Here is a 41,002-nt window from a genome sequence, read left to right as displayed (position 1 = left end):
TCACGCTCAATGTCGTGCATCTGTTCGAGTTGCAGTTTCTGTTGAGGAGTCAGTGTGATTTTCATGGTTTGTAGCATGATCCTGATTCTATTGAAAATCAAGCATCTTCAATGATCACGGGTATATATAGATGCTCAGTTCGATAAGCAAGGTACTTCATTTTGTCTTCTGACAAACGTACTTCTGAAGCTAAATCTTGAATGTTTTTAAGGGCAGGAAGCCCTAAAATTTTCAATCGATAAATATTATCTGAAGGCATATGGCGCATCACCTTTACGTCTTAAGTATCGGGGTAGATTATGCCTGGCTAGAAAAAGCTTTTCTAGCAAGGCAAAATTTACTTCGGCATTGTACTAGATTTATTGCAGGACAGCAGAAACACTATCCAGTAAGTCTAAACTTACTCGCTAAAGGTGAGCGCCGACTTGACTCTATCATAATTAACCTTTGAATTACTACGATTTTCTGCGTTTATCAGTTCAACTCTAGCTTGATCTAAATACGTAGACTTAAATGTTTTACTCACATATTCACTACCAAGAGCGGTTACTAAATAGCCCGTAGACGTCCTCGCAATGTACTGCTTCTGAGTTAAACGCCCCAAAGCAGATCGAGTAGCGATTTCACATAAACTATCACTACGTTCAGTCGCAAACTTCATTAACTTGTACAAGTTTGCATTATTTACACCATCCATGAGAAAGATACATGGAAGAATAAAATGTTCTGCTTCGAGTATGTTCGCCACATCTTTTGCAACAGGGTGGAGTTTACGGATACCAGTTATGTAATCATTAATACGTCTATAAATTTTAAACTTTTCATGCTTATCCACTAAATGTTCATAGTTTATATGAGTAACTTTTCCTGATTTCGAAGCTTTAACTAATCTATAAGGTCCATAGTTAATAAAACTCTTATTACTTTTATACTTTTTATTTGACACAACAATCATTTTTCTTGCGAGTTTTTCATTGTTGGAAAAAGCTCCTAACTCAGCAAATGAGCCCGGACTTTCTGGAAAAATCACAATTGAATCGACACTATCTGCCAGAATATTTTCTAGTGTGAGTAAACTATGCTGTCCATGTCCAGCTAATAAGTCATCAAAAAGGTCCTCCGGATACAAGAGCTCATACCGTGGGTATTCTTGAAATACTTTCGCCATTTTTGATCTAGCATAAGTATTATCTGAAACTTCACCACCACATAAAAAAACTGTAACTTTAGTCTCACTTCTCGGGACAAAGATAAGATTCTTAACAATCTTAGCTACGTCTTCTAGATCTGACTCTCGAAGAATTTTATCCATACCCACCTTCGGTTTTATTAATCGCGCGACCCAATAATAGCGAATTATCTTATCTTAAAAACGCTCTACTATTCTAGCTCCAGAACAAATAATAAGTATGTATCTTGATGATTAATCATATTATACCCATCAATAATTGGATCAGGCATAATACTATTTTACTCATGTGCCCTTTCTGAAATTTAAAACATTGCTCTACGTTTTAGAACAAAACACACTGTTTGTACATACAACATCATTAAGCTTTATCATGTCTATAAGAAACTTAAAAGATGGTTCGAAAAAGCCCTGGCAACTTGAAACATATCCAAATGGTCGGGACAAGAACCGCATTCGAAAACGCTTTACCACTAAAGGTGAAGCCGCTGCTTATGAACGTCATCTATTGCAGCAAACCGAAAGTAAACCTTGGCTTGGTGACAAACCCGATCACCGTCGGCTAACCGACCTAGTTACGACTTGGTATGATCACTATGGTCGAACACTGGTTAATGGTGATGTCATTGTTCAAAAGTTTCGTCACATGGTGAAAGCTATGGGCAACCCTGTGGCTTCGGTATTTACTGCCAAAAGCTATTCTGAATACAGAAGCCAGCGTATGGCTGGTTCGCTAATGTTTGTAGACGAAGAACGTTGGAACAGAGGTAAGCCAAGTATTTCAACTATGAATTCCGAGCTTGCTAGGTTTAAGGCTGTATTTAACAAGCTTAAAGAAATTGGCGAGTGGAAAGCCCCTAACCCTTTAGAAGACGTTAAGCCATTTAAAGACTCAGAAAGAGAAATGGCATTCTTAACAACCGACCAAATTGCTCTTTTACTCAACCTTGTTGGGCAACACGAGCGCGACGATATGCTTAGAATAGTAAAGTTGTGTCTCTCTACTGGGGCAAGATGGAACGAAGCTGCAAAGCTAAAGGGCTCTCAATTAACGCCATATAAAGTGACCTTCACTAAGACTAAAACCAAGAAGAATCGCTCTGTACCAATTTCTAATGAGTTGTACGAAGAGATCTATAAACCAATCTCAGGTGAATTGTTTGTGCAGTGCTACACGCCATTTTGCTACATTCTGAAAAAAAAACTCGGCATCAGTTTACCTTCCGGGCAAGCATCGCATGTTCTCCGCCACACGTTCGCTAGCCACTTTATGATGAATGGCGGGAATATACTGGTACTGCGGGATATACTTGGCCATGCCGATATCAGCATGACAATGCGATATGCGCACTTCGCTCCCGATCACCTCTCTGATGCGATCACCAAGAACCCATTGGCTGATTTATAGCGGTCACCTCAAATTTTTTTTGCGTGAGTGTCGCCACTTTGTCGCCACTTTCTATTTTTCAGCAATAAAAAAGGCCGCTAAAAGCGGCCCTAAACTATTCGTATTTTCCGAGGTATTAGAAACTTACTCTTTACCGAACAAGTTGTTCTCTTGTTCTCTCACGCGAATAAACGTCGTTCTCTTCGTTAGCTCTTTAAGCTTTGCAGCGCCTACATATGTACAGGTAGAACGCACGCCACCCAGCACATCTGAAATCGTATCGTGAACACTGCCACGGAATGGCAATAGCACGGTTTTTCCTTCAGCTGCACGGTATTTTGCAACACCACCAGAGTGCTTCGCCATGGCTGATTGTGAAGACATGCCGTAGAACTTCATGTAGCTTACGCCATCTTTTTCAATAACTTCACCGCCAGATTGCTCATGCCCTGCTAGCATACCGCCAAGCATAACGAAATCAGCACCGCCACCGAACGCTTTCGATACATCACCGGCGCAAGTACAACCACCGTCGCCAATAATGCAGCCACCTAAACCATGAGCTGCATCAGCACATTCAATGATCGCAGACAACTGTGGGTAGCCAACACCGGTCTTCACGCGAGTAGTACACACAGAACCAGGGCCAATTCCTACTTTAACAATATCTGCACCGGCAAGGATCAGTTCTTCAACCATATCCCCAGTTACAACATTACCTGCTGAGATCACTTTATCTGGGAATTGAGCACGAACACGTTGTACATAATCTACCAAGTGTTCTGAGTAACCGTTGGCAATATCGATACAGATGAAAATAAGGTCATCACTTAATGCCATGATGTCTTTAGTTTTTTGGAAATCATTATCCGAGGTTCCTGTTGATACCATCACATGCTTAAGCGTGGCTTGATCAGCACCTTTGACAAACTCAGCCCAGTCCTCAACAGAATAGTGTTTATGAACCGCTGTCATTACATCGTGTTCAGCCAACGCTTTTGCCATAGCAAAGCTACCAACAGAGTCCATGTTCGCAGCAATCACGGGCACGCCAGACCATTGACGCCCACTATGCTTGAATGTAAAATCGCGGGTTAAATTTACTTGAGAACGGCTTTTTAGTGTTGAACGCTTAGGGCGAAACAGTACATCTTTGAAACCTAACTTAAGTTCTTGTTCGATACGCATTGTGCATTTCCTTGATTCATAAACTGTGTGTCACTTTCGCAAAGTGCGTAGTAATCATGTTGGCAGACGAGATTACTGGCTTTCGGACACAAAAAAACCGGAGCGTTGGCAGACGCTCCGGTTTTCAGCATTATAGGTTGGGATTTCTTCTCGGCAAGTCTGATATTTTATTTTTTTTTATGGTACTATATCGAAACTTTCATATCCGGTAGATTTGAATACTCCCTAGCAAAAACCATAAAATATATCCCCTTATTTTTCATAAAGTTAAATAAAAAACTCACTCCACCATCGAATCCCACCAGCTAAGCAATCGATTACCAAACAGTATTCAACTAAAAATATGTGACCAATATCACCCCCAAATGGGATTTTAATAGACACTTTTAACGTTATTTTTTTCAAAAAATAGTATAAAAATTTAAAGCCCAGTCTAGAAAACGTACTAACACCCACCCATCCATTAATAACCCCCCATAAAACGCATTACTCATTCAACAAGGTTATAGTTAGTCAATGATTAACTTTCAATGACGCTAGTGCTTCTGCTGTTGCATCTTGTATCGAGAGAAAAAGAGAGTTGATTTTCCCTGTTGGTGTGCGCATAGGATTTAGTGTAATGCTCTGATACATAAATTCTGCTTGCTGGGTTACAGGGCGAACATTGCGACATTTAAATAAATAGGGGCGTTGCTGCCACGTGATAAAACTGCGACAACCAAGGTCATATACCGGTTTTGTTTTTAGTTTAAACCACTCACAGGGGATCTCTGGAAATAATTCAAATATCGATTTACCAATAGCATCATGAGACTGTACACCGCTGTGGTGTGTCATAAAGCCATTCCAGACTTGTACTTGATAATCTCGATCTATGACCACTAAGCCCATATCGACATTCTGTACCATGTCCACCATCCAGTGGAATTGCTCAAATTCAGCAGGAAGATTCATCGCTAAAAGTCCTCCATAAGATAAGCGAGTTTGTTGTCTAGCAGTGGAAGTGACTCATCGACAAACATAAACAATAAATCGCAACGAATCGATGTCTGATCAATATTATAACTGACTTCAAATGTCATAGTCTTCTTGAACGTTCCCGCGGTAGATTGGATGACTGAATCAATGGAGATATGCTGTCCAAGCAGCACAGGAGAACTTTGGAAGAATCGCACCTCTGATTGTTCGCCCAATCCATTTAAGAAAGAACCGACCAATATATTCGACACGTCCATTAACAATTCTAGCTCTTCAAGTTCTTCACTATCAGCAGGCACTTTCATTAATTTTTTGAGGTCAGAAACACTAGAATCACTAAGCAAAACTAATGCCTCACCAGCAATGCCTTCGCCACTAAACCCCTGACAAACACCTGATACCTGGTCATTTTCTGCTAAGTCACGTAATGCCATGTGCAATTCGCTGACTTCAAAAATATTGACGTTTGGCAACGGTAAATGGACAAAAACATCAAAATGTCGAGCTAATGCATCTGCGGCTCGTCCAATCGAAACGTTAGCGACTTCCATATAGATATCTCGTCGCTTCAATATCGGTAGATCAACAGAAACAGGGGTTACAATACGTGGCTGTGTTGCTGGCTCTACTAGCTCTCTCAATACATCATTAAGCGCATTTTTATCGATTGGCTTTTGGATAAAAGCGCGAGCGCCTAACGCCATAACTCGCTCTTTGGCTTTAGGCTGAATATCACCAGAAACAACCACGACTGGCGTTGTCATACCTCTGCGCTGCATTTCCTCAAGCGTGCCATAGCCATCGAGTTCTGGCATTGTTAAATCTAGGAACATTAATTTGAAGTCATGTTCTTCAAGATTCTTGATTCCATCTATACCATCTACTGCGAAGGTGATATCAGCGTTAAGAGACGCTGGGAGTGAACGCGCCATCTGCTTACGTGCTAATGCAGAGTCATCACAGATGAGTACGGGGAAAGACATGTAATCACCTTAATGTCTATTAATTCAATGAATAGAGTGTATACCTAAACCTTAGGTATATGCGAGTTGCGCAAAAATTTAATTCAAAATGAGGAAGTGTGCCGGTTGGAGCCTTAGGACAGAAACCACCACATTAAAGTGACGGCCACAGAGTCAGAATGATGATACGTAATACAACAGCAAAGACGATAAATGAAACACCCAATCGGTACCATTTATATTCTGCGATGGTCATCGGTATGCGTCGATAGAACATCGTCACCACCCCCTTCCAATCATGGCTGCGCTTGCCATACTGAGTGATACTGGTTAAAACAAAAATAATACCAAGCAGCAATATCCCTTTTTCCGCCCAGAACAATCCAACTTCCATTTAGCTTCCCTCACTCATTGGTAACTCACAATGATAATGAGTTTATACGTAAAACAACCAAAGCTCTGTTGGACAAAAGTCGAATAATGGCGATAAAAAAGGGCTTTACTGAAAAAGCCCTTGTTCTACATTGATACTCAAATCTTAAACAGTGACGATTATACCTGAGTAGAAAGCTTAGGTGTTGGCGTCTTTTTATCTCGATAGCTGAACCAAATATAAGTTACAACGATAGAGAAAAACATGTATGACAAAGCAAACACGATAGGAGACGTTATCAAATCAGCCGACACTCCCCACATTACACCCACAACAGTGACGGAAAGTTTGGCGAATAGGCCGCAAATTAATAGAAATAGCGCGAATTCTGGCACTCTAGTGCTTCTGAAGGCAAACCAGTAACAGGTGCCTATCGCTAAGGAAGATACATACAAGCCGAGTAAAAAGGAGTGGAAGTGTTCCGCAGAAGCAACACCTGCAGATACAGACGCTATCAAAATTAATATCAGTTTCATGCTATAAACCTCTTTTTAATAAAAAAGCATCCATTCATTTTTGAAATCTCATTTTGCGTATATTTTCCTCTATTCACCAATAATATCAAGTTCAAATATTGAACAATTTTGCTTGTGACGGGCGACAAAATACAATTGTTAATCAATAGTTAACGATCAAATGCACGCGAAATTAGGTATAACAATGCATTACATAGATAAAAGCATCAAAATGGAACAAATGGTAACAAACTATTAACCATTGAGATTTTTTCGCTAAAATTAGAATTTTGTGAGACAAACACATAAATAACAAAGTACATAATCAATCATTGATGTGTTCAACTGATTTGCGTTTTTCAGCGGGAGCGTGGAGCCGTAAGCAGAACCTTATTCAAAAATAACTTCAAGCAACTTTTGAGTAAAGCTCTCTACCCGAGTACTTTCCTTTACGGCTGTAGCTTCCTTTGCCTTTCTTCGCTTTTTCAACTCGCATTCTAAATAGCTGGCTTGTGACCACGGCTTTGAGCGCATTATCTTTAATCTGTCCACGGCCGAGCTCTGCGTCCGAAATTTGATTATCTTCAAAACATAACTGATTGGTTTTGCAACTCATTCGTTTGTTTTTTTTGTTTTCCATATTGCCTCCATTAAAGACAAAGAGTGAACGATAGTGGTGGCGATTTTGCTCTAAAAACCACCACTGTCAATCACAAATTTTGTTGCTGACGATTTGAATAATTGAGTCCATTTCAAATACGGTTGCAGTAAAATGCCAAATGGAGCATAAAACATGACTATTTTTTGGAAAGTTTTTCGAGATTTGTCTAGTTATGATTGACAAGATAAAAGTTTAAACTAGACTTTGCCGTAGCTAGAAAGCAGTTCGTTGTATACAAATACGTTTCGTTGGATTACTTGTAACTCCCCCGTCGTGTCGTACGCAATAGCAATCTACTTTTCCACGCTATCCGCGCCGTAATCGGCTGTAAAAATTTTTCATTAGGATATTAAAATGTCTAACACAGTTACTGGTACAGTAAAATGGTTCAACGAAACTAAAGGCTTCGGCTTCATTCAACAAGAAAACGGCCCAGACGTTTTCGCTCACTTCAGCGCAATCAAAGGTGACGGTTTCCGTACTCTTGCTGAAGGTCAAAAAGTTGAGTTTGAAGTATCTCAAGGTCAAAAAGGCCCTCAAGCTGACAACATCCGCCTAGTATAATTTCTTACTAAGTATTCTAATAGCCAGCATCTTGCTGGCTATTTTCGTTTTTGTCTCTCAGAAATCATTACCATGGCCCTCAAACCAACTATCTATAAATTTCGTATCTCGCTCACTGATATCAACCGTGATCACTATGATTCTCTCAATCTGACGATTGCTCAGCATCCTTCAGAAAATAACGAGCGTATGATCGCACGCATTTTGGCTTTTTGCCTCAATGCCACGCCAGAGTTGATGTTTACTAAAGGTTTATCATCCATCGAAGAACCCGATATCTGGCTAAAGTCTTTAGATGACCAAATCCAGTTATGGCTAGAAGTCGGTGAACCTGATGCCGATCGCGTCAAAAAAGCAACTCGCCTAGCCAAGCAAGTAAAAATCTATAGCTTCAACACTAAATCGAATGTTTGGTGGGAACAAAACAAAGGCAAATTTGGTTATCTCAACGTCGATGTTATTCGCTTTGAAGCAGAATCAATTGAAAAACTGGCATCAACTCTCACACGAGGAATGGAACTCTCTGTGATGATCAGCGGATCTTCCATTTTCGTCGATGGAGAAAACGGCTCACATGAAATTGTGTGGCAAGAATTACAAATTAAGAACGCTTGATGGCGTCTATTGACGCTCATTATCTGTGATATCAAGGCTCTTTCGAGCCTTGAACATTATGGTGATTTACAAGTTAGCGTGAGGGCCAAAAACTTCATAGTGAATACGAGATTTATCAACACCTAGGCTTTCTAACTGCTCAACAATAAACTGCATAAATCCAATTGGCCCACAAACATAGAAATCACCATTTCGTAGTGGCAACGGCACTTTATCCAACTGCATGTGCCCATTTCCTTCAGTCGATAAATCGCTATTTAGATACCAAACCTTTTGTTTCCAATCATTGGCCTCGATCAACTTTGCCGTCTCGCTAATAAACGAGTGTTGCTCAGGGCTGTTGCAAGCATGTAAATAGGTTACGTCACGCTTTTTGACCTGAGCAAAGTGTTGCAACATCGCTTGCATTGGCGTCGCGCCAATTCCCGCAGAAATCAACACCACAGGTGCTTCACGTTCTACGTAGAAAAAGTCTCCCGCTGGCGCATACAATTTCACACAATCTCCCACACACAATTCATCGTGCAAATAATTCGATACAATACCAGCATGTTGCGTATCAAAGCCTTCTCGCTTGACTGAAATTCGGTAGTTCTTACCATTTGATTTTTGTGACAACGAATACTGGCGGATTTCCTTATATTGAGATGACTCCGGTTTCACTTCTATACCTATGTACTGCCCCGCTTGGTAATCTAATACGCTTTCTTTATCGGTAGGGGCAAAGATAAAACTCGTCACCAATTCCGATTCTTTTACTTTCTCTTGAACGATAAACTCGCGTGCATTTTCCCAACCACCTAACGCTTGTTTACGTTGTAAGTACAACTCGCCTTCCCGAGAAATAAATACTTGAGCTAAAAACAGGTAGGCAGCAGTCCAAGCCTCTTCAACTTCACTCGTAAAAGCTTCACTGGCAAGTTCTCGTAATGTTTCGATCAGGTGAAGACCAACAATTTGGTAATGATCGGGTTGAATGTTAAAGCTGGTGTGCTTGTGGGCAATTCGCTCAACTGCGCTGGTCAGCACTGCTAGGTTATCAATGTTTTTTGCATAAGCGGCAATGGCCTCAAACAAAGCGACGCTCTGACGACCCGTTTGTTGATGCGACATATTAAAAATATCTTTTAGCTCAGGGTTATGTGAAAACATTCGTTCATAGAAATGTTTGGTTAAGGAAGGGCCTGCTGATTCAAGCAGTGGTATGGTACTTTTGATAATGCCGATGTGATGGTCGTTGAGCATGACTGAAATTCTCCTCAGATTTTATTTTTTGTTATTTATAAGATGATGTTTTTCACTTTCATCTAACTGCACAACACGTGCCAAATCATATATCATTGATTTTAATAAAAATAGCACCAAAAACCTTAAGCAAACAGGTCAATAAAACCCTTTTAAATAGGTCATATTGACACTACAATATCAGAAAAACATCACGAATATTATTTCTATGCAAGATATCTCTATCTCCACTCTAGTCGAAATGACGATTGGGTTAGCCAGTGGCTCAAATGATCACGATCGATTCAGTCGCTTACTTGATGCGATCCGCAAAACCATCCAGTGTGACTGTGTGGTACTCCTTTCTCGCCAAGGGGAGTTACTTATTCCTCTTGCTATGCAAGGTCTAACTAGAGATACATTAGGTCGCCGATTTTTAATCGAAGAGCATCCTCGTTTCACACAAATCTGCCAAGCCAAATCGCCGATAAGGTTTGATGCGCACTCTCCGCTACCAGATCCTTTTGATGGCCTGTTAATGGAGCATGATGGCGATCTACCGATGCATTCTTGCATGGGCTTACCACTACTCTTTGGCGACGAATTGCTAGGAATTCTGACGCTCGATAGCCTGACACCAAATGTGTTTGACCACATACCAACAAGAAGCCTTGAAGTGTTATCGGCTATTGCCGCCTCGACACTAAAAATGGCACTGACTTTTTCACAATTAGAAGCCCAAGCTAAACAATCTCAACAACGCTTCGAAGAACTCAATGAAGAAGTATGGGACAGAGACGGCGGTGAAATCATCGGTTCTAGTACGGCGATGCAAATAATGAAAGCCGACCTCGAAGTGGTTGCTCCTTCCAATTTCAACATTTTGATTCACGGCGAAACAGGGGTTGGTAAAGAATTAGTGGCGCGTACCATTCATCATCTTTCATCTCGAAAACGTCAGCCTTTGATCTACGTAAACTGCGCCGCTATTCCTGAAAACTTAGTAGAAAGTGAACTATTTGGCCATGTAAAAGGTGCATTTACGGGTGCAGATCGACATCGTTTAGGCAAATTTGCCTTAGCTGATGGTGGTACCCTGTTTTTAGATGAGATCGGCGAACTTCCACTTACCGCGCAAAGCAAGATCCTAAGAGCGTTACAAAATAATGAGATTCAACCGGTCGGAAAAGATCACGTACAAACCATTGATGTACGAATATTGGCTGCGACAAACCGAGATCTAAAAGTAGAAGTCGAAGCCGGACGCTTTCGTGCTGACCTTTATCATAGGCTCAGTGTTTACCCAATCCATGTGCCATCGCTGCGCGAACGCGATGGAGATGTCACATTACTCGCCGGTTATTTCTTAGAGCAGGCTCGACGAAAACTTGGCATTGTACAACTTAAAATTGACCCGCTGGCTTTGGAGTCGCTGCTGCATTACTTCTGGCCGGGTAATGTCCGAGAGCTTGAGCATGTTATTAATCGTGCAGCACTAAAAGCTCGTGCTAAGAAAACTGCATCTAACCTAGTTACTGTAACCTGCCACGATATTGGTGAACTGGATAATGGCATCTCGTTCAACACTTCAAATGAACAAATATCGCAGACAGAAGAGGCCAACATTAACTGGCGCATAGGCTTACGTGAAGCCACAGATGAATTCCAAAGAAAGGTAATCAGTGAAGCGTTAACCCGAGCCGATTTTAACTGGGCAGAAGCCGGAAGACAGCTACAAATCGACCGAGCTAATTTAACTCGACTCGCAAAAAGACTTGGTATCTCAGTGACCAAAACACATTCAATTAAACATTAAATAAAGCGAGTCATATGACTCGCTTCAATCGATACAATTATGGTGTGGTTAATTCACCAGTGTATTAGCCGCGCCATTCAATTCACGAGGAAAAGCTTTTTCGTACTCTTGCATGAAGTCTTCACGGATCAACTGCTCAAGATGGTTAGCTCTTTCGGTTGGGCAGAAAATCATAAAGTGAACGACTTGTTCACCTGCAGCAGTGCTGCTGATCTGAATATGGGGCTCTGCATTGGGCAAATCCACACCCGCGTGTTTTTCGATCATATTATTGTAGCGCCGTGCAACATCAATAAAATGAGCAAAATGCGCTTCGATCCTCTCATGCATGATTGGCAGTAGCGGAAACAAGTTAGCGAAGTTTGGCACCACAATCGAGAAATTATGAAACACATAACGCTTCATAAAATTAAGGTTTTTGACTGGGAAAGTAAAAAACATGCTATTAGGAAGAGTCGCAGTTTTGCCCGTATAGTGATATTGACCATGGTTAAGGTCAATTTCTTGAATCACCGTTGCCATTAAGTTGTGCTCGATCACCTCACCACTTAATTTTCCCACTTCAATCCAATCCCCAATACGAAATGAGCGAGAACTCGCACGCTGAATTGAGCCTGTAAAACAGAGAATAATCTCTTTCGATGCCACAACAATCGCAACTGCAATAGCGGTCACTGACAATGCAAATTCGTTGATCTCGGACTGCCATAACACAAACAAGATGACGATCGTCAAACCAAATATTCCATTCTTGGTTCGTGACATCCATTTACGTTGTTTCTCTGTAATGAAAGCGACATCACCTCGAATCTGTGATAGCACCAAACGACGAATCAAAATGATCAGCACCATTATTAACGTGGTGAATATCAATTTATGCGTGAGAAGAAAGTCCCAAACCGCGACTGCTTTCTCCATACTAATCCCCTTCATTACTGTATCGAACGACGACCATCTGTTGGCGTTATTTCGCTTATTATTGATTTACATTGTAACTGAATGAAAGGCTAAAAAAGGATATGGGCACAATTAATATGCGCCCTGTCAAAGCTTTGTAATGGAATACCCCTCTTTAATGCTCGTTCGGAAACGCTAAAGAGGGTATGTTTTAATTTGGTTGACTGGTTAGTGCTGTTTTTTCCGACAGTTTAACGATCACATTAACCGCCTTTTCCATTCCTTCTACGCTGATAAATTCATGGATGCCGTGGAAATTATAGCCACCAGTAAAGATGTTCGGACATGGTAGTCCCATAAATGAGAGTCTTGCGCCATCAGTACCGCCACGGATTGGTTTAATCAATGGTTCAATATCGCACTCAATCATCGCTTGTTTTGCAAGTTCAATCACTTGTGGATGAGGCTCGACCATCTCTTTCATGTTGAAATAGCTGTCCGTTAACACCAGTTCAACACGACCTTTTTCAAGACGAGCATTCAGTTCTGCTACTTTTTGTTGCATGAATGTTTTACGAGCATCCAAACCTTCACGGTCGAAGTCTCGAATAATATAACCCAACTCTGAACGAGCAACACTCATCTCCGCTGATTTCAGATGGTAAAAACCTTGGTAACCTTCGGTTGTTTCTGGTGTTTCATCCATTGGCATCATCAACTGAAATTGCGCAGCAATGTTCATCGAATTGACCATTTTGTCTTTTGCAGTTCCCGGATGCACATTAATACCGTGACAAATCACATCGGCACTGGTTGCATTAAAGTTTTCGTATTCAAGCTCACCAACTGGCCCACCATCAATGGTGTAAGCCCATTGCGCCCCAAATTTTTCCACATTAAATAAATCAGCACCGCGACCAATTTCTTCGTCTGGTGTAAAACCAATACAAATATCACCATGAACAATACTCGGATCCGCAATCAACACCTCTAGCGCGGTCATAATTTCGGCAATACCGGCTTTATTGTCTGCGCCAAGCAGTGTGGTGCCATCGGTCGTAATTAAGTTATGACCATGCAATTGGTGCAAGTCTGGGTACTGAATAGGCGACAACACTTCATCACCTTTTCCAAGCGCGATATCGCCACCTTGATAATTTTCAACAAGTTGTGGTTTAACATTTTTTCCAGAAGCATCAGGAGCAGTGTCCATATGCGCAATAAAACCAATGGCAGGAACGGGATAATCCACGTTTGATTCTAACTTAGCCATCACATAGCCGTGATCGTCTACACTCACTTCAGTTAGACCTAAATCTATCAACTCATCACACAACTTATGAGCGAAAGGCTTTTGACCTGACGAGCTTGGACATTGTGAATTGGCAGGATTTGATTGTGTATCAAAAGCAACATAACGCAGAAAACGGTCGACAAGATTTTCCATAGCAAATACTCAAGAAGTGAAAACATCCGCGTATTTCAATAATGATATACGCAGTTAATTGCACCCTATACTACGCGCTCATTTGAAACAGTATTTGCTATAAATCAGTTTTTTTACGATTACTGCGTTGTACAACACAGCCCAAATAACAGTTGATAAAAAATGCCCACCGAAGCAGGCATTCACATAACGAGAATGTATTTTTACAATAAAATGAACATACTGGCTAAACACGCACTCATTAAGTTTGCCAATGTGCCCGCAGCAACCGCTTTAATCCCTAAGTTTGCCACTTCTGCACGACGTTCCGGTGCAATCACACCGATGGAACCCAATTGAATCGCGATCGATCCTATGTTGGCAAACCCACACAATGCGAAAGTAACAATGACTTGCGTATGTTCGGACAACAAGGCCTTATGCTCAACAAAATCGATAAACGCGACAAATTCGTTCATCACCACTTTTTGACCAATATAAGAACCCGCCATTAATACTTCGTTACTTGGCACACCAATAACCCATGCTAACGGCGAAAATAGATAGCCAAATAACACTTGTAAGGTAATGCCGCTAAAGCCAAAGAGTTCACCGAAGCTTTCTAACCCTGTATTGACCATTGCAATGACACTCACAAAAGCGACCAGCATGGTTCCAACCGCTACTGCCACTTTCATTCCGTTCATTGCACCGCTTGCAAGCGCATCGATAACATTACTGTCTTGCGCTTTATCCATCTCTATATTCGATTGGTCAAGAGGAACATCACGCTCAGGAACAATGATTTTCGCCATCATCAAACTGCCAGGAGCAGCCATGAAACTTGCGGCGATTAGGTACTTAAGTTCAACCCCTAAACCCGCATACCCCCCCAACACGCTACCAGCAACCGATGCCATACCGCCAGCCATCACAGCAAACAATTCCGAACGGGTCATACGCGATAAAAATGGGCGAACGAGTAACGGGGATTCGCCTTGTGAAAGGAATATATTGCCTGTAGCAACTAAAGATTCCGCTTTGCTCGTACCTAAAAATTTTTGGATACCACCACCAATGAACTCGATGACTTTTTGCATGATACCAAGATAGTAAAGGGCTGAGATAAGAGCGCTGAAGAAAATGATAATGGGCAGAACACGAACCGCAAAAATAAACCCAGAATTAGCTAAATCACCAAACAAAAAACTGATCCCTGCGTCTGCAAATCCCAACAAGCTAGCAACACCATTACTCATACTTGCTAATGCAGTTTGTCCCCACGGGAAATAAAGAACCAAAGCAGCAAAGCCCACTTGCAGCAATAAAGCACGTAAAACGGTTTTCCAATTAATGGAAGATCGGCTCTCAGATAACAGATACGCGCAAGCCATCAGCACAATCACGCCGACAAGACCAAAAAGAATATTCATTGTATTTACCTAGTGTGAAATTGGGAGATAAGGGCAGGACCAAATAACTTGGCAAAGGATGAATCATGACTCTCGTTCACTACAAAGAAGTAGGGAAAAGAGTGGCTGGTAAAAACATTGTTCATTTTAAATAACCTTATACAAGCAGAGAAACTTAGCTGGTCCAGTCCTTGGGGTCATTCACATATCCATGTGACGGCTTGTATGGGTTGAGCACCGGCTCATAACCGGGCGGAAAGTATAAACAACAAAATGAGAGTTTCATCACATATTTTTACGCAAACGTTCAAGCGTTTATTTATTCGTCGATCAAGCTCAAAAAACTTAATCTAAGGTAGGTTTAAGGATAAAACCGCACTAAATAAATTGGAATGAGCTTCACACATTGACGCGAAATTCACTGAGTGTTCGGCAATTAATTCGTACTTATCCGATTTTGTGACTAACTTTATTTAGGTCTCCTAACATGCTCTAAATAAAAATCACTAGCAACGTCGCGCCTCTTGTGGTCATTTGACCCAAGAGGCATTTTTATAAATCAAGTTGGTTAGGCGTATTCATACCAAACGACGTAGCGTTGCAGATAAGCGAACGTAGGTAATACCGCAGCTACTGCAAGCAGCAAAAGGGTTAGTTTACGACTTCCAAATCAGTTTCAGGCACACAGCAGCACGCTAACGCGATGCCCATATGACGTTCATGATCTTGTAATGCTGGTACTTCTGGCTGATGCACTTTGCCTGACTCAACCGTTACCTTACAGGCTCCACAAAAACCAGCTCGACAGCTATTCGCAATTGGGATACCGGCCGCTTCGGCTTGCTCAAGCAGAGTCGTTTGGTTGTTGCCTTCAAACAGATTGCCATTAACACTTAGCTGCAACGTTTTAAATTCAGCCGTCACCTTTTGCGCCACACCAAATGCTTCTTGGTGATAAGACTCTTCCGCTACCCCTCTCTTCAATAACAAGTTTTTCGCTTTTTGCATAAAACCATCCGGCCCACACACAAATACCTGACGCTCAGCCACATCTTTGAGCTGCTTGATATGAGATAAAGAGAGTCGTCCTTTTAACCCAAACCAATCTTGCGGGGCTTGGGTCAATGAAAGGAGTACTTTTAGTCCATCATGTTGTTGGTTCAATAACTCGAGCTCTTCGCGGCATGGAATATCTTCAACACTACGACATTGATGATAAAAGACTACATCTTGAATTTTTTGATGATCCGCAAGGTAACGCAACATGGAAAGCATTGGCGTAACACCACTTCCTGCGGAAAGCAGTAATAATGGCTGCTGTTGATGGCCAGATAAATGAAATGATCCATCTGGATACTGGGTGCTTAGCGTACTACCCACTTGTAAATGATCAATCAACCAATTAGAAACTCGTCCACCATCAATACGCTTCACAGAGATAGCTAAGCGCCCGGGACGCGATGGACTAGAAGACAACGTATAGCGTCGTGCCACATTTTCACCATCAATCACCACTTCGATCGGTAAATGCTGACCGGGTTGATAATGAGGAACATCACCCTGCTTAGGCTCAAGCCAGAAGGTTATGAAGTCACGGGCGATCTCTTCACGCTCAACACATGTCATAAGATGATGAGTCATACCGTGATCGAGATAAATTTCTTTTTCTTTATATTCAAGTACTTCAACAGTATCACCAACCCGAACCATCCCCTCATTTTTCGCCACTAAATTTTGGCCAAAAAACACGCCACCGCGTTCATTGGCACGAAATTGAGATAAGGTTCTGAGCGGCTCTTTGGTTGGTCGGAATTCACCCTTATTGACATCAACTGTCGTCAAAATACATCGTTCACAAGGCTTTACGGATTCAAATTCAACATCTCCGATACGAATTCGTTTCCATCCATCTTCCGCAAACGGCTCATTGGCCGTCACCACGAGGTTAGTCCGAAATTGATCCATACTATGCTGTTCGGGGCTACGACGGTTTAGCTCATCCAATGATGCTTGGCTAATCACCAAAACTGGATAACCGTCAGCAAAACTGACGTTATGGCCAATTTTTTCTCGTACTCGATTAGACTGTTCACCAGTAAACAACAACTCTACTCGCTGGCCTAAAGCCTCACTAAACCAATCGTCGGCATCGTCGGTAGTGGTATAAGCAGTAAAGTTATCGCTCCACACCTGCGCTGAAGCAGGCTGCATTTTAAAGTCTACGTAACGCAGCTTTAACGGAGATTGGTTAGCCGCAGTAAAAATCAAACCATCAGCCACCAGCGTTGAACTGATTTTTACCATACTCGGATATTTGCGAGCGGTGACCATTGAGCCGTCAGCCAATGCCACCATGAAACGTCGATCGAAAGCGAGACCTTGCTTTTCAACCCAAGCGGTTGATTGCGAAATTCCAGCCACCGATTTAACAGGGTAGATATTGATTTGAGAGAGTTGCGCTGACGACATGGCTGATCCTTATACGTTTTTTATTTCTATTTTATGCGGTGATGATAATGCAAAACCGTCAACGTGACTAACTCTACTAAAGAGATGTGATTCCTCTGGCTGGAAATAAAAAGATGAAATCCCTCCCCTTTTCCTCTATCATCCTGTCGCCTAAACGTAAGCGATTGCGCGCACAGTAATGAAGAATATGTTTAGGCTCCAATCAACCAATTTTTCCGGTGGGAGCATTCAATGAAAACAATTACGATCACTCGTCCTGATGACTGGCATGTACACTTACGTGATGGTGATGTACTGACAGATACCGTTCGAGATATCAGCCGTTACAATGGCCGCGCACTGATAATGCCAAATACCGTCCCACCAATTACTACCACTGAATTAGCGTTATCCTACCAAGAACGCATTATGGCGCAAAAACCACGCGATTCTTTCAAACCACTGATGGCGCTTTATCTCACCGATAACACCACTCCCGATGAAATCCGTAAAGCGAAAGCCTCCGGTGCCATTGTCGCCGCTAAACTCTACCCTGCAGGTGCTACGACAAACTCAGACTCTGGTGTCACTTGTGCGAAAAACATTTATCCGGTGTTAGAAGCGATGCAAGATGTTGGCATGCTATTACTGAACCATGGAGAAGTGACAGCTCACGATGTGGATATTTTTGACCGAGAAAAAGCCTTCCTCGATACAGTTCTTGCTCCTATCGTTAATGATTTCCCTAAGCTCAAAATTGTGTTGGAACATATCACGACTGCCGAAGCGGTAGAGTTTGTGAAAAATGCGAACGACAATGTGGCAGCAACGATCACCGCGCACCATCTAATGTATAACCGCAATCACATGCTTGCCGGTGGTATTCGTCCTCATTTCTACTGCTTACCGATTTTAAAACGTAATACTCACCAGCTTGCATTAATTCAAGCAGCAACATCTGGCAGTAAGAAATTTTTCCTTGGTACCGATTCAGCGCCACATGCAAAAGGCAAAAAAGAAGCGGCTTGTGGTTGCGCAGGTTCCTATACTGCCCACGCTGCACTTGAGCTCTATGCGGAAGTTTTTGAGCAAGTGAATCAGCTTGGTCATCTTGAGGCGTTTGCCAGCCATAATGGCCCTGATTTTTACGGCCTACCACGCAATAGCGATACCGTAACGCTAGTCAACGAACCATGGTCTGTGGCTGACAGCATGCCTTTTGGCTCAGACACTGTAGTGCCGATTCGAGGCGGTGAAACCGTCGCATGGACGGTTAAATAACATTACAAAGACGAAAAAGGGAAGCAACAGCTTCCCTTTTCTCTACCACTTTGCCTCGACGATCAGGCTGTGAGTTTAGGTTGAGACTCAAGTAACACCATCACTTCACTGTGGTCGGTATGTGGAAACATATCAAACCATTGCAATTTTTTTGGCACATAATCAGGCATGCCCTGCATATCCGCTAATAACGTCTCCGGGTTACAGCTTGAGTAGATAATATGTTTTGGTGATAAAGCAACCAACTGCTCAACTAATTGTATTCCTAAGCCACGCCGTGGAGGGTTAACCAACACCAATTCTGGCGCGTGTGATTGAGTTAATGAATACTGCGCTGAGTCCAGTGCTGCAAAATCTAAATTGGTGACCCCCATTGCCTGCGCCGAACGCTTGGCACTGGCTATCGCTTCTGGTTCTATCTCAATTCCAGTAACAGCCGTCTCGGAACTCGCGCAGTGCAGGGCAAACCCACCCACACCACAAAAGAGATCCCACATGTAGGCGGGTTTAATGTCCCTAACCCACTCCCTTGCCGTTGCGTACAATTGCTCAGCAACCTGCGGATTAGTTTGAAAAAAGCTCTTGGGACGAATTACCATTGGGACCTGGTTAAATTGCTCAACAAGGTGCTCACTAGCTGTCAAAAAGATCTCTTCTTCACCTTCAAGTCGCGCCATATGGATCGGTTGAAAATTGACCGAAACCACTTTCACTGATGGAAAATCAGCGATAAGGCGCGCTAAGTTATTCTCAATTCGTGCCATCGCAGTTCGACTTCGAAGCACAAAACGCAGCATAAATTCACCGCAGTGTGCGCTACGAGTTAACAAGACGAATTTCAGCTCTCCTTTCTTCTTTGTTTTATTGTAAGGAGGGATACCCGATGTTCGAATCCAGTCTTGCAAGTACACCAATAAGGCTTGCATATCTTGAGGATAAAGCGGGCAATTAACCAGTGAAACGGGGATTAGCTCACCTTTGGATAACGTTTCTACACCGAGAATCGGCGCATGCGCGGCGCCAAGCACAACCATTTTCGCTTTATTACGAAAAGCTGTGTCTTGGCTCGTGACAGGTTCAAGCCATTGCTCTGGCATGTTTGCAGAAAATAATGATTTCAGTGCGAAATCTTTGTTAGCAATTTGAGTGGCGTAAGGCAGCGGACAATAAGTGCAAGAGCGGCACTGGTGCTGATTATAGAATTCACACTGCATGGTAGTGATTGCCAAAAAAAGAAAAACGCTAGTTTATTCATCTAATAGCAAATCACCATTTAGGTTCATTATCTTCACCACAAAAATATTTTAGCGTGAAGGTCTTAATTGGTTGGCAATACTCCACACCACAACCACCGCTAAACCCGCCAACAAACCGACAACGCCATTCAGCACTACTGGGACAATTGCGGTTAATAAAGAAATATTGGGTAATGCAGAAACTATCGGTTCCAGCGCATGGTGCACCCACGGCACATTGTGCACCACAATACCACCACCGACTAAAAACATCGCGGCAGTTCCAACAATGGTCAGTCCTTTCATTAGTTTTGGTGCAAAACTAATTAACCCTTTGCCAAGACGAAACTTTAACCCGCTACCGTTTGAAATGCGTTCTAAATAAAACCCCAAGTCATCAAGCTTAACGATGGCAGCAACCAGCCCATACACGCCGATTGTCATGATGACGGCAATTAAGCTCACCACTAAGATCTGAGTGATCATATCGTGCCCTTGTACTGTACCCAGCGCTATCACGATGATCTCAGCCGACAAGATGAAGTCCGTACGAATTGCACCAGCGATTTTTCGTTTCTCATACTCTTCAATGGAGGTGCTACCCAATTCCGCCTCATCAGAACTTGGCTGATGACTGTGATGGGAATGAAAAAACGTCTCCAAAATCTTTTCAGCACCTTCAAAGCAGAGAAACAGCCCACCCAATAACAGCAAGGGCATAATTAGCCACGGGATTAACGAGCTCATCAACAGTGCCGCGGGAACCAATATCAGCTTGTTGCGAAATGAACCTTTTGCAACCGCCCATACAACGGGTATTTCACGTTCAGCCGATACACCAGATACTTGCTGGGCATTTAATGCTAAATCGTCACCTAATACGCCCGCCGTTTTCTTCGCGGCCATTTTTGACATCAGCGCCACGTCGTCCAATACGGTAGCAATATCATCCAACAAGGTTAATAAACTTGCGCCTGCCATGTTTTGTTCTCACTTAATGCTATGAAGTAACGAAATGTAACACCAATATAAGGGCGTGATAAACCATAACAATGCAAAAAATTGCACATTCAGCACCAGTCCAGAAATCGTTGATAGCGCAAGTATCAATAAGGTTGCATCCACTGAGTTCGGCTATTAAGCTCAAAGCTGAATTACAATGACCGTAAGGAATGTCATGCAAATTAACACCCACTACCCGATTGGCACCCCAGGACAAAAATGGGGTGATGCAGAGCGTCAAGCGTGGCGAGCACAAACCACCATTAAACGTGAATACCAACACGAAGTCGTCCCTAAAATTCTCGCCCTTCAAAACGACTTTGATGTTGAGCAGTACGGCGCTCTTTCTTATGACACAGTTCGTTACCCACTGTTTTGTGTCAAAAGCCGAGACTGGAGCAATGATAAACCCACTGTCTTGATTACGGGTGGTGTTCACGGTTATGAGACTAGCGGTGTTCATGGTGCATTGAAATTTTTAGCCACTCAAGCCAAGCGCTACTTAACTCATTTTAATATTGCTTGCGCGCCTTGCGTAAGCCCTTGGGGATACGAAACCATCAACCGTTGGAACCCCAATGCACTGGATCCAAATCGCTCATTTTATGCTAATAGCCCCGCAGAAGAATCCGCCAACCTAATTGCATTGGTTGAAAACATCGGAGAGGTCTTGGTTCATATCGATTTACACGAAACCACCAATACTGATGAAAGTGAATTTCGCCCAGCACTCGCAGCACGTGATGGTATTGAATATGTTGAAGACTCTATTCCAGATGGCTTCTACACCGTTGGTGATAGTGAAAACCCAGTAGCAGAGTTTCAAGCAGCAGTGATTGAATCAGTAAAAAAAGTCACTCATATTGCGCCAGCCGATGAGCATGGCGACATTATTGGGTCACCAGTGGTACAAGAAGGTGTTATCAACTACCCAATGAAAGCATTAGGGTTATGTGGCGGCATGACCAATTGCCAATATGGGACTACAACTGAAGTATACCCAGATAGCCCAACCGTCACTGATGAAGAGTGTAACAATGCACAAGTAGCTGCCATTATCGGTGCGCTAGATTATGTGCTTGCAGTTAAAGGCATATAGTATCCGTCGTTCAGTTGTCCTTTCAATACTAGGCATTGCAGTAATAGCCCCTTAAGCAAAAACAACTAGTTACTTAAACCTTTAGCTTCAAATTAAAAAGCCGTCTTCAAAAAAGAAGACGGCTCGCATTATTGTTTAAAATTCAATACGACTAGTTACGCTATAGCGTTTTTTACTTGAGACACATCAGACCATGCCGTTGTAATCGCAACGCGAGATTTACTATCAAGGTTATCGATAAAGCCATTATCACCAGCCTGAGGCTCAAAGGCGCTCATAGCTTGAACCAATGCATCAACCGCATTATTGGATAACACTGTATGCTCTTGCGGTGTGCCTTGCTCCCCCATCGCAACAACAACTTGTGCACGATTACCATTGAAGTAATCAGCGAAAGTGACAGAACCAATATGTTCAAACTTCGCTTGGTTAGTATCGCTTTCAGGATCACGTAATATAGAAAGTTTTAAATCATAACCACTACGCTCAAACCACAGTTTATTCCAATCAATGCCATTGAACACAATCTTATCTTCACTACGGATGTCTTCAACAAGGTTGTCGATAACATCACCGCTCACGACAAAACTGTCGACACCAGTCCCACCTTTGAATGTATTTTGGTATCCACCAAGTACCATCAAATCATGTCCTTCACCGCCATTGAACTGACTGAACTTTGACATGGCCGCTGCAATCAAGTGATCGTCCCCTTCCTCGCCGTTCAACACTGCGTGATAACCCAACAGCTTGACCACATCGTTACCAGTGTCAGCATTGATACGATTATAGTTTCCAAAGACATTGGCAAAGTCGTTCCCCGAACCTAACTCTACTTGGTTGTTATTACCGATCGTAACTGAGTAATCTTGCTCATCACCTGTATCCACGCGGTTATAATTACCAGAAGTCACAACATAATCTCGCCCTGTTCCGGTATCAATTTGTCCACCTTCCCCAAAGACAAATGCTTGATCATTACCAGCACCAAGGAAAACATGGTTAATTCGTCCAGCGACCACAGCAGTATCATTACCTTCACCACCAAACATCATATTTTCACGCCCCATAAGAACGCCCATATCATTACCTTCACCGCCGGTAAAAATATTGGATGTACCAGTTGCGTAATACACATCGTCACCTCGACCGCCCCAGAAGTTGTTGTTATCCCCTAGATAAGCCCCTAAATCTTTGCCGTCGCCACCCCAGTTGAAGTTATAGTTTCCTAGAGAAACATGGACATCACCATCCCCTTTTAAATGACCACTCTTACTTAAGAAATCGAATGTTTTTTCTTTCATATTCAGTAGATCTTTCGTTAGGTTCCCTTTCAGGTTTTCTACCAACGATTTCATCTCTTTTTGCTTATCTTGGCTAAAGATAGTCGTAAACAAGTTAGGTAGACTGAACGAATTAAAACCAAATGCACGATCTTTTTTCGGGGTTTTTTCAGGCGTTGTAGCCTCATCGCGACTTTTTTGAACACCATTTACGTTGGTCCCATTAACGGAAACTGATGCTTTATCCTCTTTCTCTTCTGGCGTTTTTTCTTTCAAACCATGAGTTTCTGCGAACGACTTAAGGCCATCTGCGCCCATATCAATTCCCGATTTCAAATCGTCTAACAGCTTAGTAGGATCGACGAAAGCTTGAAGTTGATCACCACTAAACTCACCAATCACTTCCAGCATATCTTTGAGGATTGCAACCCCGTCTACCGGCTTACCATTACGAGCAAGAATTTGCCCAGATGCGGTGTAATCCACACCGAAGATGTCCCCAAGTGTCGTATCCGCACCCACACCAGACAACTGGCCAAGTAGTTTATTCTTTAACTGTCGGGGTAAATCTTTAGGGTTATATGTGAAGGTTGTTTTCGCTTGACCTGTTGCAGAGAACTGCTGTGTCATTAAGCCAAACAAAGAACCTAGATTGGTATCAAGGATAGACTGGATATTGTCACCAAACATAAAATTCCAATTGCCCGACGTGACCTGAATATCCGCACCTTGACCACCAACAGCGAAGTTAAATGCTAACTTCTCATTCGCTTGACGAAACTTATCTGCGCGACTTAGTTTGTTTGCACTGGTGTCATTACCACCTAACCATTTGTTGAACTTCTTGTTCAGAACAGCTTCAGTGTCATTCTTCAAACCTCGGCTACTACGTCCATTTTGCGAATCCAAACTCACAAGAGTGTCATAGTCAACACTGCTACTTTGATCTAAACCAGACATATCTTTAACGAACTTCTTCGCGCCTGACAATGTCCACTGTTGATTTTGAGCAGAAACCCAATCTTTGCCTTTGCCCGAATTTGCTATACCTTGCAGAACTCCAGAAATACGAGCGGCCCCATCAAACGGGTTAACAAGTGGTGGGGTTGGGATCGATTTATCCAGCATCACAATCAAATCATTGCTTCGTCCTAAGTTGAAGCTCACGTTGCGATTTCCGATAAACATCTGCGCACCTTCCAGAGCCTGATAGCCACCGATATCGAAGCTGTGTTTGCTCTGACCATTACCGATATGAACCATCACATTGTTATCACCAAATGCCAATGACTTAAAGCCACCAGTGCCCACTTTAATGCTAACGTTAGATGTGCCCCAATTCACCGCGGTAAACTCGCCATCGCCCACATTCACTTGAATGTTCCCAGAGTAGCTGAGCTGATTGCTGTTTCCTGAAGTTGAGGAGGTTCCTTGATTTATTTTTCTTTTTTCTGGTGCCTCAAAAACATTGTTGTTTTCACCAATAGCCCCACGGACAGACTCGTCCGTCTTGCTCATACCAACGTGAGAAAGATTAATGTTTCCTTCAGCAATGCCATTTCGAATACGCTCTTCTTTCGTCGTCACTTCACCTTGAGCATCCAAACTAAATGTAACTTTGTGTTGTGGCGCTTTTTGTACCCAGTCGCCATTAGCATCACGAGTGTGTTTACGACCAGTTGAGTCAACCGCAACCTCTGAGCTCCGGACTGAAACATCGCTACGAATTCCATTTATATCCATCGCTTTAATAAGCTGCTTACCAAAGCCTTTCTGTTTGTCATCACTAATTAAAGAACAGCCCACGACGCTAATATGATCAGGTTGAGTGGTGATGCTTCCTGATCCACTGAAGGCTTGATTCAATTTAGCAAGCTTGACTGCTAATTCATCAGCACTATAACCACTCATGCGCATATTATTGTTTTCTGAATCACCACGGCCATGACCAACTAATTGCCATCTAACCTTTCCATCAAGCTTCGAGGGGTCACCAAACACCACTCGATAGTTTCCGTCTGAATCAAGTTGAACTACCACACTCTTATCAGGATGTTTACCTGCTAAGTTCCCCGCAGCTTTAGCCACCACAGGGTCGTTCTCCATTTGAACAATAACTTGTCCATCAAATCGAGTTTCCCCGCCACCCGTTTGAGGTAGAACTTCAACACGCTTCCAACTATCAACATGTTTATTATTAACATGACCGTCCTCTCCACTTAAGGAGCTAGTGAAAACAATCTTTGGTTTATTCACGACATCTTCGTAAACAGCACGTAGACTCACATCATCCTTCTCAATCTTGAATTGGTTCGTTTCACTCACTTTAAGTGCCGGTAAACCTAAACGATGGGTAATGCCAGGAACAAACCCTTCAATGCCTTTGTGAGATTGCAAATGTGCTCTCCCATAGATAGCAACAAATTTTTCACCCGCTGGCAATTTTTGCAACGTGTCTACCGCTATATTATTTGCAGCTCCAGCCCGATACATCAACCCATGCTCTGTCCCTTGAATGTTAGGGCGAGCCGTAATATTCGCATCAAGAGCAACAATGCGCATACCATTTGAACGTGCATTTTCAAACAAAGTAACGTCTATATGCTTAGTTTTGAGCATTGCACTTAATTCATTGGACATCACACCAGTAGCCAGATAATTGTCAATCAGTGGCTGCGCAAGATCCGAACGCAGGTGCTCTAGACCAATGACAGTGATACCTTGCTTCTTGAGTACATCCATTTGCTCATTAACAAAGCGCAAACCATTAACATCGCTGCCATGTACTTCGCCAATTAAAAGACCTTTACGGTCATTTAGAAGTAGAGAAAGCTGCTCTTCGACATTCTTCTTTTCGGCAAGTTTCTTACTTAGGTCTTCGTATCCAATACCAGAATATTGGCGATCCCAGCTCTCAACATCTGTCTCATGACTACTGTGGTAAATACCTTTAATTTGATCCATTCGACCGGCTTCAACTTGAGAAACATAGTTTCTGTCTGCGAATTTCTTTAGCAAGATCATTTCAGCTGAATCGCCAGAGCTCCGATCCGACGACTTAGCTGCTTCTTTCAAGAAATAGAAAGCCATCTGAACAGACTCAACCCCGGTCAAGTCTTGAAGCTCTTGGTAACTGTAACCCAAGTGGACAGTTTTCGTCGCTTCATCCAAGACAGCTTTGCTTAGTAAATCGTTCGCCTGTGATTTTTCCAACCATTGTTTGAAGTCTGAATAATGTTCGCCAAGTTCGATGTGATATTTAGCGTCAAAGCCCAAATCCTTCGGAGTCTCTCCATTATATCCTTGCTTTGGCGATAAATACGGGTCTTCATTTGCCCAACGGACCATCATTTCGGTTAGACCCGCATGTTCACCATTGGCTTCCTCGATCGCCACCATATAAATGTCAGCGGCAAGTTCGGGGCGTGTCTTTGCAATAGCGTCAATGGCCTTTTGGGTAACTTTCATTTCCCCTTTAAATAACTCAGTACTTACCTGTTCTTTCAATTGCGTTAGTGCATGATTACGACCGGAGGTTGGATGTTCAGCTAAATAAGCGTTAATCTTATTGCAAAGTTCAAAGCTCGCGCTCATCTGCTCTTGACCATTGGAATGATGCACCAAATCAACTTGGTCTAAGATACTTTGATAAGAAGCACCAATCGGTTTAGCAAAAATTTTCGCTCTATCTTTCAGCTCTTGCTTCGTAAATACTTGAGATAAATCTACTTTTAATCCGGTCTTTTTTCCTAATGATTCAAGATCCGCAACTTTGTCACTTGTCGCCCTCTTAACTGGTAACACTTCCCCTGGTTCATCTGATGCAGAATTAGCATGCTCTTTGTAGAACTTAAGCGTTTTATCCAATGCCTTGTCCAGCGCATCGCGCACTGTGCCCTTTGAGCTATCATCAACTAGGTCTATCAGATCCTGATAGTTGGCGGTGTAGCTTTCCAATACTTTTTTGCGATCCTCTCCCGTTTCCTGCAAAGCTTTGTACACAGCAAGGCTTTCGTTGACTGAGTGACCGCCGTCAAAAACTAAGAAAGACAAGGTGTTTAGGTAAGCTTGATCAACAGAGAATCCTGGATTCTTACTCGCAATATGTTGGTTCAGGTGCGTCATGATATTGGTTGAACCCGACGCGCCCGTCACTACCGGCAGACCATTATTCAAGGCATTACTTTCGAATGTTGTCTTTTTACCCGGAGTAAGAATTCGACCATCTGCGACACTGCGGCCTTCTATAAAGTCATCGTAGTTATCACCTTTCGGTTGATATTGAAGCGCCGTACCATAATCACTGGTTTTCTTTTCAATAAGGGTAACTTTGTTTTCACCTTCAACCCCTGATGATATTACCGCATCAGTTGAACGAGCCTTGGTGATAACATTCCGATAGAAACGGTCCCCTTCAGCTTTCCACGGGGCCATTTCCATTCCCAAACCAGGGGTAATTGCCATTTTCACAGCCAGGAAAGGAACTTTTATAACACCGAAACCATCATCAACTTGTGTCATCATAGTTTTGAAGTTGTCATAATTCGGTGTTTCAAGGAATTGAGTTAAGGTCGGGACGCGACTAAACCATGGACGCTTGTCTTTAGCGATCTCTTCTGCAAACGCTTCCATTTTTGTCTGGATTCGCTCAGCGCGCAACACATCGTCTCCCGCATCCGGCAGCAAGCCATGTATCCATTCGTCAAAATCATTAACTAAACTGGTTCCGATTTGAACTGAAGTATTAATCGCTTGTTCTGTCGGTGTTTTCACCAACTCATGAGCTATTTCAGAGTCAAAACGACGGCCAAACAAATTATCAAGATATTGACCTGTCGCTTTATCTTTCTTTGCATCAGCCAGTAATTTATTTGCCAGCGTTTGCAGTTTAGGGTGTTCTGCTAACTTTTCATGAGCCTCGCTAAACAGCTTAACCGCTTTCTCTTGAGTCACACTTCCGCTCATCCATAGCGTTTTAGCTTGCTCTACTAACTCATGTATTTCATTCGCATAAGTTTCAGTAGTCTCTATCTGACCTAGCTTATAAATAAATTCAATAAGGCTCTCATTTTCAGTTTTTGGCGCATCTCTCTCTGAAGTTGAATTCGTCAGAGTCGGTGAAACCACTCCGAACGACTTTAAGCTATTGATTTCGTGCTCGGTCAAAGGTTCAACCAAACCAACCACACGACCAATACCGTCAAACACGAGCTTAGACTCAAACGCTTCAACAGCTTTCGGATCAATTGCAATACCAAAGACATTGGCGTCCTTCGAACGGTTCCTCTGAATATGGCTTTGCAGCGACACCATTTCAAATTGGAGTGTCTTAACTAACTCACCACGTTGAGCGAACTCTTTTGGATTTTTTTTCTGCCACTGGTGAAGAGCCAACTCTAAGGCAGCAAGATTCTTTTCAGATGGGGTACGCTGAATTGACTGAATGTTACTTCTTACCACTTTCAACTCTTTACTAGGTAAATCCGTTAAAAGCTTGCCAATGTGTCGCTTAGTCGAATCGACAAATCTTGCATCATTAGAGCCAAGCAATGAGAAGTCAAAACCATCTACGCCTTTTCTTACAGCTAAAGAAGTGTCAGCCGCTTCACCCAGCCCGTGAAGATTGACACCTGAAATGCGAATATCTTTTCGGTTTACATCTTGTGATGCTCGATTTACAACTCTGATACTGTCGGTATTGCTCTCAGTGAACATGGAAGTGATAGCTCTTCCGGTATTTTTAGAGCGAATACCTGCATTGATTTGTAGTCGGTTTACGGCTTGAACAGCATCGTTTAACGCTTCTTGCTCTTGCTCGCTCAATCCTTCACTGAATCGGCCATCGGCGCTTGACTTGTTGTTGGCATTCACATGGTTACCCGTGACGCCTGCACCTTCTATTCTGCGTGCTTTACCCGAAAGTCCACTGCCCACAGCACCTTGACGATCAGGACGATCCTCTTCGTTCTGCTTTGAACCTTTCGCATCCGCTTGTGCTTGATCCGCTTTGTTTTCAGCATTTCTTGCATCACGATTACCACGTTCTTCAGCGTCTCTAGCTGAATTATTCGCATTCGATTCAGCTTGTTTAGCTTCATTAGCTTTCGTAGTGGCGTCTGTTTTACGCGCATCAGCGTCGGCTTTAGTATTCGCAATATCTTTCTCTGCACCAGAGCGATTCTGTTCGCCTTTCGCAACGCCTGCTTCTGATTTCGCCACAGAATCGTTGACACTTTTTTGGTTGTCTACGTGCGCTTTTTTCGCAGCGATGATGCTTTCCCCAGCAACATCTTTAGCCTGACCTAATTTGGTTTGAGCATCCTCTAAAAGACCGTCTGCGAAATGGTTGCGCCAATGCTCACCAGATTCACCTACATAAACCGCTTTGTTATCCAGCACATCAAGTCCCTGGGCCAATGTCGTCAGGTCTTTAGTTACCGCTTCAGACTCTTCGTTCACAGCGTCGCGCTGCGCTTGCCCATTGCTCTTTAATGCTTCTTGATCGGTGGATTCTAATTGAGCCTGAGAACCCGATACGGCTTCAAGTTGTTTCTGCTTTTCTTGCTCTAAGCGTTGACGATCGGCTTCCGCTCGTTCTTTGTCAGACATTGCATTTTGCGCAGCTTGATTTTGTTCCGCATTATCGGCAACAGCATTAGCTTGGTGTGATGTTTCAGATTTCGCCACAACATTATCTAAAACATAGCCCAACCCATCATCATGGCCTGTGCCTTTAAATTCTATTCGGTTACTGCCAGAATTCGCAGTCAACTTAAGTGTTTTTTGTTGCCAAGCTGCTTCATCGCCAGAAGTTGAGAATACAACATTACCGTTCCAGAGAACTTCTATGCCTTCGTTGCTTGAAATACCTGCACGTTTTGCAAAATCAAAGCTAACCGCAATGACTTCACCTTCCGCTAAATCCGTTAAATCTTGAGAAAGACTTGTATTAGTATAAGTATCTAGCTCTGTAACAAGTGAACCATGACCATCACCACTTACGCCATAATCCTTACTTGAAGAGGCAACTTCAACACCGTGAGTCGATTCCCATCCCAGACCACCTTGCTCAAAATCACCATTGACGATCAAGTTAGGTGTTTGCGTTTGATTTGAAGATTCTTCGATGTTGAGTTCATTTTCCATGTTGCTGAGATCAGGCGTTTCAACGTTGGTCACGCTTCCACTTAAACCGTCTCCTAGATCGGAACCCACTTCTTCGATTTCATCTAAGTCGAAACCATCAAGTTTAGTGATTTCAGGCGTTGAAATAGCACCTCGTCCTTTCTGAATTCCTGATGAAGAAGCTTCATCACCTTGAACTAGGTAATTAATCGCTTGGCTGCCACCCACTCCAAGAAGAGTTTGTTTAATATTATCAAACAGTGCGGAAAGCTTATTGCTGCTCGTGTTACTTGACGCGACGGCTAGGCTATAGAAATCACCGTTACCCACTTTGATAGCAACGTTATTTCTGGCATAAGAAGCGTTAATCCCTAAGCCATCACCTACGTGAATATTCACGTTTGCTTTGCCTTTCATCACCGCAACATTGAGACCGTCACCCACTTTGGTGTTAACGTTATATTTGCCCCATGCAACGTTCACTGAAATACCGTCACCAATTTTGGTGTTGATATTCGCATCACCATAGGCCGCCGTTACACTCAGGCCATTACCCACGGTTGTCGTAATATTGGCTTTACCTTTTGCCGCCGTGACCTGCATACCATCACCGACTTTAGTGACGATATTGCCTTTGCTCCAAAGTGCGTTGAAGCTATCTCCGTCACCCACTTGAGTAACGATGTTCGCTTCACCTTTCGCTAAAACAACATTACGGCCATCACCCACTTTCGTAATGATATTCGCTTTGCCCCAAGCTCCCGTGTAATCATCGCCATTACCGACGTGAGTAATGACATTCGCCTTACCTTGAACCACAGAAACTTCTTGGCCATCACCGATTTTGGTGATGATGTTCGCTTCACCTTTGGCGAAGTTGTATCGATCACCGTCACCAACGTGAGTGAAGATATTTGCTTGTCCCCAGGCCACGTTAACGCCTAATCCATCGCCCACTTTTGTGATGATGTTTGCCTTGCCCTTGGCAATACCAATGGTCGTGCCATCTCCGACATGAGTCATCACGTTGCCGATATCGGAAATCAACAACCCTACCGTGGTGCCTTCGCCCACTTTGGTTAGGATATTGCCTTTACCAGCCAAGACCGCCGCAGTTGTTGCATCGCCCACATGAGTCACGACGTTTGCTTTCGCAGCTGCGACAACACCCATGAAGTCATCACCGACTTTCGTTATGATATTCGCTTCACCAAGGGCTAGTACGCCAGTAAGACCATCTCCTACGTGAGTCATAATGTTTGCTTTACCAAACATCGCGGCTAAGGTTGTGCCATTACCCACTTTCGTCATCACATTTAGTTCGCCAGCAAATAAACCTAAGCTTGTGCCATCACCAACGTGAGTATAGATATTCGCTTTACCGATCATTAATGCAGCAGTTAGGTCATTACCCACTTTCGTCATGATATTGGCTTGGCCAAGCATTGCAGCAAACGTGCTGCCATTACCCACCTGAGTGAATATATTTGCGTTACCTACCATCGCGGCTATCGAAGTACCATTGCCCACTTTGGTTGCGATATTACCTTTCGCCACCATTAATGCGACTGTTGTACCGTCACCAATGTGCGTAAAGACATTGGCTTCCGCGACCATAAGCGCTAATGCATCACCATGACCAACCTTGGTAAATACATTGCCTAGGCCACCCATTAGCGCCCATGCGTTCCCTTCACCAACGTGAGTGAAGATATTGCCTACGCCGATCATAGCGGCTATTGAAGTGCCGTCGCCTACTTTGGTGAAGATATTACCCGCAGCACCCATTACGCCAATTGTTTGGCCATCGCCGACATGAGTCAGTACGTTACCAATACCCAACATAATGCCAGTGGTATCACCATCGCCCACCTTGGTTAGAATGTTCGCCCCACCAACCATGACGCCAGTTGTCGAGCCATCACCAACATGTGTAAGTACGTTAGCGCCTCCTCCCATAACGGCAAGCGCATTGCCATTGCCTTTTTTGGTTAGGATGTTTGCACCACCAAGTGCGACTGCGGTCGTATTTGAGGCCGTATCATCACCGCTAATATGAGTAATGATATTGGCACCACCAAGCATACCTGCCGTGAGGTCACCGTCACCCACTTTAGTCATGACATTCGCGCCACCGACAAGTACAGATGCGATGTCACCCTTACCAACCTGTGTCATGACATTAAAGCCACCGACCGCTAACCACAGCCCGTTGCCAGAACCAATTTGGGTGTGCGTGTTGTAGCCGCCTAGCATAGTCAAACGACTATTACCGTTACCTTTGTGAACTGAAATATTGCCATAAGCAAGTAAGTGAGCTAAATATTCGCCATCACCAATACGAACCAATACATTGACCGCACCGCCTGCGTAGACATCCATTTTGCCTTGCTTGCTCTGATGGACTAATACGTTAGCCAAACCAGCACCACGGAAAGTGAGATCGCCTTCATCGCCACTTTTAACAATAACGTTAGCCGCGCCACCACCAATAAATTCAGTATCACCAAACTTAGAGCTGTGAAGGATAACGTTGGCAATCCCTCCACCATTAAAATGAACATCACCGCGGGTAACATTGGATTTGATGACGTTACCACCACCAACACCATTAAAACGCACATCTCCTGAGCTTTCACCGGTATCTGTAGCAGGTTTGATCAATGCTTGTTCATTGTACTCGTCAATATCTGCGACCGTTTCGCTAGTACTTCTTACCGCATTTACACTGTACTGAAGATCACTCAGCGAATATCCACCTCGACCCATTGAGTGATAACCATTTGCTGACGAAATATCTTCATTGGCCAAATTTCCGGTGTAATTACCTTCTTTGTACCAAGAACGGGCCTGGTACTTTAACTCGCCAGTTTCTGAATCATTCGCTAATTCAACCACCACAATTTTTGTATAAGGGCCAAGCACTTTCGCATATACATACGTGTTTGATTTACGATTTGACTTAACACCTTTAACATCAACTGTGGTGCCATTTGTAGAAATAGCATGGCCACCCATTTTTGCATCAGATAATGACACGTCTTTAGCATCAATCACCGCACCGTTAGCGTAGGTCACCCACTCATATTCTGTAAGGTCTTTTTCAACGGCGTGAATAGTCACCGCTTTCTGGTGTTCAACTTTCAAATCCGACAGCGTATATGCGCCATAGACTTTAACGGGGTTAAACCCGCTCTCAGAGGAAATATCCTGGCTCGTTAAGTTACTTAAATGATCGCCTTCTTTGTACCAAGCGGTAGAATAATACTTAAGCTCTCCAGTTTCAGGATCGTTACTCAGCTGAATTTTATTTATTTTGGTGTACTTAGAATCCGAGAAAGCAAACAGATAAGTATTCGGCTCACGTGTCGATTTTATACCCGTAACTTGATGATCCTGGCCAATCCAAGTTCCACTTAGTACCGCTTGAGTAAGCACGATTTCATCGGCATTGACATGCGCCATCCCTTCGCCGTCGAAGTCTTTACCTATCCCTTTACGGGTAATATTATTGTAGGCTCCCCCCCCGGAAAAACTGACATTTCCGTGGGCGACATCAGAGTAAAGGCTGTTGTACCCTCCAACCCCTTCAAATGTAACGTTCCCTCGTGTTTCAGCATAAACGTCATTAGCTTGGCGTGTACGTTCAATTCGATTTGATGCGCCTGCACCCTGTAGGGTTATATCTCCAACTTTACCTTTTCGAACCAGATGATTATCGGCACCAACACCACGGAAAGTGATATTGCCAGTTTCCACTCGTGAACTAATGCTGTTAGCCGCACCGCCCCCATCGAATGTCACATCACCACGTGAACCCTGGTATTTATTGAACCAAGTTCGGTCGAGTTTGTTTCCGGCCCCTGCCCCCGTAAAGGATAAGTTACCCTGGTTTGTTTCATGCCAAAGACTGTTGTAACCACCAACACCACCAAATGTCACATTACCACTTAGACCTTTACGGGTTATACCGTTGTATGCAGCTGCACCTCCATAATTTACGTCACCGCGATTACCTAAGTGGTCAATAGTAACTCCACCAGCAAGGCCGGCAAATGAGACATCACCACCCCCACTTTTATTGATATCAACATACCCAGCCGCACCTTTTACACTAAGGTTACCAATAGAATCCTCTACCTTTAGATGGGCCGCACCGCCTACGACTGTATCATTACCACTACCCGTATAAACTGTGGCAGTAATTGAAGCGACGGTGATATGATCATCACCGCCGTAAGCTCGAATATCGCCGCCAATAAGACTAGTCGCAACAATATTATTGTCCCCATCGTCAGCGGTATAGCTCCCTGTAAAGAAGTATTCAACACTTCTCCAAAATGGTTTTCCCATAAAATAAACTCTAATTTCGGATTAAATAGAAAACCACTGTACCTTTCTGATACAGCGATCACTTTGAACATTGACCTTGCCGCGGACCGTACAAACTTTCTGCCCCTGCCACGGAAGGAATACACGGCGACGAAGGTCATTGACAACTTCGCGGCCATGACCGAATGGCGCTATCATCTCTGGAATGTAGATATGCTGGCCTGAACACCAGTCAGATGGAGATATTTCACGCACTCCAGATAACAGCTCATCTCGGATCTGCTCAGAGACAAACGCCCAATTACAAAATGCAATTGGGCGTCCGTGCTCATCTTCGTAGTAACAAAACTGGTTTAGCTCAAAAGCAGGCAAAATACGCTGCTGCCACTCAGCAACAACATATCTGCGGTGAAGAGGCGAATGCTGACTTAACAACATCACCCCCCCTATTATTTTTTGAATTTGCGCTAAAGTAAGATTTGCTGATTGATGTGTAATAGACATATGTTCTATATCACCGAATACAGCTATTATTTGGCTTTAGAAGATCGATTCTTTTGCGCAGGTTTTTCTTCTGTTTTGACTTCTTCAGCTTGATCAATATTAGGCTCGTTTGAAGGTAAAAAACCAGCTGCAACTAGCTTGTCAAATTCTGCCGACATACGAGGATCTTCAAGCATATTTTTAACCATTGAAACCATATACATAAAGCCAGAAGCTGGCATATGAACCACTTGTTTAAGCTCAAGATCACTATCGCTTTCAGCCATTACGCCACTAGCCATGTTTTTTTGATCTTGACCTACAAAATAAAGAGAAAAAACACCTTTATTATAGTTAACACTAGATACTGTTTGAACAAACTTCTCAGTCATAAATACACCTAAATTATTTTATAATAGGAACTACTCCCTGTAAAAATAGTCCCAACAATAAGAAAATGGCTAAAAACAAGAACTTCAGCCAACAATAAAATCATACTAATAATTTTATTATTTATATGATATATCCAAAAACAATGACTATCAACGGCTATCGATATTATTATTCACACTAAAATTTATCAATTACTCTATTTTCAGGCGAAAATACCCACCAACTTGCATAATAACTTAATTACATCATTAGCAACACAAAGCATAATTATGGTGATTGAACATCAACAAAATAAAACAAACCACAAACAACAGTGAAACCAGCTAGTAACTAATTGGAAACATATGCGGTTGTTTTTTAATCAGGTTGCATTTTGCACTATTTATTGAATCTTATAACAAGCGGTGATAGCATGCCGAGCTTTGAAATATGCTGTAAAAAATCGACTAAGTAATATAACTATGACTAATAATGAAAGTTTAACGCTGATATGCATACAGTTTTGTTTAAGTATTATTAGTGGTAACAGAAAAGAAATAACAGACAACACTAGTTTTGATAAAAATAATAACTTTGAAGATGAACTAGAAATAATAAAAAACAAAAATAATGTTAGAATCCATATAAGAGATTCAATGTCCAATAGAATTGATAAAATCAAAACACCATCAATTTTATTTAACACTCAAGGACTACCATTTATTTTAGCTAAAGCTAATAAAGGGGTGTTTTTAATACAAAACCCTAATAAAGAAAATCCAGAAGTCGTTACCTATGCTCAACTAAACTCAATTTGGAATAAAAAATGGATTGAAATTAAACAGTCCCAGTCGCGTTTCGATATCACATGGTTCATTCCTGAATTTCTTCAACATAAAAAAGTATTGAGCGAAATTTTATTATTTTCTTTTGTGTTGCAAATCCTCGCCTTAATTTCACCTCTTTTTTTCCAGGTTGTCATGGACAAAGTTCTGGTACATCAGGCTTGGTCAACTCTTGATGTGCTCGTTTTTGGCCTTGTTATTACTGGTATTCTCGAGGTGGTACTGCGCGGATTACGCGAATATCAATATGCGCATACCGCCAATCGGATTGATATTCAACTTGGATTAAAGCTGGTAAAACACTTATTTGGTCTGCCACTGATGTTTTTCAAGTCACGGCAAGTGGGTGCCATCGTAACTCGAGTACGTGAGCTCGATACAGTACGCGAGTTCTTAACAGGCTCAATGTTCACTTTAACAGTCGAATTCTTGTTCATGTTTGTCTTTCTCTACGTAATGAGTTTACTTTCGTCGACCCTTACATGGTTATTTATTGCAACTATTCCTCTTTATATATTGCTCGCTTGGTGGCTCACACCTCGAATGCAAACGGCGATAGAAGAGCAATTTACACATGCTGCGGCGAATACCTCATTTCTAACAGAAACCGTTGCCGGTAGTGAAACTCTAAAAAGCTTAGCCGTAGAGCCACGCTTTGTTCGTCGTTGGGACGAGCAAACAGAAAAAATGGTTTCTACTGGATACGTAGTTCAACAACTCAACAACCGATCCAACCATGTCGTTCAACTCATCCAGAAAGTAACAAGTATTGGAGTTCTGTGGCTAGGGGCAACAGAAGTGCTGTCATTAGAGATGACTATCGGCCAACTGATCGCTTTTAATATGATGACAAACCACATAGCCCAACCTTTATCACGCATGGTTGAGTTATGGGGACAGTTCATTCAAACACGCGTGGCATTAGAAAAGCTTGGAGACATGCTCAATTTACCTGTGGAGCAGCACACAGGTAACGATACGGTTGCACTACAAGGGGCTATTTCGTTCAAAAATATCCTATTCCGTTATCAACCAGATACCCCTCCGACTCTTAGCAACTTATCACTAGATATCCAAGCAGGTGAAACATTAGGCGTTGTGGGAACATCAGGTTCTGGGAAAAGTACCCTAGCCCGATTGTTACTACGACTCTATAGTCCAGAGAAAGGACTGATAACGGTTGATGACACACCACTAAATCAAATTGGCATCCAGCAACTGCGCCAACAAATCGGCATCGTACTGCAAGAAAACTACTTATTTAATAAAAGTGTTTGCGAAAATATTGCTCAATCAAAACCTGAAGCTAGCTTAGAAGAGGTTATCGAAGCGGCAAAACTTTCTGGAGCCCACGAATTTATAATGAAACTCCCAATCGGCTATGACACGATATTGGCAGAAGGTGGTCAGTCTCTTTCTGGTGGGCAAAGGCAGCGACTTGCGATTGCGCGAACGCTCCTTTCTGACCCAAAAATTATCATTTTAGATGAAGCCACCAGCGCCCTTGATGATGAGTCACAGGCATTGATTCAATCTAACATGGCGAGCATTGCTAAAGGACGTACGGTTATCACTATCGCTCATCGATTATCTACCGTACGAGATTGCGACCGAATTATCGTTCTTCATCAGGGAAGTATCGTCGAAGAAGGTTGCCATCAGCACTTATTAGAGCTTGGTAAACAATACAAACAATTATGGCAGCTTCAGCAAGAGTTCAAACAAGAGGAACCTAATACATGATAAACGTAATCAAGTTCTTCTTGAACAAGTTTAAGATAAACCAAACAACAGAAAACCATTACGAGTTTTTACCTGCACATCTTGCTCTATCACAGCGCCCTCCTTCACCGTTTGCTCGTATAACGGCAATCACTCTCAGTCTAGGAGTCCTTGCTGTATTGCTTTGGGCTTATTGGGGGAAGTTGGATGTACAAGCTACAGCAACTGGCCGTTTCGTTGTGTCTGGTCGTTCTCAAGTTATTCAATCTTATGAACAAAGTCGAGTGCTCATCATTCATGTTAGAGACGGTCAACGTGTTAAAAAGGGCGCACCACTTCTTACTCTTGATACCTTAGGCGTGAATCAAGACATTACGCGTTTGATCACCCAATCTGAATTTCAAACTAATGAGCTCATCCGCTACCGTGCCTTAATCAATAATAAACAGCTCTCTCAAGATCCCATGTTTACAGTATTACCACAGGAACAGCAGACGTTGATCAATGAAAATTATCTCAGTGAAAAACGAGAATTTGAATCAACTATCGCCAGCATCAACGCTGAAATGCAAGTGAATAAAACATCGCAGGCGGCTCGCCAAAGCGATATCAACGCCCTAACTCTGTTGACCGAAAATATTAGTCAACGACTTGCCGCACGAAAAACACTAAACACGATTAAGGTGATTGGACATGTCGAATATCTCGAACAAGAGAAAGAGTTATTGGAAGTACAACGCCAAGTCTCTCAGCAACGAGCTGAGTTAGAAGTTCTAAAGTCGCAATATCACAGCCTCGAAGAGAGGTTTACCGGTTTCAAAGCACAAAAACAAAGAGAATGGTTCGAAAAACGTAAGCAAGCTAAGTTGCAATTAGTGGCATTGGATCAGGAACTTTCTAAGTTTCGTGAGCGTGAGCAACTAGAGATCATCCGTTCACCTGTCGATGGTACAGTGCAGCAACTCAGTATCTACACTTTAGGAGCAGTGCTTCAACCTGCGCAAAACTTGATGATTATTGTACCTGAAAATGCGGTACAGCAAGCCGAAGTACAGATCCTCAATAAAGATGTAGGCTTTGTTTATCCTGGACAGTCAGTAACGGTGAAGGTAGATGCATTTCCGTATACTCGTTACGGCACTATCGAAGCAGAACTGTTAAGTATTTCGCGTGATTCAACCACAGATGAACGCTTAGGGCTTGTTTTCCCTGCACAAGTTCAACTGAAACAAAACAATATTTTGATTGATGGTCAACGCGTTGAACTTACACCGGGAATGTCCGTTGTTGCCGAGATTAAAACAGATAAACGCCGCATTATCGACTACCTACTCAGCCCAATTCGCGAATACCAAGCTGAAGCACTAAGGGAGAGATAAGTATGAATATATCACCCCAAAAAAACGGGGCTTCTATCACTCAAGATAACTACGCAATAGAAGCTATAGTTTATGCAGGTAACCATTTTCATAAAAAGTCGACCTGCACACAGCTTAAGCATGCATTAGGTGTAAATCATTCCAACTTAAGTGATATGCAAATAAGGGAAGCAGCAGACTATATTGGCTTAAAAAGCCAGGTCACAAAGATACAAGCAAAGGATCTAAATACCCTTCCTCTGCCCGTTTTGATTGAAATCGACAATCATTGGAAAGTAGTCACAAAGGCCACTGATGGATCATGTTTTTTGTACGACCCAGCGACTCAATCAGAGCAGCATAGAGAACTCCATTCAGAGAACCACTTATTATTGAATTATAAGGTGATATTAGTAGCCGATGAGAGACTAAGCAGCAAAGAAGTCAAATTTGGCCTTAGTTGGTTTGCGCCGTCAATCTTACGACAAAAGAGCCAAATGCGCGATGTCTTCTTCTATGCTATTGCGCTACAAATATTCGCATTAGTCAGCCCCATGCTGTTTGAGAATGTTATCGACAAGGTACTGGTAGGCCGCAGTCTCTCAAGTTTACATGTGCTTGCAATAGCTATGCTCGCACTGGCCTTGGCTGAACCTGCCTATAGCTACTTACGAAACACCGTTTTTGGCCATCTTGCTAGCCAAGTTAATGCCGAGCTATCAGGTCGCCTTTATCGTCACTTGGTTGGCTTACCCCTCACTTACTTTAAACAGCGCCAGACAGGGCAAATCATCGCACGAGTGCGTGAAATGGCACAGATCCGCCAGTTTTTGACTGGTTCGACACTAATGCTGTTGCTCGATTTGATTTTTGTTACAGTCTTTATCGCTGTCATGTTTCACTATGCCAGTACTCTGACTTGGTTGGTTATCGGATCACTAGTAATCTATTTCTTACTGTGGCTTATAGCAGGTCCCTTAATAAGGAAAAAAGTTGAGTCTGAATATGAATCAGATGCCGATGCCACAACCTTTCTTACTGAAGCTGTCACAGGCATTGAAACCATTAAAACCACTGCAACTGAACATAGGTTCCTACATCAATGGCAACGGATACTCAGCCAACAACTTAACCGCAGTTTTGATGCTCAAAAATCAGGATTAATTGCAGGACAAGGCATCGCACTTGTTCAAAAACTCACGGCTGCATT

27 protein-coding genes (1 of these 27 running past the window's edge) are annotated in these 41,002 nt (G+C 42.8%); 9 read left to right on the top strand and 18 right to left on the bottom strand.

Annotated features, from left to right (window positions below):
- Positions 1 to 97 precede the first annotated feature (97 nt).
- Together EYW48_RS11300 and EYW48_RS11295 are read right to left on the bottom strand one after the other, a co-directional pair.
- Positions 98 to 259 (bottom strand): hypothetical protein, encoded by a 162-nt coding sequence (locus tag EYW48_RS11300; RefSeq protein WP_277432417.1) that lies wholly within the window; start codon positions 257 to 259, stop codon positions 98 to 100.
- A gap of 141 nt (positions 260 to 400) precedes the next feature.
- On the bottom strand, positions 401 to 1,312 hold the full coding sequence (locus EYW48_RS11295; RefSeq protein WP_277432416.1) for a retron St85 family effector protein: 912 nt from the start codon (positions 1,310 to 1,312) through the stop codon (positions 401 to 403).
- A gap of 250 nt (positions 1,313 to 1,562) precedes the next feature.
- On the opposite strand from EYW48_RS11295, the gene EYW48_RS11290 reads away from it, so the two are divergent.
- Positions 1,563 to 2,597, top strand: a complete 1,035-nt coding sequence (locus tag EYW48_RS11290; RefSeq protein ID WP_277432415.1) for a tyrosine-type recombinase/integrase — start codon at positions 1,563 to 1,565, stop codon at positions 2,595 to 2,597.
- 123 nt (positions 2,598 to 2,720) lie between these two features.
- Here EYW48_RS11290 and EYW48_RS11285 read toward each other — a convergent pair whose 3' ends face one another.
- From EYW48_RS11285 to EYW48_RS11260, 6 genes are all read right to left on the bottom strand, one after another.
- Entirely contained in the window at positions 2,721 to 3,764 is a 1,044-nt protein-coding gene (locus EYW48_RS11285; RefSeq protein ID WP_261918441.1) for a GMP reductase, read from the bottom strand.
- 513 nt (positions 3,765 to 4,277) lie between these two features.
- A complete protein-coding gene (locus EYW48_RS11280; RefSeq protein WP_053311120.1) occupies positions 4,278 to 4,718 on the bottom strand; it encodes a PAS domain-containing protein in 441 nt (146 codons plus the stop codon).
- 2 nt (positions 4,719 to 4,720) lie between these two features.
- A complete protein-coding gene (locus EYW48_RS11275; RefSeq protein WP_171981641.1) occupies positions 4,721 to 5,725 on the bottom strand; it encodes a response regulator in 1,005 nt (334 codons plus the stop codon).
- A gap of 133 nt (positions 5,726 to 5,858) precedes the next feature.
- On the bottom strand, positions 5,859 to 6,098 hold the full coding sequence (locus EYW48_RS11270; RefSeq protein ID WP_277432414.1) for a hypothetical protein: 240 nt from the start codon (positions 6,096 to 6,098) through the stop codon (positions 5,859 to 5,861).
- Between the two features lie 158 nt (positions 6,099 to 6,256).
- Positions 6,257 to 6,613: an NADH:ubiquinone oxidoreductase gene (locus EYW48_RS11265; protein WP_176313319.1), complete on the bottom strand. Its 357-nt coding sequence runs from the start codon at positions 6,611 to 6,613 to the stop codon at positions 6,257 to 6,259.
- Between the two features lie 385 nt (positions 6,614 to 6,998).
- Positions 6,999 to 7,208, bottom strand: a complete 210-nt coding sequence (locus EYW48_RS11260; RefSeq protein WP_176313331.1) for a ribosome alternative rescue factor ArfA — start codon at positions 7,206 to 7,208, stop codon at positions 6,999 to 7,001.
- Positions 7,209 to 7,607: 399 nt separating this feature from the next.
- Between EYW48_RS11260 and EYW48_RS11255 the strand changes: the two genes are divergently transcribed.
- Both EYW48_RS11255 and EYW48_RS11250 read left to right on the top strand, forming a co-directional pair.
- Entirely contained in the window at positions 7,608 to 7,817 is a 210-nt protein-coding gene (locus EYW48_RS11255) for a cold-shock protein (RefSeq protein WP_053311123.1), read from the top strand.
- 72 nt (positions 7,818 to 7,889) lie between these two features.
- Positions 7,890 to 8,432: a YaeQ family protein gene (locus tag EYW48_RS11250; RefSeq protein ID WP_176313318.1), complete on the top strand. Its 543-nt coding sequence runs from the start codon at positions 7,890 to 7,892 to the stop codon at positions 8,430 to 8,432.
- 66 nt (positions 8,433 to 8,498) lie between these two features.
- On the opposite strand, the gene hmpA is transcribed toward EYW48_RS11250, so the two are convergent.
- Entirely contained in the window at positions 8,499 to 9,677 is a 1,179-nt protein-coding gene (gene hmpA / locus EYW48_RS11245; protein ID WP_277432413.1) for an NO-inducible flavohemoprotein, read from the bottom strand.
- Positions 9,678 to 9,885: 208 nt separating this feature from the next.
- On the opposite strand from hmpA, the gene norR reads away from it, so the two are divergent.
- Complete coding sequence (gene norR, locus EYW48_RS11240; protein ID WP_274682000.1) at positions 9,886 to 11,472, top strand: nitric oxide reductase transcriptional regulator NorR; 1,587 nt, start codon at positions 9,886 to 9,888, stop codon at positions 11,470 to 11,472.
- 48 nt (positions 11,473 to 11,520) lie between these two features.
- On the opposite strand, the gene EYW48_RS11235 is transcribed toward norR, so the two are convergent.
- The 4 genes from EYW48_RS11235 to EYW48_RS11220 form a co-directional block, all read right to left on the bottom strand.
- A complete protein-coding gene (locus EYW48_RS11235) occupies positions 11,521 to 12,390 on the bottom strand; it encodes a mechanosensitive ion channel family protein (protein WP_171980948.1) in 870 nt (289 codons plus the stop codon).
- Between the two features lie 190 nt (positions 12,391 to 12,580).
- Positions 12,581 to 13,816, bottom strand: a complete 1,236-nt coding sequence (gene pepT / locus EYW48_RS11230) for a peptidase T (protein ID WP_171980947.1) — start codon at positions 13,814 to 13,816, stop codon at positions 12,581 to 12,583.
- A 203-nt stretch (positions 13,817 to 14,019) separates the two neighbouring features.
- Positions 14,020 to 15,228 carry a NupC/NupG family nucleoside CNT transporter gene (locus EYW48_RS11225; protein WP_172532924.1) on the bottom strand — a complete coding sequence of 403 codons (1,209 nt, stop codon included), beginning with the start codon at positions 15,226 to 15,228 and terminating at the stop codon, positions 14,020 to 14,022.
- A gap of 630 nt (positions 15,229 to 15,858) precedes the next feature.
- Positions 15,859 to 17,676 (bottom strand): hybrid-cluster NAD(P)-dependent oxidoreductase, encoded by a 1,818-nt coding sequence (locus tag EYW48_RS11220; protein ID WP_277432412.1) that lies wholly within the window; start codon positions 17,674 to 17,676, stop codon positions 15,859 to 15,861.
- A 231-nt stretch (positions 17,677 to 17,907) separates the two neighbouring features.
- On the opposite strand from EYW48_RS11220, the gene pyrC reads away from it, so the two are divergent.
- Positions 17,908 to 18,936 (top strand): dihydroorotase, encoded by a 1,029-nt coding sequence (gene pyrC, locus EYW48_RS11215; RefSeq protein ID WP_277432411.1) that lies wholly within the window; start codon positions 17,908 to 17,910, stop codon positions 18,934 to 18,936.
- A 62-nt stretch (positions 18,937 to 18,998) separates the two neighbouring features.
- On the opposite strand, the gene rlmC is transcribed toward pyrC, so the two are convergent.
- Together rlmC and EYW48_RS11205 are read right to left on the bottom strand one after the other, a co-directional pair.
- The gene (rlmC, locus tag EYW48_RS11210) at positions 18,999 to 20,150 is read right to left on the bottom strand and encodes a 23S rRNA (uracil(747)-C(5))-methyltransferase RlmC (protein ID WP_274676126.1); all 1,152 of its coding nucleotides are present in this window, start codon (positions 20,148 to 20,150) and stop codon (positions 18,999 to 19,001) included.
- A 90-nt stretch (positions 20,151 to 20,240) separates the two neighbouring features.
- Complete coding sequence (locus tag EYW48_RS11205) at positions 20,241 to 21,152, bottom strand: DUF808 domain-containing protein (protein WP_277432410.1); 912 nt, start codon at positions 21,150 to 21,152, stop codon at positions 20,241 to 20,243.
- 196 nt (positions 21,153 to 21,348) lie between these two features.
- Between EYW48_RS11205 and EYW48_RS11200 the strand changes: the two genes are divergently transcribed.
- The gene (locus tag EYW48_RS11200; RefSeq protein WP_277432409.1) at positions 21,349 to 22,272 is read left to right on the top strand and encodes a M14 family metallocarboxypeptidase; all 924 of its coding nucleotides are present in this window, start codon (positions 21,349 to 21,351) and stop codon (positions 22,270 to 22,272) included.
- A gap of 155 nt (positions 22,273 to 22,427) precedes the next feature.
- Here the strand turns inward: EYW48_RS11200 and rtxA are convergent, their stop codons facing one another.
- From rtxA to EYW48_RS11185, 3 genes are read right to left on the bottom strand one after another with little or no spacing between them, the layout of a single operon-like run.
- Positions 22,428 to 35,033 (bottom strand): MARTX multifunctional-autoprocessing repeats-in-toxin holotoxin RtxA, encoded by a 12,606-nt coding sequence (rtxA, locus tag EYW48_RS11195; protein WP_277432408.1) that lies wholly within the window; start codon positions 35,031 to 35,033, stop codon positions 22,428 to 22,430.
- Positions 35,034 to 35,054: 21 nt separating this feature from the next.
- Positions 35,055 to 35,516: an RTX toxin-activating lysine-acyltransferase RtxC gene (rtxC, locus tag EYW48_RS11190; RefSeq protein ID WP_277432407.1), complete on the bottom strand. Its 462-nt coding sequence runs from the start codon at positions 35,514 to 35,516 to the stop codon at positions 35,055 to 35,057.
- A 26-nt stretch (positions 35,517 to 35,542) separates the two neighbouring features.
- The gene (locus EYW48_RS11185; RefSeq protein ID WP_277432406.1) at positions 35,543 to 35,887 is read right to left on the bottom strand and encodes a peptide chain release factor 1; all 345 of its coding nucleotides are present in this window, start codon (positions 35,885 to 35,887) and stop codon (positions 35,543 to 35,545) included.
- A 462-nt stretch (positions 35,888 to 36,349) separates the two neighbouring features.
- Here EYW48_RS11185 and EYW48_RS11180 point away from each other — a divergent pair, with 462 nt between their 5' ends.
- The 3 genes in view from EYW48_RS11180 to EYW48_RS11170 are tightly spaced (at most 2 nt apart) and all read left to right on the top strand, a layout consistent with a single transcriptional unit that may run on beyond the window.
- Positions 36,350 to 38,455 (top strand): type I secretion system permease/ATPase, encoded by a 2,106-nt coding sequence (locus EYW48_RS11180; protein WP_277432405.1) that lies wholly within the window; start codon positions 36,350 to 36,352, stop codon positions 38,453 to 38,455.
- The gene (locus EYW48_RS11175; protein ID WP_274682007.1) at positions 38,452 to 39,813 is read left to right on the top strand and encodes an HlyD family type I secretion periplasmic adaptor subunit; all 1,362 of its coding nucleotides are present in this window, start codon (positions 38,452 to 38,454) and stop codon (positions 39,811 to 39,813) included. Before EYW48_RS11180 ends, EYW48_RS11175 begins: the two co-directional genes overlap by 4 nt.
- Positions 39,814 to 39,815: 2 nt before the next feature.
- On the top strand, positions 39,816 to 41,002 hold the 5' portion of the coding sequence (locus EYW48_RS11170) for a type I secretion system permease/ATPase (protein WP_274682008.1). 955 nt of this gene lie beyond the right edge of the window; 1,187 of the gene's 2,142 nt are visible here — the first part of the coding sequence; the start codon lies at positions 39,816 to 39,818; its stop codon lies off the right edge, out of view.

The organism is Vibrio sp. 1180_3 (genome assembly GCF_029478545.1).
Lineage (GTDB): Bacteria > Pseudomonadota > Gammaproteobacteria > Enterobacterales > Vibrionaceae > Vibrio > Vibrio aestuarianus.
The sequence above is the reverse complement of the archived record's forward strand: the minus strand, read 5'-3'. Positions and strand labels throughout refer to the sequence as shown.

Coding starts and splice junctions, on each gene's coding strand:
- EYW48_RS11300 (WP_277432417.1), bottom strand. CDS start 259: ATGCCTTCAGATAATATTTATCGATTGAAAATTTTAGGGCTTCCTGCC.
- EYW48_RS11295 (WP_277432416.1), bottom strand. CDS start 1,312: ATGGATAAAATTCTTCGAGAGTCAGATCTAGAAGACGTAGCTAAGATT.
- EYW48_RS11290 (WP_277432415.1), top strand. CDS start 1,563: ATGTCTATAAGAAACTTAAAAGATGGTTCGAAAAAGCCCTGGCAACTT.
- EYW48_RS11285 (WP_261918441.1), bottom strand. CDS start 3,764: ATGCGTATCGAACAAGAACTTAAGTTAGGTTTCAAAGATGTACTGTTT.
- EYW48_RS11280 (WP_053311120.1), bottom strand. CDS start 4,718: ATGAATCTTCCTGCTGAATTTGAGCAATTCCACTGGATGGTGGACATG.
- EYW48_RS11275 (WP_171981641.1), bottom strand. CDS start 5,725: ATGTCTTTCCCCGTACTCATCTGTGATGACTCTGCATTAGCACGTAAG.
- EYW48_RS11270 (WP_277432414.1), bottom strand. CDS start 6,098: ATGGAAGTTGGATTGTTCTGGGCGGAAAAAGGGATATTGCTGCTTGGT.
- EYW48_RS11265 (WP_176313319.1), bottom strand. CDS start 6,613: ATGAAACTGATATTAATTTTGATAGCGTCTGTATCTGCAGGTGTTGCT.
- EYW48_RS11260 (WP_176313331.1), bottom strand. CDS start 7,208: ATGAGTTGCAAAACCAATCAGTTATGTTTTGAAGATAATCAAATTTCG.
- EYW48_RS11255 (WP_053311123.1), top strand. CDS start 7,608: ATGTCTAACACAGTTACTGGTACAGTAAAATGGTTCAACGAAACTAAA.
- EYW48_RS11250 (WP_176313318.1), top strand. CDS start 7,890: ATGGCCCTCAAACCAACTATCTATAAATTTCGTATCTCGCTCACTGAT.
- hmpA (WP_277432413.1), bottom strand. CDS start 9,677: ATGCTCAACGACCATCACATCGGCATTATCAAAAGTACCATACCACTG.
- norR (WP_274682000.1), top strand. CDS start 9,886: ATGCAAGATATCTCTATCTCCACTCTAGTCGAAATGACGATTGGGTTA.
- EYW48_RS11235 (WP_171980948.1), bottom strand. CDS start 12,390: ATGGAGAAAGCAGTCGCGGTTTGGGACTTTCTTCTCACGCATAAATTG.
- pepT (WP_171980947.1), bottom strand. CDS start 13,816: ATGGAAAATCTTGTCGACCGTTTTCTGCGTTATGTTGCTTTTGATACA.
- EYW48_RS11225 (WP_172532924.1), bottom strand. CDS start 15,228: ATGAATATTCTTTTTGGTCTTGTCGGCGTGATTGTGCTGATGGCTTGC.
- EYW48_RS11220 (WP_277432412.1), bottom strand. CDS start 17,676: ATGTCGTCAGCGCAACTCTCTCAAATCAATATCTACCCTGTTAAATCG.
- pyrC (WP_277432411.1), top strand. CDS start 17,908: ATGAAAACAATTACGATCACTCGTCCTGATGACTGGCATGTACACTTA.
- rlmC (WP_274676126.1), bottom strand. CDS start 20,150: ATGCAGTGTGAATTCTATAATCAGCACCAGTGCCGCTCTTGCACTTAT.
- EYW48_RS11205 (WP_277432410.1), bottom strand. CDS start 21,152: ATGGCAGGCGCAAGTTTATTAACCTTGTTGGATGATATTGCTACCGTA.
- EYW48_RS11200 (WP_277432409.1), top strand. CDS start 21,349: ATGCAAATTAACACCCACTACCCGATTGGCACCCCAGGACAAAAATGG.
- rtxA (WP_277432408.1), bottom strand. CDS start 35,033: ATGGGAAAACCATTTTGGAGAAGTGTTGAATACTTCTTTACAGGGAGC.
- rtxC (WP_277432407.1), bottom strand. CDS start 35,516: ATGTCTATTACACATCAATCAGCAAATCTTACTTTAGCGCAAATTCAA.
- EYW48_RS11185 (WP_277432406.1), bottom strand. CDS start 35,887: ATGACTGAGAAGTTTGTTCAAACAGTATCTAGTGTTAACTATAATAAA.
- EYW48_RS11180 (WP_277432405.1), top strand. CDS start 36,350: ATGACTAATAATGAAAGTTTAACGCTGATATGCATACAGTTTTGTTTA.
- EYW48_RS11175 (WP_274682007.1), top strand. CDS start 38,452: ATGATAAACGTAATCAAGTTCTTCTTGAACAAGTTTAAGATAAACCAA.